Annotated in this window: 32 protein-coding genes; 16 read left to right on the top strand and 16 right to left on the bottom strand. The window is 60.6% G+C overall.

The window, feature by feature from the left end; genetic code table 11:
- From P7F28_RS22020 to P7F28_RS22030, 3 genes are all read right to left on the bottom strand, one after another.
- Positions 1–722 (bottom strand): class I SAM-dependent DNA methyltransferase (locus P7F28_RS22020; protein ID WP_277186827.1); only part of this gene is annotated, 722 nt, incomplete at its 3' end.
- A gap of 49 nt (positions 723–771) precedes the next feature.
- Positions 772–3,324 carry a DEAD/DEAH box helicase family protein gene (locus P7F28_RS22025; RefSeq protein ID WP_277186829.1) on the bottom strand — a complete coding sequence of 851 codons (2,553 nt, stop codon included), beginning with the start codon at positions 3,322–3,324 and terminating at the stop codon, positions 772–774.
- Positions 3,325–3,326: 2 nt separating this feature from the next.
- A complete protein-coding gene (locus P7F28_RS22030; protein WP_277186831.1) occupies positions 3,327–3,515 on the bottom strand; it encodes a hypothetical protein in 189 nt (62 codons plus the stop codon).
- 832 nt (positions 3,516–4,347) lie between these two features.
- Between P7F28_RS22030 and P7F28_RS22035 the strand changes: the two genes are divergently transcribed.
- Entirely contained in the window at positions 4,348–6,780 is a 2,433-nt protein-coding gene (locus tag P7F28_RS22035) for a VCBS repeat-containing protein (RefSeq protein WP_277186833.1), read from the top strand.
- A 3-nt stretch (positions 6,781–6,783) separates the two neighbouring features.
- Here P7F28_RS22035 and P7F28_RS22040 read toward each other — a convergent pair whose 3' ends face one another.
- The 3 genes from P7F28_RS22040 to P7F28_RS22050 form a co-directional block, all read right to left on the bottom strand.
- Positions 6,784–7,863, bottom strand: a complete 1,080-nt coding sequence (locus P7F28_RS22040) for a glycosyltransferase family 4 protein (protein ID WP_277186835.1) — start codon at positions 7,861–7,863, stop codon at positions 6,784–6,786.
- A gap of 355 nt (positions 7,864–8,218) precedes the next feature.
- Complete coding sequence (locus tag P7F28_RS22045; protein ID WP_277186837.1) at positions 8,219–8,494, bottom strand: hypothetical protein; 276 nt, start codon at positions 8,492–8,494, stop codon at positions 8,219–8,221.
- Positions 8,495–8,631: 137 nt separating this feature from the next.
- Positions 8,632–9,702 (bottom strand): substrate-binding domain-containing protein, encoded by a 1,071-nt coding sequence (locus tag P7F28_RS22050; RefSeq protein ID WP_277186886.1) that lies wholly within the window; start codon positions 9,700–9,702, stop codon positions 8,632–8,634.
- Positions 9,703–9,830: 128 nt separating this feature from the next.
- Here P7F28_RS22050 and P7F28_RS22055 point away from each other — a divergent pair, with 128 nt between their 5' ends.
- The 4 genes from P7F28_RS22055 to P7F28_RS22070 are packed head-to-tail and all read left to right on the top strand — an operon-like array spanning position 9,831 to position 15,058.
- Positions 9,831–10,316: an NAD(P)H-dependent oxidoreductase subunit E gene (locus tag P7F28_RS22055; protein ID WP_277186838.1), complete on the top strand. Its 486-nt coding sequence runs from the start codon at positions 9,831–9,833 to the stop codon at positions 10,314–10,316.
- A complete protein-coding gene (locus tag P7F28_RS22060; protein ID WP_277186839.1) occupies positions 10,313–11,869 on the top strand; it encodes an NADH-quinone oxidoreductase subunit NuoF in 1,557 nt (518 codons plus the stop codon). Before P7F28_RS22055 ends, P7F28_RS22060 begins: the two co-directional genes overlap by 4 nt.
- 15 nt (positions 11,870–11,884) lie before the next feature.
- Positions 11,885–14,815 (top strand): formate dehydrogenase subunit alpha, encoded by a 2,931-nt coding sequence (gene fdhF / locus P7F28_RS22065; protein WP_277186841.1) that lies wholly within the window; start codon positions 11,885–11,887, stop codon positions 14,813–14,815.
- Between the two features lie 6 nt (positions 14,816–14,821).
- Positions 14,822–15,058, top strand: a complete 237-nt coding sequence (locus tag P7F28_RS22070) for a formate dehydrogenase subunit delta (protein WP_277186843.1) — start codon at positions 14,822–14,824, stop codon at positions 15,056–15,058.
- 1 nt (position 15,059) lies between these two features.
- Here the strand turns inward: P7F28_RS22070 and P7F28_RS22075 are convergent, their stop codons facing one another.
- The 3 genes from P7F28_RS22075 to P7F28_RS22085 are packed head-to-tail and all read right to left on the bottom strand — an operon-like array spanning position 15,060 to position 18,225.
- Positions 15,060–16,802 carry an FAD-dependent monooxygenase gene (locus P7F28_RS22075; RefSeq protein ID WP_277186845.1) on the bottom strand — a complete coding sequence of 581 codons (1,743 nt, stop codon included), beginning with the start codon at positions 16,800–16,802 and terminating at the stop codon, positions 15,060–15,062.
- Positions 16,803–16,859: 57 nt separating this feature from the next.
- Complete coding sequence (locus P7F28_RS22080) at positions 16,860–17,861, bottom strand: cation diffusion facilitator family transporter (RefSeq protein WP_277186847.1); 1,002 nt, start codon at positions 17,859–17,861, stop codon at positions 16,860–16,862.
- Positions 17,862–17,877: 16 nt separating this feature from the next.
- Positions 17,878–18,225: an ArsR/SmtB family transcription factor gene (locus P7F28_RS22085; RefSeq protein ID WP_370467376.1), complete on the bottom strand. Its 348-nt coding sequence runs from the start codon at positions 18,223–18,225 to the stop codon at positions 17,878–17,880.
- 112 nt (positions 18,226–18,337) lie between these two features.
- On the opposite strand from P7F28_RS22085, the gene P7F28_RS22090 reads away from it, so the two are divergent.
- Entirely contained in the window at positions 18,338–20,191 is a 1,854-nt protein-coding gene (locus tag P7F28_RS22090; RefSeq protein WP_277186850.1) for a tetratricopeptide repeat protein, read from the top strand.
- A 49-nt stretch (positions 20,192–20,240) separates the two neighbouring features.
- On the opposite strand, the gene P7F28_RS22095 is transcribed toward P7F28_RS22090, so the two are convergent.
- On the bottom strand, positions 20,241–21,536 hold the full coding sequence (locus tag P7F28_RS22095) for an MFS transporter (protein ID WP_277186852.1): 1,296 nt from the start codon (positions 21,534–21,536) through the stop codon (positions 20,241–20,243).
- Positions 21,537–21,991: 455 nt separating this feature from the next.
- Here P7F28_RS22095 and P7F28_RS22100 point away from each other — a divergent pair, with 455 nt between their 5' ends.
- Both P7F28_RS22100 and P7F28_RS22105 read left to right on the top strand, forming a co-directional pair.
- A complete protein-coding gene (locus tag P7F28_RS22100) occupies positions 21,992–23,065 on the top strand; it encodes a hypothetical protein (RefSeq protein WP_277186854.1) in 1,074 nt (357 codons plus the stop codon).
- A gap of 41 nt (positions 23,066–23,106) precedes the next feature.
- Positions 23,107–23,787 (top strand): DUF2968 domain-containing protein, encoded by a 681-nt coding sequence (locus tag P7F28_RS22105; protein WP_277186857.1) that lies wholly within the window; start codon positions 23,107–23,109, stop codon positions 23,785–23,787.
- Between the two features lie 96 nt (positions 23,788–23,883).
- Here the strand turns inward: P7F28_RS22105 and P7F28_RS22110 are convergent, their stop codons facing one another.
- From P7F28_RS22110 to P7F28_RS22130, 5 genes are all read right to left on the bottom strand, one after another.
- Positions 23,884–25,203 carry a gamma-glutamyl-gamma-aminobutyrate hydrolase family protein gene (locus tag P7F28_RS22110; protein WP_277186859.1) on the bottom strand — a complete coding sequence of 440 codons (1,320 nt, stop codon included), beginning with the start codon at positions 25,201–25,203 and terminating at the stop codon, positions 23,884–23,886.
- Positions 25,204–25,320: 117 nt separating this feature from the next.
- Positions 25,321–27,081, bottom strand: coding sequence for a cation:proton antiporter (locus P7F28_RS22115; RefSeq protein ID WP_277186861.1), 1,761 nt, complete (start codon positions 27,079–27,081; stop codon positions 25,321–25,323).
- 150 nt (positions 27,082–27,231) lie between these two features.
- Positions 27,232–27,570, bottom strand: a complete 339-nt coding sequence (gene glnK, locus P7F28_RS22120; RefSeq protein WP_086969848.1) for a P-II family nitrogen regulator — start codon at positions 27,568–27,570, stop codon at positions 27,232–27,234.
- 96 nt (positions 27,571–27,666) lie between these two features.
- The gene (locus P7F28_RS22125) at positions 27,667–29,721 is read right to left on the bottom strand and encodes an NAD(+) synthase (RefSeq protein WP_277186865.1); all 2,055 of its coding nucleotides are present in this window, start codon (positions 29,719–29,721) and stop codon (positions 27,667–27,669) included.
- 66 nt (positions 29,722–29,787) lie between these two features.
- Positions 29,788–30,927, bottom strand: coding sequence for a GNAT family N-acetyltransferase (locus P7F28_RS22130; protein WP_277186867.1), 1,140 nt, complete (start codon positions 30,925–30,927; stop codon positions 29,788–29,790).
- 153 nt (positions 30,928–31,080) lie between these two features.
- Here P7F28_RS22130 and P7F28_RS22135 point away from each other — a divergent pair, with 153 nt between their 5' ends.
- Complete coding sequence (locus P7F28_RS22135) at positions 31,081–31,362, top strand: GIY-YIG nuclease family protein (RefSeq protein ID WP_277186869.1); 282 nt, start codon at positions 31,081–31,083, stop codon at positions 31,360–31,362.
- A 134-nt stretch (positions 31,363–31,496) separates the two neighbouring features.
- On the opposite strand, the gene ppa is transcribed toward P7F28_RS22135, so the two are convergent.
- Positions 31,497–32,024 carry an inorganic diphosphatase gene (ppa, locus tag P7F28_RS22140; RefSeq protein ID WP_277186871.1) on the bottom strand — a complete coding sequence of 176 codons (528 nt, stop codon included), beginning with the start codon at positions 32,022–32,024 and terminating at the stop codon, positions 31,497–31,499.
- 223 nt (positions 32,025–32,247) lie between these two features.
- Between ppa and P7F28_RS22145 the strand changes: the two genes are divergently transcribed.
- The 7 genes from P7F28_RS22145 (at position 32,248) to urtD (ending at position 41,289) form a co-directional block, all read left to right on the top strand.
- Complete coding sequence (locus P7F28_RS22145; protein ID WP_277186872.1) at positions 32,248–33,687, top strand: aldehyde dehydrogenase family protein; 1,440 nt, start codon at positions 32,248–32,250, stop codon at positions 33,685–33,687.
- Positions 33,688–33,713: 26 nt separating this feature from the next.
- Positions 33,714–34,490, top strand: coding sequence for an SDR family oxidoreductase (locus P7F28_RS22150; protein WP_277186874.1), 777 nt, complete (start codon positions 33,714–33,716; stop codon positions 34,488–34,490).
- A 109-nt stretch (positions 34,491–34,599) separates the two neighbouring features.
- Positions 34,600–35,907, top strand: coding sequence for an MFS transporter (locus P7F28_RS22155; RefSeq protein WP_277186876.1), 1,308 nt, complete (start codon positions 34,600–34,602; stop codon positions 35,905–35,907).
- 332 nt (positions 35,908–36,239) lie between these two features.
- Positions 36,240–37,547, top strand: a complete 1,308-nt coding sequence (gene urtA, locus P7F28_RS22160; protein WP_277186878.1) for an urea ABC transporter substrate-binding protein — start codon at positions 36,240–36,242, stop codon at positions 37,545–37,547.
- Positions 37,548–37,620: 73 nt separating this feature from the next.
- Complete coding sequence (urtB, locus tag P7F28_RS22165; RefSeq protein ID WP_277186880.1) at positions 37,621–39,225, top strand: urea ABC transporter permease subunit UrtB; 1,605 nt, start codon at positions 37,621–37,623, stop codon at positions 39,223–39,225.
- Positions 39,226–39,229: 4 nt separating this feature from the next.
- Positions 39,230–40,423, top strand: coding sequence for an urea ABC transporter permease subunit UrtC (urtC, locus tag P7F28_RS22170; protein WP_277186882.1), 1,194 nt, complete (start codon positions 39,230–39,232; stop codon positions 40,421–40,423).
- Positions 40,420–41,289 (top strand): urea ABC transporter ATP-binding protein UrtD, encoded by an 870-nt coding sequence (urtD, locus tag P7F28_RS22175; protein WP_277186884.1) that lies wholly within the window; start codon positions 40,420–40,422, stop codon positions 41,287–41,289. Before urtC ends, urtD begins: the two co-directional genes overlap by 4 nt.
- The last annotated feature ends 513 nt before the right edge of the window (positions 41,290–41,802 follow it).

Here is a 41,802-nt window from a genome sequence, read left to right on the forward strand (position 1 = left end):
CCGTGTAGGTATAGATTCACCAGTGACAGGCGCACCATGTCCGGTGAAATGTCATAACCATGGATGTTTGCGGCCAACTTGTTGCGTTGGTCCGGCGTGAGCTTGGCACCCGGCTTGTGTCCTTTGTTCTGGTCCAAGATGTATTTCCAGGCCGACACCAGGAAGCCAGCCGTGCCGCAGGCGGGATCTAGGATGCGTTCGTGCTTTTGCGGATTGATAATCCGGACGATGAGGTCAATGATATGTCGCGGCGTACGGAATTGGCCCGCATCGCCCTGGCTGCCCAGCACCGACAATAGGTATTCGAAAGCGTCGCCCAGTCTTTCCGAATGGTCATAGGAGAACGCATCGATTTCCTTCAGAAACGCCTTAAGCGTTTCTGGGTCGCGGTACGGCAGGTAGGCGTTCTTGAAAATGTCTCGGAACAGCGCGGGCAGATGCGTGTTCTCGGTCATCTTGCCGATGCCTTCGGAGTAGAGGTTCAGCGTGTCCTGGCCGCCCATGCTGGGCGCCAGCAGTTTGCTCCAGCTGTATTTCTCAAAGCCGTTGACAAAGAAACTGCGCTTGCCGCCGAACTCCTCGGACTGGACGTCCATGTCGTCCATGAACTTAAAGATCAGGGCGATGGTGATCTGCTCGACCTGACTCTTGGGGTCCGGCACCTTGCCGACGAGGATGTCGCGGCAAGAATCGATTCGGCGTTTGGTATCGGTATCCAGCATGGTGTTGTGTTCTGCTCTCTCGACCGCTTAGCGCAGCCTTGAAAATGTCTTACATGAATTGGTTCAGCGGTACGTAGTCTTTGACGTACTCGGGGATGCCGTCGCGCCATTCGGGTGGCACAGCGCGCAGGTCGCCTACGCCAAAGGCCGGGTTCACGTTCAGTTCGCCGAAGCGCTTATCGTCGATGATGGCCCGCAGTGCTGCATCGGTGGCATATGCCTTGAAGAAGTACTTCATGGCCACGACTGCAGTGCCCTGATCTTCAGCCAGCTTGCTCTGGTTGGCGAGCAGGAACTCTTGGAATTCATCCTCAAGCAGCTCGTCCTTGCTCTTGAAGTACGGGATCAGGCCGAAGATTTTTTGCAGGATTTCCTTTAGGCTCAGCCGTCGATCCACTCCGGCTGCGCGGCGCAGCTTCTCGAGGTTGAAGTACTCGTTGGGTTTGTCGAACAGCTGGCTGGCGACATAGTCAATTGCCTGTCCCCATTGCTCGTTTTCGACTTGCTGCTGAAGCGTTGAGTCGGCTTTGACCTGATCCACGAATTTCTCGAAGAACATCCGGTCAATCTTCATGCCTTCGTAGCCGATCTGCTGCTCCGCTACGTGGTGCATGGCATCGGCGCCTGTATGCTCATGCATGCCAGAAAGAACCGGTGGCGGCGGCCCACCACCCTGTCCTTGACCCTCAACACCTAGGGCAGGGAGCTTCAGAACCTCGTCGTAGTCAAACTTTTCCTCGAAGTACTCGCAGTTCGCGAAGAAGTCGAAGAATTTGAAGCGTGCCTTCTCAGAGTCGTTGATAAGCGGTATCAGATCGTCATCGAACAACTGCTCAAGGAAGTTGTGCTTGCGCGTACCGCGTCCCTTGATCTGGACGAAATCGGACGGCGAGTACACAGGGCGCATCAACGCCAGGTTCAAGATGTCTGGACAGTCGTACCCTGTGGTCATCATGCCCACGGTGACGCAGACACGTGCCTTGCTGGTCTTGTACAAGGGATTGAAGTTGGCCGAGCCCAACAGGTTGTTGTTGGTGAAGTTGATGGTGTACTGCTGTGCATCCGCCACGTTGGACGTGACCTGCACCGCAAAGTCTGACTGGTACTTGCCGAGCCAAAGCACGTCCGCCAGCTCATTCAAGATCTGGGTGAGCTTGGCGGCGTGGTGCTGGCTGACTGCAAACACCAGACCTTTGCCGAACTCGCCGGTTACAGGATCGCGCAAGCCGTTCCTGATGAAGGTCTGGCAGAACAGCTCGTTGGTCGCTTTGGAGAAGAACTTCTTCTCGAAGTCCTTGGAAACAAAGCTCTGTTCTTGTTGGCCGTTTTCGCCGATGGAAGCGATCACAGCATAGCCCTGCTCGGACAGAAGCTTGGTGGTAATGTCGGTACGCGCATCAACCACCACAGGGTTGATTAAGACGCCATCCTTGACGCCATCTAGCAGCGAGTAACGGAAGGTCGGTTGCCCGGATTCGCAACCGAACGTGCGGTAGGTATCCAGAAGGAGGCGGCGCTCCTGCTCGCGCGGGTCGCGGGTGGTGGCCTTGCTCGCGTCAAAGCTCTTCAGGTAATCGCGCGGTGTAGCCGTCAGGCCAAGCTTGTACCCAACGAAGTACTCGAAGACCGCACGGGCATTGCCGCCAATGGATCGGTGGGCTTCGTCTGAAATGACCAGGTCGAAGTCAGTCGGTGAGAACAGGCGCTTGTACTTGTTGTTGAATGACAGCGACTGCACCGTGGTGACAACAATCTCCGTCTTGCGCCAGTCGTCGCGGTGCTCTTTGTAAATGACCGTCGCGTAGTCGTTCTTCAGATAGTTCTTGAACGCTTTTGCAGCTTGGTCTTCGAGCTCAAGTCGATCCACCAGGAACAGCACGCGTCGTGCGTTGCCAGTGCGAAGGAAAAGCTTGATGACAGCAGCAGACGTGAGCGTCTTGCCAGTGCCCGTTGCCATCTCAAACAGGAAACGTGTTGAGCCCTCTGCGACCGCATCTTGGATCGCATTAAGCGCCCTCTTCTGGTAGTCCCGCAGAAGCCGGAGCTTGTTCTTGGCGACGAAAGCAGGGCGCTCGTCAGCATTGATCCAACCGGCTTCCTTCTCGTAGCCAGGCAGTTGAGTCTGGACGATATAGTCGCGACCGACCGTCTCGGTGATCAAGCGTTTTTGGTCGGGCTCGAACTTTTGATAGCTCTTTAAAGAACCGGGCGTTGGGAAGGCCGTGATGACGTGTGGATTGCCTTGCTGCAGGTCCCAGAAGTAGTGCAGGTTGCCGTTCGAAAGAATCACAAAGCGGCAATTCAGCGACTTGGCGTACTTACGTGCCTGCTCTTTGCCAACAAGCGGATTCTTGTCCTCAGACTTGGCCTCCAGAACGACCAGAGGGAAGCTCTTCTCATCGAGAAGCAGAAAATCGACATAGCCGTTCTTTGTGGACTCGAAGTTCTCGCCTAGATCGTTGATCTGATCCTGGCTCAACTTGACGTTCGGCTCCAGGGCCACATTAGCCTTGCCCTTGGCATCGTCAAAGAACCGCCAGCCAGCAGACTCCAGCAACGTGTTGATCTTGATGCGTGCTTGCGCTTCTTTTGCATTCGCCATGCTCAGGCACCTCCCTTAACTGTTTCATCTCGACGATCCAGCTTAAGGTTGTGCGCTCGGGCGTATTCCAGCACCAGGATTTCGATCATCGACGCCACCGAACGGCGCTCGCGATCCGCCGCCAAGCGCAAAAGCTGCTTAATCTCGGCGGAGGTCCGGATGGAGAGGGTTTCGTCCTTCACGCGTGACATGGCGGCATCTCGTCAATGGTGGCACGCGAATGTACTGCCTTTGCATGTGTTTGCGCAATGCAAAGTTATACCGCGCCGTCCTCGCTGCAGGTAATTTCACATCTGCGCGTAGAAAGGTTTGCGATACAGTAGGGAAAAGTCTGCCTCGGTGCGTACTGGACGCAAGTTTTACCGCCCGCCTGATGCGCCGCGCTGTAGTACTTCCGAGGTTTGACGCTTCGGTGGGCCAAGAGCCGACCATTGAGCTCTTTCAGACGTCGAAATTCCGGGCAAGAGCTGCGGGGCGATTTTGGGGGCGCGGGAACAACGTCCGATGCCACGACTAAGGTTGAGCACAATGCACTTGGAAGGGTACTTTTGGGGGTACAAAAAAACACCAAGTCCCGCAAGCCCTTTCCACTGTTAGAAGAGGTTGATTCTTTATGTGGACGCCTCCACCAACCCTTTGGAAAACCCGCGAACGTGAAAACGGCGCGGGTTTTTTGTTTTGCGCGCGCGTTTGGTCAAGCTCCGGCGCGCTTCGGCTTCACTTTGAAAAGCACAAAAAAAAGCCCCGCGCGAGGCGGGGCAAACATCCTTGAGAGACGCAACTGCGGCAGAGACGACCGCAGCTACATGTCGAAGAATAGGTGGAGTTGATTGCCCGCCGAATCGGAGCGGTCTGAATTTGACTGCCTACAGTCAACAACTCGGCCGCTGAGATGATTACCTTTCACGCGCGTCAGGCATCTCGTGCGTGTTCGCTCGGGCACCGACCGCAGACATATCGGCACGGCAATCTTCTGCTTTATTCTTATGGGCTGGCGCACGGACACGCGCCTTCGGGGAGAGCATGCAGAGAAGCGCGTCGAAGCCGTGGTTTGCGGGTGCGTGGTTATCACTTTTCTGGGCGATGTCCGCCCTGCTCATCTCTCACGCCGCGCATGCTGCCACGCCCTCGCCCTCGCCCACGCCTGCGCCCGATTGCCGCGCCGGGACGCTCATCACCGTGGTCGCGCATCTGGATGATGACCTGCTGTTCGTGAATCCCGGTATCAGCGACAAGCTCGACGCCGGCTGGTGCGTGACCACCGTGCATCTGATCGGCGGGGCAAACGGCGCGAAGTTCGATTACGTCGTGTTGCGCGAAACCGGCACCAAGCTCGCCTATGCGCGCATGGCGGGCGTGCCGAACCAGTGGGATGAATCCACCGTGATGTTCGCCGGCAAGCCCGTGCATCAGCTTGTGCTCAGGCAACAGCCGCGCGTGAGGCTGCTGGAATTGCGATTGCCGGGCGGCGCGGTGCGCGGCGGCAAAGTGCCGCTCGGCTTGCTCTGGGAACGCGGTCAGACGCTCTCGACGTATCCGCTCCATTCCGATGGAACCGGCGCGACCACCTACAACCGCGCGCAACTGATCGCGACCTTGCGCGCGATCCTCACGCCATCGACGGAAATCTATACGCTGAATCCGGATACGGTCGCATTCATGGAGCATCCGGATCACATTCTCGCCGCGCGCATCACGCGGATGGTCGCGCAGAGTTTGCATCGCAGTGAGCCGATCGGGTTCCACATCACTTATCCGACCGGCGGGCTGCCGCAGAATCTCGACGCCAACCAGACGCAGCGCAAGCGCGATATCGTCGGCAGCTACTTCGCCGTCGATGGCAACGATTCCGGCCACGTGTTCGGCGAATACATGTGGGACGGCAACTGGGTCGCGCGCCGCTACTACAGCATGGCGCAATCGAACGATTCCGGCGCGGAGTTCCAGCCGCATCCGATGCAACTCGTCAACGAGTATTCGAGCCGCTGCATGACATCGGGCGGTGCGGGCAAGGCGCCGGACCTCGCCGCCTGCACAAAGACGCCGCAGCAGAACTGGTACTGGCAGCAACTTCCCGCCGCGCCCGGCGAGAAGAACGACGCCTTGCTCGTGAACGCCGCGACGAAAGCGTGTATCGCGGAAAAGGATTCGGGGCTGGTCGAGGAAGAATGCAATCCGACGATACCGTCGCAACGCTGGACGCCGTGGGACTTCGGCTTCGTCTACACGCCGCTCAATCACTGTCTCGGTGAGAAGGACGGCGCGCTCGTCGCCAGCCGATGCTCGATGCTGACCGCGCAGTACCGCTGGTCGCCATCGACGAATACGGTGTGGACGGATACGCGCCGCGAAGGCGCGCTCTATGGCGACGTCAAAGGCACCGGACGCGACAGTACGGTCTACGTGCAGCGTCGCAAGGACGGGCCGGGATTCAACGTCTGGGTCGCGGAAATGTCGCGCTTCGATCAGGCGTCGCCGTGGTACCTGAATGCCGTGCCGTTCGATCCGAAAGCCACCGCGCCCACGTGCCAGAAAGACTCGCTGTGCTTCGACAGCGCCCGCTTCCTGCTCGGCGATTTCGATGGCGACGGCCGCGCCGATCTGATGGTCGTGACGCCGCGCGAAGGCGGCACCGCGTTCTGGCTGATGAAGAGCGCGGGCACGCACTTCGAAGCGCCGCGCCTGTGGTATCAGACGAGCGCGCAATGGACGCCGGATATCGCCCAGCAATACGTCGCGGCGGATTTCAACGGCAGCGGCCGCGCCGGCGTGATGATCGCGCAGAAGCGCAAGGACGCGGGTCTGGACCTGTGGGTGCTGACATCGCACGGCGCGACCGGCAACGCGCCCGCGCTCTGGCTCGACGCGCGCAAGCTCGATGCGGGTGCGCGCTTCATGCCCGCGCGCATCGAAGGTTCGGCGCATGCCGGGCTGCTCGCGATCGAAGATGTCGATGGCGCGCTGGCCTTGTCGCAGTTCGCCAGCACGGATGGCGCGTTCACGGCGAGCTATCGGACCAACGTGTATCCGCAGTTGCGGGCGGCGAACGTGAAAGTCGTGTCGGGCGACATCGACGGTGACGGTATCGACGATTTGCTCGTGCTCGCGCCGCAAGGCGACGCCACCGCCACGCGCGTCTTCACGATGAAAGGCGGCAAGGTCTTCGGCCCGCCGAAGGAAAGCGCGACGCTCGCCAACGTCTCGTACGCCGATTCGATGCCCGCGCTGATCCGCCGCAACGAACGCGAGAGTCACGAAAGCGCAGCCACGCTGCTGCTGTTCAAGCGCGCGAACGCCTTGCTCGAAGAGTTCTACTACACGGGTGGCGCGCCGAGCATCGTCGGCTATGACGTGAATGCGTCGTACGAACTCGGACCGGTGCAGATCTGGGGCGATCTGCCCGGCTTGTTCTCCGAGTCGTTGTGGATGAAGTCGCTTGCCTACTGGACGAAGTAAGCTTCAGCTAAGTTTGACGCGCAGATTCAGCACATCCCGCGCGATCGCCAGATAGCGATCCGCCGTGCTTTGCAGCGTCAGACCATGCAGCGGACGCGTGGTGCGCGGCTGCGTCAGCGCTTCGAGCAAGGCGCGGCCGTAGGCGTCGATATCGCTGGTATCGAGCAATTGCACGCTCGGGAAATTCGCGGCGAACGCGAACGATGAAATCGCGCTCGCCACCACTGGAATGCCTGACGCCAGCGCCTCCAGAAAGCTGATGCTGTGCGCCTCGAAGCTCGACGGCATCGCGAACACGGTCGATGCACGCAGAATCTGCGCGACGTCGTTGCGCGGTCCCTGAATCTGCACGCGATCCTGTAAGCCCAACTGCGCCACGCGCTCGACCACCGCCGCGTGATACGCGAGATTTTCGATCACACCGCACAGCAGCAAACGCGCTTCCGGCTCGGCGCGCGCCACGTACGCGAACGCTTCGACCGTCTGCAACTGATTCTTCTCGGGAATGTATCGGCCAATCTGCACGATCTGCTTGCGCACGGCGGGCACGGGCGGCATGGCGTCGTCGTGAGCGAAGCTCGACACGTCCACGCCATTCGGCACGACGATCATCGACGGATGCGAGCCGACTTCCTTCACATAGTTGTCGATATTGCCCTGCGACACGCCGATCACCGCCTTCGCGCGGCTCGACAGCAGACGCTCGGCGCGCAGCAACGCGCGATTGGCGAAGTCGTTGGCGCCGGAGTGCATGACCCAGACGATCGGCACGCGCGTCGGCAAGGCGCGCACGTAGAGCGCGGGAATGGTCGCGTGCGCGAAGATGATGTCCGGCCTGAAGCTGCGGATCGCGCGATGCAGAAACAGCAGACGCCCGAGCTTGCCCATGCTCCGCGTGGGGAACAGGCAGGTTACGTTATGCGCGCGCAACTCCGCGCTGATGTGGGTGAAATCGTCATGTTCGGGCTCCAATGACGCGATGCAGACATCGTGGCCGCCATTTTGATGTCCTATCGCGACGCCCTTCGCAAGTACTTCCGCCCCGGATAATCGCGGCGTCAGTATGACCTGGAGAATTCGCATCTGTGCAGTCCCTCGGCTATTCCGAAGTGTCTACGGCGGCCACCCGTTCTGCCCGATACGTGGTCCCCGTTGCCGTTCGCCTCACGATGTCTCTCGCCATTCGAGACACGGCACACTCCCTGTTTTTCTGTTTATCGATCTAGTTGGCGCGTGCTCACCAGAAATTACCATCGATGACACGCCACGTTAAGTTACTCCTGACTTCATATCAAACGCACGCCATCTCGTAGTGTTTTTCGGTCGGAGGCGAAAGCGAAGAAAGCGAAACGTGGCATCGCGCACATGAGCGACGAAAGGGTGACGAAAGACGAGGTCGATCCGCCGGCGAGAGACCTTCGGCCGGCGGTGAAGAAAATCAGTTGGAGTTCGAATTGAAGTTCGGGCACTTCAGATTGCAGCCGTTGGGATCACCGTTGTCGGCTTTGCGGCGCATGGCCGAGGTGCCCTTCTGATATTTGTCGGACGGCGCCGAAGCCGCGAACTGCATCTGCGGATGTTCGTTCAGGCGGAATTCGTCCTGAAGCACGCCGCCCGGTACGCCCGGCGAATTTTGAGCGAAGGCGACGGGAACCAGACAAGCGGCGCTGGCGATAAGCGCGGCGGAAACGGAAGCGAGCAGCGTGAATTTCATGGCGGTATTTCGTGCGGCGAGGCCGCATCTCAAGCAAAGTGGAACCGGACGGCAAGCCGCTAGGTTAGCGCATATCGGTTCCATCGACAGAATTTGCTGGCTATTTCCGATTGCGCTGGATTACGGCGCGTTTCGGCTCAGCCGTTCAAGCCGTCTTCGATATCCACAAGCGAGCCGCAACTCGCCGGATCGTAGCCTTCCAGATGCGCAACGCTGTCGTTGAACGTGGCGCTGCGCAGTATCCGCAACACGGAGGCAAGCCGCGCTTCGTCCAGGCGCGCCCGTTCGCAGGCGAAGAAATAATCCTCATCGACAATCGGAATGAAGTCCAGCGCGAAGTGTTGCGCGGCAGGCTGCACGCCGAAACCGAGGTCGGCCATGCCGCTGGCGACGAAGGCCGCGATTGCCGAATGCGTCAGTTCGGTGGTTGCGTAACCGTTGATCTGATCGGGATCGACACCCACGCTGCGCAACGACAAATCGAGCAACATGCGCGTGCCCGATCCGGGCTGCCGATTCACAAAGCGCACATCGCCGCGCGCCAGATCGCGCAATCCTTCGATGCCCTTCGGATTGCCCTTCGGCAAGAACAAGCCCTGCGTGCGCCGCGTGAGGTGAATGAGCTGATGCTTGTCCGGATCGAGATACGGGCGATAGATCTCCGCGCAAATCGAACGAAACGGGCCGACCGGCAAGTGGAAACCGGCCAGTTCGCACTCGCCGCGCGCCAGCGCACTCACCGCTTCGGCGCTTTCCCGATATTTGATATCCACCGGCACGCGCTGCTCGCCCAACGCCCGCACGAGCGTGGCGACCGCATAACCGTGCGATGCGTGAATGCGCACTTGCGTCGCCGCGCCCGCGAGTCGCCGATTCAACTCGCCGGAAATATCGTTGGCGACGGCCTGCAATGGCGATTCGAGCCGCTCGTTGCTGACACGTTCCGCGCGCAGCACCGCCTCGCCCAATTCCGACAACACCGAGCCGCGCCCGCGCGATTTCATGATCAACGCGCCGCCCAGCCGCTCCTCGATTTCGCGCAACAAACCCCACGCGTGCCGATAGGACAAACCCTTAGCGCTCGCGGCATTCGCGATGCTTCCCGTCTGAGCGACGAGCTGCAAAAGCGGCACAACCGCACTGAGACTGGTTTCCCGGCCATCCGCGTCCTTCAGGACCAGCTCGGCGCGGCATTCGATCTCCACCATATGCATCTCCCCTTCCTATTGCCAAGATATATCACCACGCCTATTGTTCTTTTAAAGGCCCGGCACCTTTCATTATATCGACTTAAATATGTATCGCTAAAACATATGCCGGGCGTGGAGACATCCCCATGACACATCCGCAGCCGAATGCTGCCGCAGCCGAAGAACTGGTTCGCCGTCACGCTGTTCAAGGCGCGACGCTGATGACCATCCTGCATGCCATTCAGGACGAAATCGGCTACGTGCCGGAAACGGCGATCGCGCCGCTCGCGCGTACGCTGTCCTTGTCGCGTGCCGAAGTGCACGGCGTCATCACCTACTACCATCACTTCCGTTCCGCGCCGCCCGCGCATGTGACCGTGCAGTTGTGCCGCGCGGAAGCGTGCCGCAGCATGGGCACGGAAGCGCTGAAGGATCACATCGAGTCGCATACGCATTGCACGTTCGATAGCGGTCATGCCGAAGACACCGAACTCGAATCCGTGTTCTGTCTCGGGCAATGCGCGCTCTCGCCCGCGATGATGATCAACGGCGAACTGCATGCACGCGTCACGCCCGTCAAGTTCGATCGCCTGTACGCGGCGGCTCGCGAAAAAACGGAGGTGACGGCATGACGCGCATCTACGTCCCCATCGATTCCGCCGCGCTCGCGCTGGGCGCTGAAGACGTCGCCATCGCGATTGCGGATGAAGCGCAGAAGCGCGGTATCGACGTGCAGATCGTGCGTAACGGCTCGCGCGGCTTGTTCTATCTCGAACCGCTGGTCGAAGTGGAAACGGCGGATGGCCGCATCGGATATTCGAATGTTGAGGCGGAAGACGTCGCTCAGTTATTCGATGCAGGTTTCCACGAAGGCAAAGCGCACGCGAAAAACGTCGGCATCGTCGATGAGATCGCGTATCTGAAGAAGCAGCAACGGCTGACGTTCGCGCGCATTGGCATTACGGACCCGCTTTCTATCGACGATTACATCGCGCTCGGCGGCCTTCAAGGCCTGCGCAACGTGCTCGATATGAATGGCGATGCAGTCGTCACCGCCCTCACCGATTCCGGTCTGCGCGGACGCGGCGGCGCGGCCTTCCCCGCCGGCATCAAATGGAAGACGGTACGTGGCGCGCTGGCCGATCAGAAGTACATCGTCTGCAATGCCGATGAAGGCGATTCCGGCACGTTCTCGGATCGGCTGGTGATGGAAAGCGATCCGTACATGTTGATCGAAGGCATGATCATCGCGGGCGTGACGGTTGGCGCAACGAAGGGCTATATCTACGTGCGCAGCGAGTATCCGCACGCTATCGCCACGCTGAATCGCGCCATCGATAAAGCGCGCGATGCGGGCTGGCTCGGCGCGAGCGTGCTGGGTTCATCGCATGCGTTCGAGTTGTATGTGGCCAAGGGCGCGGGCGCGTACGTGTGCGGCGAGGAAACGGCGCTGCTCGAATCGCTCGAAGGCAAGCGCGGCATCGTGCGCGCCAAGCCGCCGGTTCCGGCGCTGGTCGGTTTGTATGGCAAGCCGACGGTCATCAACAATGTGATTACGCTGGCGACCGTGCCGATCATCTTCGCCAAGGGCGCGGCGTTCTATCGCGACTACGGCATGGGACGTTCGCGCGGCACGCTGCCATTTCAGATCGCGGGCAATGTGAAGCAAGGCGGTCTGGTCGAACTCGCGTTCGGCGTCACGCTGCGTGAGTTGATCTATGAATACGGCGGCGGCACGGCAAGCGGCCGTCCCGCGCGCGCGGTGCAAGTGGGCGGTCCTCTCGGCACGTATCTGCCGGAAAGCCAGTGGGATATTCCGCTCGATTACGAGGAATACGCGAAGGTCGGCGCGGTGGTCGGTCACGGCGGTCTGGTGATTCACGACGATACGTCCAATCTCGCCGAACTCGCTCAATACGCGATGCACTTCTGCGCGCTCGAATCGTGCGGCAAGTGCACGCCGTGCCGCATCGGTTCGACGCGCGGCGAGGAAGTAATCGCGAAGATTCGCGACGGCGATACATCGGTCAGGCAAATCACCTTGCTGCGCGAACTGTGCGACACGATGGTGTCCGGCTCGCTCTGCGCGATGGGCGGCATGACGCCGTTCCCGGTGATGTCCGCGCTCGACCACTTCCCTGAAGATTTCGGATTGCCCCGCACGCCCGCACAGAAGGCGGCGTAAGAAAAGGAGACGAACATGTCCAACACCAACAACGGCTGCGGCTCCGGCAATTGCGCGTGCAAGAGCGCGGCGTCCGTCCAGCGCCGCGATCCGTTCGATGAAACCGACTACGGCACGCCGCTGCGTCATGCGGATATCGATGTGACGCTGGAGATCGACGGTGAAAGCGTGACCGTACCTGCGGGCACGTCGGTGATGCGCGCGGCGATCGAAGCGGGCGTCAACGTGCCGAAGCTCTGCGCGACGGATTCTTTAGAGCCTTGGGGTTCGTGCCGCCTGTGTCTCGTCGAGATCGAAGGCAAGCGCGGCTATCCGGCATCGTGTACGACGCCGGTCGAAGCGGGCATGAAAGTCCGCACGCAAAGCGACAAGCTGCAATCGCTGCGCAAGAACGTGATGGAGCTGTACATCTCCGATCACCCGCTCGATTGCCTCACCTGCCCCGCCAATGGCGATTGCGAATTGCAGGACATGGCGGGCGTGGTCGGCTTGCGCGAAGTGCGATACGGCTACGAAGGCGCGAATCATCTGAAGGACAAGAAGGACGAATCGAATCCGTACTTCACCTACGATCCGTCGAAGTGCATCGTCTGCAATCGATGTGTGCGGGCGTGCGAAGAAACGCAAGGCACGTTCGCGCTGACCATCGCGGGACGTGGTTTCGAATCGCGTGTGGCGGCAAGCGAAAATGTGCCTTTCATGGAAAGCGAATGCGTGTCGTGCGGCGCGTGCGTCGCTGCGTGCCCGACCGCGACGCTGCAAGAGAAGACCGTCATCATGCTCGGTCAGGCCGAACATTCCGCGATCACGACGTGCGCATATTGCGGCGTCGGCTGCTCGCTGAAGGCGGAGATGAAAGGCAAAACCGTCGTACGCATGACGCCGAATAAAAATGGTCAGGCGAACGAAGGACATGCGTGTGTGAAAGGCCGCTTCGCGTGGGGTTATGCCACGCACAAGGACCGCATCACCAAGCCGATGATCCGCGCCAAGATCACCGATCCGTGGCGCGAAGTCTCGTGGGAAGAAGCGCTCAACTACGCAGCCAGCGAGTTCCGCCGCATTCAGGACAAGTACGGGCGCGATTCGATCGGCGGCATCACGTCGTCGCGTTGTACGAACGAAGAAACGTATCTGGTGCAGAAGCTCGTGCGCGCTGCATTCGGCAACAACAACGTCGATACCTGCGCGCGCGTCTGCCATTCGCCGACCGGTTACGGCCTGAAGACGACGCTCGGTGAATCGGCGGGAACGCAGACGTTTGCATCGGTGGAACAGTCGGACGTGATCGTCGTGATCGGTGCGAATCCGACCGATGGCCATCCGGTGTTCGGCTCGCGTCTGAAGCGCCGCGTGCGCGAAGGCGCGCAACTGATCGTGGTCGATCCGCGCCGTATCGATATCGTCGATAACCCGCACGTGAAGGCGTCGCATCATCTGCAATTGCGTCCGGGCACGAACGTGGCGATGGTCAATTCGCTCGCGCATGTGATCGTCACCGAAGGCCTGATGAAGGACGATTTCATCGCTGAGCGATGCGAGCCGCGCGCGTTCGAACAATGGCGCGATTTCGTATCGAAGGAAGAGAATTCGCCGGAAGCGATGGAAGCCGTCACCGGCGTGCCCGCGCAAAAGGTCCGCGAAGCCGCGCGCATTTACGCGCTCGGCGGCAATGGCGCGATTTACTACGGCCTCGGCGTCACCGAACACGCGCAAGGCTCGACCACGGTGATGGGCATCGCCAATCTGGCGATGGCGACGGGCAATATCGGCCGCGAAGGCGTGGGCGTGAATCCGTTGCGCGGCCAGAACAACGTGCAAGGCTCGTGCGATATGGGCTCGTTCCCGCACGAGTTGCCGGGGTATCGCCATATCAGCGATGCCGCCACGCGCGCGCTGTTCGAAGAAGCATGGAACGTGAAGCTTCAGCCCGAACCGGGCCTGCGCATTCCCAATATGTTCGATGCCGCCGCACATGGCACGTTCATGGGCTTGTATTGCCAAGGCGAAGACATCGTTCAGTCCGATCCGAACACGCAGCACGTCGCCGATGCCTTGTCGTCGATGGAATGTATCGTCGTGCAGGATATCTTCCTGAACGAGACCGCGAAGTACGCGCATGTGCTGCTGCCCGGCTCGACTTTCCTGGAAAAGGACGGCACGTTCACCAACGCCGAACGCCGCATTTCGCGCGTGCGCAAGGTCATGCCGCCGCTCGCCGGTTATTCCGACTGGGAAGTGACGATCAAGCTCGCCGCCGCGCTCGGTTATCAGATGAACTACACGCATCCGTCGCAGATCATGGACGAGATCGCGCGTCTCACGCCGACGTTCCACGGCGTGTCGTACGAACGGCTCGATGAACTCGGCAGCATTCAGTGGCCGTGTAACGAACGCGCGCCGGATGGCACGCCGACCATGCATATCGATGAGTTCGTGCGCGGCAAGGGGCGCTTCGTCATCACCAAGTTCGTGGCGACGCCGGAAAAGGTCACGCGCAAGTATCCGCTGTTGCTGACGACGGGGCGCATTCTGTCGCAGTACAACGTCGGCGCGCAGACGCGTCGCACGGAGAACTCGCAGTGGCACGATGAAGATCGCCTCGAAATCCATCCGGTCGATGCGGAAGATCGCGGCATTCGACAAGACGATTGGGTTGGCATCGAATCGCGCGCGGGACAGACCGTGTTGCGCGCGCAGATTTCGGAGCGCATGCAGCCGGGCGTGGTTTATACGACCTTCCACTTTCCGGAATCGGGCGCGAACGTCATTACCACGGACTCTTCCGACTGGGCGACCAATTGTCCCGAGTACAAGGTGACGGCGGTTCAGGTGATGCCGGTCGAGCAGCCGTCACAGTGGCAGAAGGAATATTCGCGCTTCAATACGCAGCAGCTCGAACTGCTCAATATGCGCGATCTTGCATCGACCAACTCGGGGAAGTAAGGGAAGATGGACGTCGATAATCTGATCGAGATGGCGAACCGCATCGGCGAATTTTTCGATTCGATGCCGGATCACGAAGAAGCCGTCGATGGCGTGGCGGATCATATCCACCGCTTCTGGGAGCCTCGGATGAGGCTCGCCATTCTGGGCGCTTTGGATGATGAGGGCTCAGGCATGGAACCGATCGTGCGCGAGGCGTTGACCAAGCATCGCGCTGATTTGATGCCTAAGGCTACCGCTTGACTTAATCCTCGCGATACTCGCGCTCGGATGCCTGCCGCTCGGCTTCGGCATCCGGCGCGCCGAACCATAGCTCGCAATGCCGCAGCAGCGCGTGCACGTCCGATGGCGCGCGTCCGCGTGCAGCGATATAGCCATCGGGACGCACGAGATAGAACGCGGGGCGCGTGCGGCCGTAGTTGTCCGTGAGCGAGTTTGCGCCTTCGCCGCGCGTATCGGTGATGCGCCAGATGCGCACGGCATCGGTGAAAATTTCGGCGATGGATTGGGCGAGACCGTCCAGGTCGGGATCGCCGCTGACCGCGTGCGCGAGCGTGATGGTCGCGGGCGCCAACGCGATATCGTCCTCGCCGGTCGGACTCACCAGCAGGAACAACGAGAAGCAGCAGGGATCGTGCAGATCGTAGAGACAGCCGACGCCGGGTAGACGCCCAAGCGGCCCGTCGATCACGTGTACGCGCGCATCCGGCGCTCGTTCGCCCGCGCGCGGACCGCCATCGAGCAGACGCTCCAGCGTGAGCGGGCTCTTGCGATAGTTGATCGATAACTCGCTGACGGTGCGGCGCATTGCATCGCGCAATGGACCGATTGCGGCGAGCGCGGGCATCACGTGATCGCGCATCAGCTTCATCGGACCGTGTTCCGCGCCGGCCATTTGCATCAGCATGCTCGACTGACGCAACACGTCGCGTTCGATCGGATGCCGTTCCGTGTGATAAGTATCCAGCAGCCGATCCGGCGCGCCGCCCGCCAGCATCCGCGCGATTTTCCAGCCGAGATTGAGCGCTTCCTGAATGCCCGTGTTCATGCCCTGCGCGCCAGCGGGACTGTGAACGTGCGCGGCATCGCCCGCAAGAAACACGCGATCTTTGCGCAGCCGATCCACCATGCGCGCATTCAGCCGAAAGTACGACGACCACGTCAGATCCGACAGCGTCACGCGATGATGCACGCGCCGCTCCACCAACGCTCTGCATTCCTCGATACTCGGGCCGCTCTTGCCTTGCGCCGCACTTGCCGCCGGCGCAGACAGATCGGCGATCAGACGCGCGCGGTCATTGCCCATTGGGAACAGCGCGGCGAGACCTTCGCCGGACGCGAAGATGTGGAACTCGTCTTCGGGCCAATCGGAGTCGGCTTGCACATCGGCGAGAAGAAAGGTTTGCTCGAAGGTCTTGCCGTCGAACCCGACTTCCAGCCGATGCCGCACGAAGCTGTGCGCGCCATCCGCCGCGATTACATACGATGGCCGCAGCAGTTCTTCGTGTCCCGTGGCATCGCGCAATGTAGCCTGAACGCCTGCGGAACCCTGCGTGAGATCGATCAGTTCGACACCGCGTTCGATACGCACATCGAAGCTGACGAGATGGTCGGTGAGAATGCGCTCGGTCTGCGATTGATCGAGAAAGAGCAGATACGGATAACGCGTCTGCAAGGGATCGAAATCGAGCCGCGCCAGACGCTGCCCGTTCGAATAAAGATTCGCCACGCGCGCGCGGTGCCCAAGCTCCAGAAACGGCTTGACGATGCGATGCTGCTCGAAGAGTTCCAGCGTGCGCGCCTGAATGCCGATGGCGCGTGAGTATCGCGAAGGCTCGCGCGCCTTATCGATCAGCCGGACCGGAATGTGTGCGCGCGACAGACTCATCGCGGCGGCGAGCCCGGTCGGTCCCGCACCGACGATCAGCACGGGCGCGACATCGAGCCGTTCGTTCGGCTGGTTCGGGTTCAGCTTGGGCGCGAACATGCGGTCCTCCTTGAAACGTCACGCCACCTAGTGTACGCCGGTCGATTGTTTCGAAGCTTAGTGGACGTGCCCGCGCTCGTTCAGCACGCACGCGTGGCACGACATGCCGAACTCCACCTGCACGGTCGCGTGATGCATCGCGTAGTTCGCGCGCAGGGTTTCGACCACGTCTTGCACGAAGCCGTCGCCGGGATGGCCTTCGGGCATCACCAGATGCACGGTCAGCGCGTTCTCCGTGGTGGATAGCGCCCACACGTGCAGATCGTGCACATCGCCGACGCCGGGCAGCGCGGCCAGATAAGCGCGAATCCGCTCCATGTCGATGCCCGGCGGCACCGCGCTCATCGCCAGGCGCATGGCGTCGCGGCCGAGTCCCCACGTGCCCCACACGATTACCGATACCACGATCAGGCTCATCAGCGGATCGAGCCAGCTCCAGCCGGTGAACAGGATGATGAGACCGCTTACCGCGACGGCGGCGGAAATGGCGGCATCGGCGGCCATGTGCATGAATGCGCCGCGCACGTTGAGGTCTTCCTTGCTGCCGCGCATGAAAAGCCACGCCGAGAAGCCGTTGACGATCATGCCGACCGTCGCAACGATGAACACGTCGAGTCCCGCGACCGGCGCGGGATTGAGCAGACGTTGAATGGCTTCGAGCACGATCGCGCCGCACGCGAACAGCAGCAGCGCGGCATTGGCCAGCGACGCGAGAATCGACGAGCTGCCCAGCCCGAATGTGTATCGCGCGCTCGGTTGACGCGTGCCGAGCCAGACCGCCGCCCACGCGAGCAGAAGACCGAGTACATCGGAAAGATTGTGGCCTGCATCGGCGAGCAGCGCGGTGGAATGCGCGAGGAAGCCATAGACCGCCTGCATCACGACAATCACCACGTTCAGCCCGACCGCCAGCGCGAACGTGCGCCCCTGCCCTTCACGCGGCGCGTGGTGATGATGATGACCGCCCGAACCGTGATCGTGATCGTGGCCGTGGTCATGCTTTTGATCGTGATCGTGATCGTGCTTGTGGTCGTCGTGTGAATGCGTATGCGTGCTCATCGGCGTGGCTCGTGATTCAGTCGATATCCGTTGCGTCCGGCTGCGGCTCCGCGACGTGCTCCAGCAATTCGCCGAGCATGCCGCTGATATGTCGATCCGCCGCCACGTAAAACACCTGCTTGCCCTGCCGCTCCGCCCGCACGATGCGCGCCGCGCGCAGCAGCCGCAAGTGATGGCTCACCAGCGACGCCGACAGCCCGAGCGCCTCCGCGATCGCCCCGACCGCGCGCTTCTGTTCGACGCACGCCAGCACGATACGCAGCCGCGTGGGATCGCCGAGCAGACGGAACAGATCCGCGAGCGGCACGACGCGGTCATCGGACGTTATAGAGACAGGAGATGACACGGTTATATCGGCAAACATATGAATAGGTGTTCATATGTTAAGTACCATGCGGGCAACAAGTCAACCTCGAATCGCCAATCCGCCGGAGCGAGTGTGGGAAAATGCGGGGGTTTTGCAGAATTTTCCCGTCATGGACACTGTTTTTGCCCGCGGTTTCGCGGCCCATCGTGACGGCCGCTTATCCGAGGCGGAACGCGACTATCAGGCCGCGCTCGCCGCCGAACCCCGTCACGTCGATGCGCTCCACTACCTCGGCGTGCTGCGCCATCAGCAAGGCCAGCACGCGGAGGCGGCCGAACTCGTGCGCCGCGCCGTCGATCTGCGTCCGACCGACGCCGGTTTGCAGCTCAATCTCGGCAACGCGCTCAAAGCGCTCGGCCGTATCGATGACGCCATCGAGCGGTTTCGCAATGCGCTCACGCTCGCGCCCGGCTTTCCGTTGGCGCAGTACAACCTCGGCAATGCGTACTCGCTGATCGGCCGTCACGAAGACGCCGCCGATGCCTTCGAAAAAGCCCTGCGCGCCCAGCCTAACGATGCCGCCGCGTGGAACAACTTCGGCAACGCACTGTCCTCGCTGAAAAAGTACGAGGAAGCCAGCGCCGCATTCCGACGCGCGCTATCGATTCGTCCGGATCACGCGGGCGCGCACAACAACCTCGGCATGGCGCTCAACGCCATCGGCGATACGCTCGGCGCGATCGGCCACTTTCGCGCGGCGATCGAAGTCGAGCCGAAATACGCTGCCGCGCACTTCAATCTCGGCAATCTGCCCGATGCGCACGGGCATCCGAAAGACGCGCTGCCGCCGCTGGAAAAAGCCATCGCGTTGCAGCCGCGTTTTGCGCCGGCGCACTTCGGCGTCGGCCACGCGCTCGCCAAACTCGGCCAACACGATGAAGCCGTGCGCCATTTCGAGCGCGCCGTCGGTCTCGATCCGAAATACGGCGTCGCGTGGCTGTGTCTGGGCAACTCGCATCTGGCGGTATCGAAACATCAGGCGGCTGTGCGCGCGTTCGATCAGGCCTTGCGTCTCGATCCCGATATGCCCGCCGCGCATCTGAATCGTGCGCTCGCGCTCCTTGCGCTCGGCGATTACGCGCGCGGGCTGCCTGCGTATGAATGGCGCTTGCAGACGGCGGGAAGCGAACCCGCGCCATCGCTGCCGCGCTGGAATGGCGAGCCGATGCCCGAAGGCACGCTCGTCGTACGCGCCGAACAAGGCTTCGGCGATACGCTGCAATTCGTGCGCTTCGCCGCTTACGCGAAAAAGCGCGTCGGCACGCTGATCCTCGAAGTGCAACCGTCGATGGTGCCGCTGATCGCGCCCGCCGCGCACGCCGCGCGTATCGAAGTGAAGAGCAAGAGCGACGGCGTACGCATGCAGGCGGAGGCGTTCTGTCCGCTGCTGAGCTTGCCGCACGCGCTCGGCATTTCATCGGCGGATGCGATTCCGGCGCGCACGCCCTATCTCGTCGTGCCGGCGGAATATCGACGGAAATGGCGTGGTTCGATCGGCGGGCAGGAGCGGCGCAAGATCGGCATCACCTGGTCGGGACGTTTGCAGCCGGGCGAAACGCGCTCGGTGCCGGTCGAAGCGCTCGCGCCGCTGTTCGCGCTGGAGGGAATCGACTGGATGGTGTTGCAGCCGATCCTCACCGATCACGAGCGCGATGTCCTGCTCAAACAGCCGCGCGCGAAGTCGATTCATCGCCTGGAAGGACGGCTGGACAATTTCGCCGATACCGCCGCGATCGTGGATCGGCTGGATGCGATTGTGTCCGTGGATACGTCGGTCGCGCATCTGGCCGGCGCGCTCGGCAAGCCGCTTTGGGTGATGCTGCCGTTCGCTGCGGACTGGCGCTGGTGTATCGATACGGACCGCACGCCGTGGTATCCGAAGGCGCGACTCGCGCGTCAGCGTGCGCCGGGCGAATGGGCGGGCGTGATAGATGCGGTGACGTCGGCGTTGCGCGAGGCATAAAAAAACCCTCGCATCGAGCGAGGGTTTTTCTCAAAACGTTGAGGGAAGCTCAAGCCGTCTTGTACTGATTACGCGCCTCCGGCGAGCGATACAGCACCAGCGTCGCGATCAACCCGCAGATCGCGGCAAGTCCCATCCAGATCCCCGGCGCGGCCTTGTTGCCGGTTGCGTGAATCAGATACGTCGAAATCGCCGGCGTGAAACCGCCGATGGTCGTCGCCAGACTATAGGCCATCGAAAAACCGGTCGTGCGCACGTTCGACGGCATGACTTCGGTCAGCGCGACGACCATCGCGCCATTATAGCTGCCGTACAGGAACGAGAGCCACAGTTCCACCATCAGCAAACGCGCGAACGACGGCTCCGCGACCAGCCATTGCACCGCCGGATACGATGTCAGAATGGTGAGCACGGTGAACACCAGCAGCACCGGCCGACGCCCGATTCGGTCCGACACCGCGCCCATCACCGGCAGCCACACGAGATTCGACAAACCGACGCACACCGTCACGACGAGCGCGTCGATCGACGAGAGTTTGAGCACTTCCTTGCCGAAAGTCGGCGTGTAGGCCGTGATCATGTAGAACGACACCGTCGTCATGATCACCATGCCCATGCCGGCCACCACGATGCCCCAGTTCTGCGCGATCGAACGCGCAATCTCGCCCATATTCGGACGATGCTTCTTGGCAAGAAACTCGTCCGTCTCACGCAGCGAACGGCGAATGATGAACAGGAACGGCACGATCAGACAGCCGATCAGGAACGGCACGCGCCAGCCCCACGCGGTCATCTGATCCGCGGGCAACGCCTGATTCATGATGACGCCGATCAGTGCCGCGAACACCACCGCCACTTGCTGGCTGCCGGACTGCCACGAGCAATAAAAGCCCTTGTTGCCCTTGGTCGCAATTTCCGACAAATACACCGATACACCGCCCAGCTCGACGCCCGCCGAGAACCCTTGCAGCAGCCGCCCGCCCAGCACGATGATCGGCGCGAGCGCACCGATGGTCGCGTAACCCGGCACGAGCGCGACACACGCGGTGCCGATCGCCATCAAGGTCAGCGTCAGAATCAGGCCCTTGCGTCGCCCGTGTTGGTCGATATACGCGCCGAGCACGATCGCGCCGACGGGTCGCATCAGGAAGCCCGCGCCGAACACCGACAGCGCGAGCATCAGCGATGCGAATTCGTTGCCGCTCGGAAAGTAGGTTTTGGCGATGGCGGAGGCGTAATAGCCGTAGACCATGAAGTCGTACATTTCGAGGAAGTTTCCGCTGACCACGCGGAAGACTGTCTTGAATTTCGACTCGTTGGCCGGTGCTACATGAGCTGAGGACATGGGACTATCTCGAAATCTAACTGAAGGGGCGCGTGTGGATGCGCAATCGGCGTGCGAAGCCGTCACAGGGCTTTTATAAGGGTTAACGCGTTACGCTTTTGTAAATAGCGGATAGGCTTAATCTTAACGCCTGCGCCACTTTCTCTGCACGTAACTTCGGCCAAAATCGCTCAACCAACATTAAAAACAGCTTACATTCATCTATCTTTGAACCTACATATCGATGCGACGAATTCTGGCGCGCTCAGTGTTGCTCCTGAACAAGGCCGATTGCCTCAACATGGAACCGAGTATGTGTCAATAAGCAATCCTCTAGGAATACCACTTTAGGAAAGGTCTGGTCGCCGGGAACAATTCGCTTTCGTATCATCGCGGGTCACTTCTAGTCGCCTTCGTGGCAGACGCCCTTGCCGACATGTGCGGCGCACTTGTCTGCATACGCTTTTGGAATCTCCATGACCGACCCGCTGATCGTTGTTGAAGGCACTTTGCGCCTGCCGTCGCTGCGCCCGCTCGCCGATCCGTCCTCGAACTATGGTCATGAATGGTCGGCCGCACGTTCACGCGCCACCCATAAGCAATCCGAAATTTCCTTGTTCGGCGCGCACATGCAGACGGAATATGTCGAAGCCATCACGTTGTCGGGTTCGGGTTCGTCGTATCGCGCGGCAAGTATCTGGGCCGTTTTCGCCGATGATTCCGCGCGCTTGTCGATGCTGCGTGTGATTGAGGAGATAAAAAGCGGCGTTGCAGCAGAACCGCCCGCCGCACCGAAGACCGAGCCGATTCAGCTGGCCTTCAACGAACCGGTCGAAAAACAGGCAACGCCGGAAAGCCGCATGCCGGCCTTCCTCAAAACGGCTATCGCGTTAGCCTGCGCCGCACTGATATCGTGGATGATCGTCGGGTATGAATCGCATCGGTCAGGTTCAACCGAAGCGGCGGCGCCTGCCGCGACATACGCTGAAATGGACACGAAGCACGACGAAGCGCCCGCTGTACCGTCGCCCGCATCGTCGCCCGCGCCTGCTTTAGCGGCTGTACACGCACCGGCTGTGATGGCGCGGTCAACGGAAGCGAGCGCGCCGCGCGTCGTGACGGCTGCGTCGCCGATCGTGGTAAGCGATCGGGTCAAGCCGGTCGTGGCAACGCCCGCACCGAAAGCGAAGCGTATCGAGCCGCGCGCGAAGAAGCAGCTGGTCAAGGCATCGAACGCAGGCAAGCCGATCAAGGTCTCGGCGGTTCAGAAGGTTCAGAAGGCTCAGAAGCAGTCGGGCGGCACATCGGTCGTGCATTCGCCGCGCGTGCCGCAGTCGCAATATCAAGCCGACGCCGACGATTATCAGATGCCCGCGAAGCCGCATCGGACGCGCGCGACGGTTTCGCGCCCGCTCTCAAATTCGACCGACGCGGCGCCTTCGGCTCCGAAGCCCAATCCGTCCATCGACACGATGGCGCTTTACAACATGCTCCAGCATTCCGCGACGCTCGACAGCAACGTCAGAACATCGGATGCCTCCGCGAAATGACGCATCGTCAGATCGTTCAACCTTTTCGGCACGACGCCACCATGAAGCACGCACGTTTTCTCCGTTTTGCGACGTTCGCCGTCGCGTTGTCCGTTTTCGGCGCGCTCGCGTCCGTGACCAGCGCGTTCGCCGATACAAAACCCGCTGACACCAAGCCCGCTCAGTACAGCGCCGAAGATTTATCCGATGTCAGACCGGGCAGCGCGCCCGCGACATCGGGCAACGTCACGGAATTGCAGGATCTGGTCAAGGCCGGCAGCCTGACCGAATTGCGTACGACGCGTAACGGCAGTTACGGCGCGCGGCTCTATTTCCTCGCGCGTGAGATGGTGTACTACGTCGCGCTGTCGCAGGAAACGCAGTTGTGGCGCGTGGTGAAAACGCAGGACGAAATGCGCGCCGAATCGGTCTACGCGCAGTTCGCGCGCAAGAGTTTCGATCTCGCCGATGGCGAAATCCGCCGCACGCGCCTGCAGGCGCAGACTGCGTTGCTGGATCGCGTGATCGCGGTGTCGGCGAATCGGGCGAATCGGTTGTCGGCGGATCTGGCGTTGGCGCAGCAGCAGGACGCGCAAGTGTCGGAGCGTCAGCAGAAGTTGCAGGCGGAATCGACCGCGCTGGCCAGCGACAAGGCCGAAGCCGAACGCAAGTTGCGCGCGTTGCAGCAGCAGGTCGATCAGCTTCAGCGTCAGAGCGAAGCGGGATTGCTGCCGGCGCGTTGATCTTCCACGCATCGAACAGAGAGCAAAAAGCAAAAAGCAAAAAGCAAAAGCCCGCTTCTCACGAAGCGGGCTTTTGCGTTTGAAGCGCTCCGAAACTTAGAACCGCGTTTCGCGCGCCACGCGCAGGAACGTATCGAGCAGCGGCGTGCAGTCGAGCATTTCCGCCCCGCCCGCGCGATGAAACTCCGGGTGCCATTGCACGCCGACCACGAACGGCGACCGGCGATACCGCACCGCCTCGATAATCCCGTCCTCCGCCGATACCGCTTCGATATTCAGATCGCGGCCAAGCGTTTTCACGGCCTGATGGTGAATCGAATTGACGATGGCTTCGCGCTGATGCGGGAACATGTTGGCGAGCGTCGAGCCATCCGGAAAACGGATCGAATGGCGATGCTGGTCGTATTGCTCGTTGACGTGGATGCCTGCCGTCGGCACGTCCGTGGCGATATCGCCGTAGAGCGTGCCGCCGAACGCCACGTTGATAAGCTGACAGCCACGGCACACGCCCAGTACCGGCTTGCCCGATTCGACGAATTCGTGCAGCAACTCAAGCTCGTACATATCGCGGACGCGGTCGCCGGGCCATTCGGGACGCGTCGTCGCTTCCTCGTAGGATTGCGGCGAGACATCCGCGCCGCCTTGCAGCAGCAGGCCGTCGAGATGCTTCGCGTAGTCGCGCAGACGAATATTGCTCGGATGCAGCATGCCCTGCGTGCCGACCGTCGGAATCATGAAGACGAGCACATCGCGCGACATGACCCAGTGCGCGATCGATTCTTCCAGGTACTGAAGCGTCTTGCCGCGCAAACCCTTCGCGCCCGGCTCCGGATGAAAAATCCGCGCCGATACCCCGATCCGCAAAGTCCGTTGCGTAATGCGCTGTCCCGCGCGATCGAAAATCTGCCGCGCGCGCGCCGCCATCACGCGGCCGAACACGGACCACGCGGAATCGGAATGTTTCAGATAGGCGGGCTGCGCCTGCGTGCCGGCTTGCTGTTGCGTCGGCGGGATTTGCGGCGGATTGAGCGTGGCGAAATCCGGCGTCGCGCTGATTTCGGGCGGGAAGCCGACTGCCGGCTTGGCTTCGATCACCGGTTCCACGACTGTTTCGGCCGCTTCGGCTTCGGTTGCCGCTTCGAGATTTTGCGCGAGATTGGCGCGCGCATCGGGACGTGCCGGTTTGATCGGCTCGACCGTCGATGCACTCGTTGGCGAATCCGTCGATGCCCGTTCGGTCGCGCTCGCCTGCGCACCAGAAGCAGGCGCGGGAGCGGGCGTGGGCGCTGCCGCAGCCGGTTCCTTTGACGGCGCGCCGTCCTGCGACACGCCTGCCGCCGATGAATCCGCGCCGGTGCGCCGGGGATCGATACCGCCTGTATTACCTGCTTCGTTCGAAGTTTTGTTTTCGCTCATTCCGTTGTCAGGCGCTCGAACGCCGTGTGAAGAATGGACACGCTTCAATTATCCGCCCTTGCCAAAGACGGGGCAAACCAGCACACATTTGCTCACATTAGGCCACATTTGGAAAAATCAGTGGTGATCGCGCGGTTCCTCGAAAGTCTCGCGCAGAGCAATCTGCATGGTCGCGTGAATCTTCACACACCAGCGCCACAACACGGTCAACAGCAGCGCCGCACACAGCAATACGCCGATCATCAGGCCGAAAGGCGGAAGAATGCCGCCCGATAAAGCCGCGACCAGCAAAAACACGCCGAACATCGCGACGATCGGAATAAGGCCAGAAACCGCCGATCGAATCGCACGCGTAAAGCGCCCTGCTTTCGCCGGCTGCACGCTCACTTCGGCCAGCAACAACGCCAGCGATTCGAGCTTGCGATACACCGCCACCAGAAACGGCAACGCCACCAGCAGCGCCGCGCCCCACAGCACGACGCGCTGCGCATCGTCGGTTTCGAGCCAGCGCGACAGATAACTCGATGCAAACGGCGCGGAATACGATGCGCCCAGGAAAATTGCCGCCACCAGCGCCAGATTCACCGCGATCTGCACCACGATGCGACGCGACATCGAAAAGAGCGTGGGGCCGCCGGACGCGGGCGTGAGGCTGGAGAGCCATTGCGAGTACAGACCGAACGTATTGGCGATCGGCGCGGGCATCGCGCGGGCGACGCGCAGTGTGAGCGGATCGGCGGCGCGCATCAGATACGGCGTGAGCAGCGTGGTCAGCGCCGAGACCGCGACCGCGATCGGATAGAGAAAGCCGCTCGTCACCTTCAGCGACAAACCCAGCGACGCGATGATGAACGAGAACTCGCCGATCTGCGCCACGCTCATGCCGACGCGCATCGACGTACGTCCGTCCTTGCCAGCGAGGAACGTGCCGAGTCCGCACGAGACGATCTTGCCGAACACCACCGCCACGGTAATCACCGCGATCGGCCACGCATAATCGACGAGCACGGTCGGATTCAACAGCAAGCCGATGGTCACGAAAAAGATCGCGGAGAACATGTCGCGCACCGGCGCGATCAGATGCTCGACACGCGCCAGACTTTTCGATTCCGCCATGATCGCGCCGATCAGAAACGCGCCGAGCGCGATCGAATAATCGAGCTTCACGACCAGCAGACAGAAGCCGAAGCAGAAGCCGAGCACGGTGACGAGCAGCATTTCATCGCTTTTGGCGCGTGCGACGTAATCGATCGCGCGCGGCACGATCAGAATGCCGACCACCAGCGACACCGTCATAAACAGCAGCAGTTTGCTCAGCGTGACGACCGCAATGCCCGCGCTCACCGACCCCGTCTGCGCGATGCCCGACAGCAGCACCAACATGGCAATCGCCAAAATATCTTCGACGATCAGAATGCCGAACACGAGTTGCGCGAACTTCTCGCCCTTCATATTCAGCTCGGACAGCGCCTTGACGATAATCGTCGTCGATGAAATGGCGAGCATCGCGCCCAGGAACAGCGAGTCCATTGCGTTCCAGCCGAACCATCGGCCGATCTCATAGCCGATCCAGATCATCAGCACGATCTCGGACAGCGCCGCGACGAAGGCCGTCGCGCCGACTTTGAACAGCTTGCGCAGACTGAATTCCAGCCCGAGCGAAAACATCAGAAATACGACGCCGAGTTCGCCAAGCGTTTGAATGGTGGCTTCGTCGTGGATCAGATTGAACGGCGGCGTGTACGGCCCGATGATGACGCCCGCAACGATATAGCCGAGCACCACCGGCTGCCGCATGCGGTGAAACAGCACCGTCACGACGCCCGCGATGGCCATGATTACCGCCAAATCCTGAATAAAACCGATCGCGTGGTGCATCAGTCGAAATCCTTACAGAGAGATAACGGAATGACCGATGTTACCGCAGGGCAGTGAAATCGCGGAGATCGCTGCCTGCTTTTCGCTGGTGCATCAACGAAAAAGCCCGCTTCGATGAGCGGGCTTCCAGTACTACGCAGGGTCGAAAACTCAAACCGCTGCTTCGTTCTCCTCGCCGGTGCGGATACGAATCACGCGCTCGACTTCGGCGACGAAAATCTTGCCGTCACCGATCTTGCCGGTGCGCGCCGCGCCGATGATCGCATCGATCACCTGATCGGTTTGATCGTTGGCGACGACGACTTCGATCTTCACTTTTGGCAGGAAATCGACCACGTACTCTGCACCACGATAAAGCTCGGTATGTCCTTTCTGGCGGCCGAAGCCCTTCACTTCCGTGACCGTCAGGCCGGTGAGCCCCACTTCGGCGAGCGCTTCGCGCACTTCATCGAGCTTGAACGGTTTGATGATGGCGGTGATACGTTTCATGGCATGCCTCGTTTGGATATCGAAAATTCAGGAAGGTGTCGATGTCTTTGATTCTAGCCGCGATTTAAGGTGTCAGCGGTCCAGTTAACCACGTAGTCACTCGCTTTCGGGCACGCGTTCCAGATCTTTAAGCCAAACAGTCGATTGCGAATCGCTCGGTGCGCGCCAGTCGCCGCGCGGTGACAGCGAACCGCCCGAACCAACCTTCGGCGCATTCGGTATGCACGAGCGTTTGAACTGGCTGGTACGGAAGAATCGATCGAGAAAGATGCGCAGATTCTTGCGGATATCGCCGAGATCGTACTGATTGCGCACCACGGTTGGGCCTTCGGGCCACGCGCCTTCATCACGATTCTTCCACGCGTGATATTCGAGAAACGCGACCTTCGCCGGCGCAAAACCGAAGCGCAGCGTGTAGTACAAATTGAAGTCCTGCAATTCGTACGGGCCGATCACGCTTTCCGTTTTTTGCTCGATCGCACCGTCCTTCTTGCCGGGGATGAGTTCGGGACTGATATCTGTGCTGAGAATGTTTTCGAGCACATCAGTTCCCGTATCGCCGATTTGCCCCGACTCCGCGACCCAGCGCACCAGATGCGTGATCAGCGTCTTCGGCACGCTGGCGTTCACGTTGTAGTGCGACATGTGATCGCCGACGCCGTACGTGCACCATCCGAGCGCAAGCTCGCTCAAATCGCCCGTGCCAATCACGATCGCGTTATTGAAGTTTGCTAGTCGGAACAAGTGGCTCGTGCGCTCGCCCGCCTGCACGTTCTCGTACGTGATGTCGTATTGCTCGCCGCCCGTGCTGTGCGGATGGCCGATATCCGCCAGCATCTGAATGCAGCTCGGACGAATATCAATTTCCTGCGCCGTGCAGCCGATCACTTCCATCAACTCGCGCGCCTGTTTCAAGGTGCGGTCGCTGGTGGCGAAACCAGGCATCGTATAAGCGAGGATATTGGCGCGCGGCAGGTTGAGGCGATCCATCGCTTTTGCGCACACGAGCAGTGCATGCGTCGAATCCAGTCCGCCCGATACGCCGATCACCACCTTCGACATGCCCGACGATTGCAGCCGCTGCAACAGCGCCTGCACCTGGATGTTGTAGACCTCGTTGCATCGTTCGTCGCGGCGGGTGGCATCGGACGGAACGTAGGGGAAACGTTCGACGCGGCGTTCCAGCGGCAGCTTTCCTTGCGCCGGAATCGAAAGCGGGAATTCGATCACATCGAACTTCGCGACCTCTTCCGCATGCCGATGCGTCGAACGTCCGAACGTCGTCTGACGCATGCGTTCGCGCGAGAGCCTTTCGAGATCGACATCGGCGAAGATGAGATGCGAGTCGGCAGAGAAGCGTTCGGACTCGGCGAGCAACTCACCGTTCTCGTAAATCAGTCCTTGCCCGTCCCACGCCAGATCGGTCGATGATTCACCATCGCCCGCCGACGTGTACAGATACGCCGCCACGCATCGCGCCGACTGTTGCCCGACCAGTTGATGCCGATACCGCGACTTCCCCACCACGATATTCGATGCCGACAGATTCACCAGCACCGTCGCGCCCGCGAGCGCCGCGAACGACGACGGCGGAATCGGCACCCACACGTCCTCGCAAATTTCGACGTGGAAGCGGAACAGCGGCAAATCTTCGATCTGAAACAGCAGCGATGCGCCGAACGGCACGTCCTGACCGCATAACGACAACGTGGTCGTGGTGGCGGCATCGGCGGGGCTGAACTGACGCGCCTCGTAAAACTCGCCGTAGTTCGGCAGATAGCTTTTCGGCACCACGCCGCGGATGAAACCATCGGCAATCACGATCGCGCAGTTGAAGAGCTTGTGCTCGACGCGAACCGGCGCGCCGACGATCATCGCGATCTTCAGCCCTTTCGATGCTTCGAGAATCTCGCTCAACGCGTCTTCGCAGGCATCGAGCAAGGCGCGCTGATGAAACAAGTCGTCGCATGTATAAGCGCTGATGCCAAGCTCGGGAAACGCCACGAGCACCGCGCCGCGCGCCGCCGCCTGCTTGGCGAGATCGATGGTCTGCGACGCGTTGTATGCGGGATCAGCGACCTTGCACGTCGGCACGCCAACGGCGACACGCGCGAAATCATGGCTATACAGATTAAAAAAGTCTCTCTTCATTTCATCATTCCGCGCGTGGGCTTAAAAGTGCCGAATCAAGTGCCGAATCGATTATCGCATGCAGATTCAGGGCTTTTTTCTGAATGGCGTATGCGCTTCGAGCTCTTGAATATGCTGATCCATCGCTTCGGTTTCAGCATCCAGAAACTCGCTGATGGCATGCGCAAAACGCTGATCCGCGATCCAGTGCGCGGACCATGTCGGCGTCGGCAACATGCCGCGCGACATCTTGTGCACGCCCTGCGCGCCGCCTTCGAATCGCGCCAATTTATGCTCGATGCAATACGCGATGCCCTGCATATAGCAAGTCTCGAAGTGCAGCCCGGAGATGAACTCGCGCGTGCCCCAATATCGGCCATACATCACGTCACCGCCGATCATATTGAGCGCGCACGCGAGCCGCTGGCCGTCCGCTTCGGCAATAACGAGCAGCATGCTGTCGGGCGATTCCGCGTGAATCTTGCCGAAGAACTCGCGCGTCAGATACGGCGGATTCCAGTGCTCGCGATAGGTGTTGTCGTAGCAGTCGTAGAAGAAATCGAGCGCGCTCTGGTCGATTTCATGACCGCGCAGCCATGTGTAGGTGACGCCTGCATCGGTCACGCGGCGGCGATCCTGCTTGATCTTTTTGCGCTTGTCGTGACTCATGGTGGCGAGGAAGGCATCGAAATGTTCGTAGCCTTCGGGCGTGTTTTCCCAATGGAATTGCACGCCCTCACGCAGCATGTAACCGGCGTCCGTCAGCGCTTCGATATCTTGTTCCTGCGGAAAGAGCACGTGCAGCGACGAGATATCCATCTGCTTCGAGAACTCGATTGCACCACGCGCGAGCAACACGCGATCGTGATGATCCGCCGCGATCAGGCGCGGACCTGTTACCGGAGAAAACGGCACGGCGGACAAGGCCTTCGGGTAATAGCGCAGACCGTGGCGCTCGAAGGCGTCGGCCCAGGCGTGATCGAACACGTATTCGCCGCGTGAGTGAGACTTGAGATACAGCGGCATCGCACCGGCAAATTCGCCGTCGCGCTTCAAAATCAGATGATGCGCGCGCCAGCCCGTTCGCTTGACCGCGCAGCCCGTCGCCTGCAATGCGGACAGAAACGCGTGCCGCACAAACGGATTGTCCCCGGCGATGCGGTTCCACTCGTGCGCAGGGATATCGTCGAGCGTATCGACCACATGAATTTCGACCTCGCGATTCAACAGGCTGTCCTCGCTTGATTGAACGATTAGCGCGTCACGCGCGCCCGGAAGCGGCTATTTTCGCTTAAGTCGCCGACAGACGCCGAAGCGGACTGCGTGCCCCGACGCGGTGCTTTCAGCGATAATGCGCGGCAAATCTTCCTCAACTCGCCGATGCCCTGGTTCCTCTATCTGATCGAATGCGACGACGGCAGCCTTTATACGGGCATCGCCACGGACGTCGAAGCACGCTTCGTCGCGCATGCGAGCGGCAAGGGCGCGCGTTATACGCGCTCGCGCAAGCCGTTGCGCGTGCTGGCATCGTTCGAACTGGCGGGACGGTCGGAAGCGCTGCGGGCGGAGTATCGCGTGAAGCAATTGACGGCGCGGCAGAAGCGCGCGTTGATTGCGGGGGAAAGGACGTTGGAGTCTTTGTTTGCGTCGGAAGAAGAATAAAGACGCGGCGTAACGCTTGCGGCATCGGCAATCCCCGCGTCGATGCTTTCAACGCGTATTCCCCGCGATTACGCGAAAACAAAAAGGGCAAGCCAACCGGCTTGCCCTTTGTACGGACATCGGAAAAACGAAGCTTACTTCTTATAGTTCGCCACGCCTTCCGAAATTTCCTTGTGCGCTGCGTCGATGCCGTCCCAGCCTTCGACCTTCACCCACTTGCCCTTCTCGAGCGCCTTGTAGTTCTCGAAGAAGTGGCGGATCTGATCCTTCAGGAACTCAGGCACGTCGTCCACCGACTTGAGGTTGGCCGTCATCGGGCAAACCTTGTCGTGGGGAACTGCGATCAGCTTGGCATCGACGCCCGATTCGTCGGTCATCTTCAGCATGCCCAGCGCGCGCGAGCGCACCACGGAACCTGCCAGCAGCGGATACGGCGTGATAACCAGGACATCGACCGGATCGCCGTCGCCGGAAAGCGTTTGCGGAATGAAACCGTAGTTGGCCGGATAGCGCATGCCGGTGCCGATAAAGCGATCGACCACGAGCAGGCCCATGTCCTTGTCCGCTTCGTATTTGACCGGATCAGCCTGCGCCGGGATTTCGATAATCACGTTGAAATCCTGCGGGAGATCCTTGCCGGGAGGTACGTTATTGAAGCTCATGAGCGCTCTCTTGGAGAAGTTGAGTTTTGAAATCCGATGCGCCCGGCGCGTGACATAACGCACAACGCGGGCGGCTGGCAGGTGCGCGGATGCACCGTGATGAATCACTCAGGCATTATAGCCAAACGACTTTGCAGCCCGGCGCGCCGCGGATATTGGCGCGATAATCGAACGGCGCAGCACTTTCCATTCAGCACCAAAAATGCCTGACAAGGAGACATGCATGGAAGACGCGAAGCATTTCATCAATAACCGATGGGTCGCGCCATCGGTCAACGAAACCATTCCCGTTGTCGATCCCTCCGATGGCCAGATGTTCGCGCAGATCGCGCGCGGCACGGCGGCGGATATCGATCGCGCCGTGGCCGCGGCCCGCACCGCGTTCGATGGCGCGTGGGGCGCAACCAGCGCCGCCGAGCGCGGCCGCATCCTCGCGCGTTTGTCGATGCTGATCGCATCGTGCCACGAGGAAATCGCGCAACTCGAAGCACGCGATACCGGCAAGCCGATGAAGCAGGCACGCGCCGATGCAACCGGCATCGCGCGCTATTTCGAGTTCTACGCAGGCGCCGCCGACAAGCTGCACGGCGAAACGCTGCCGTATCAGACCGGCTTTACCGTGCTGACGATCCGCGAGGCGCACGGCGTGACCGGCCATATCGTGCCGTGGAACTATCCGCTGCAGATTTTCGGGCGAAGCGTCGGCGCGGCGCTGGCGACGGGCAACGCGTGCGTCGTCAAGCCGGCGGAGGACGCGTGTCTGTCGCTGTTGCGCATCGCGGAGCTGGCGGCGGAAGCGGGCTTGCCGGAAGGCGCGCTGAATATCGTCACGGGTTACGGACATGAGGCGGGCGCGGCGCTCGCGCGGCATCCGGGCATCGATCATATTTCGTTCACGGGTTCGCCCGCGACGGGCGCGGCCGTCACCAAAATGGCCGCCGATAACCACGTCCCCGTCACGCTCGAACTCGGCGGCAAGTCCCCGCAAATCGTTTTCGCCGATGCCGATTTCGACGCCGCCCTGCCCGTGCTGGTCGCCGCGATCATCCAGAACGCGGGACAGACGTGCTCGGCGGGCAGCCGCGTGTTGATCGAACGATCCGCTTATGAACCGCTGCTGGACCGTTTGTCGGAGGCATTCACGGCGCTGAAAGTCGGCCCGAGCAAGCTCGATCTCGACTGCGGCCCGCTCATCAGCGCAAAGCAGCAGCAACGCGTGTGGGACTTTTTATCCGATGCCCAGCACGACGGCATCACCATGGCCGCGCACGGCGAAGTGGTTTCCGACGCGCCCGAATCCGGCTTCTATCAAGCCCCGACTCTATTACGCGATGTCCCGCCGACACACCGCCTCGCGCGCGAAGAGGTCTTCGGCCCGGTCCTCGCCGCGATGCCCTTCGACGATGAAGCCGACGCGCTGAAACTCGCCAACGGCACCGACTACGGCCTGGTCGCCGGCATCTGGACCCGCGACGGCGCGCGTCAGATGCGCCTCGCGCGACGCGTGCGCTCGGGACAAGTGTTCATCAACAACTACGGCGCGGGCGGCGGTATCGAATTGCCGTTCGGCGGCGTCAAGCATTCGGGACACGGACGCGAAAAAGGCTTCGAAGCGCTGTACGGTTTCACCACGCTTAAAACCATCGCTATCAAACACGGATAAGCACGGCTAAACAAGGAGACGACAAGATGCGACTGCAAGGCAAAACGGTGATCGTGACGGGCGGCGGCTCGGGTTTCGGCGAAGGCATTGCGAAGACGTTCGCGCGGGAAGGCGCGAATGTCGTCGTCAACGATCTGAATGGCGCGGCGGCCGAGCGCGTGGCGAGCGAGATCGCGCTGGCTTCATCGCCCGAAGTGAAGCACGGGCGCGCGATCGCCGTTCAGGGCGATGTGACCAAACGCGACGACTGGCAAAAGCTGCACGATGCGGCGATCGAAGATTTCGGCAGCGTGCAGGTGGTTGTGAATAACGCGGGCACCACGCATCGGAATAAACCGGTGATGGAAGTGACCGAAGCCGAGTTCGATCGCGTGTATGCGGTGAACGTGAAGAGCATCTACTGGAGCGTCGAGCAGTTCGTGCCGTATTTTCGGCAGCAAGGCGGCGGCGCGTTTATCAACGTGGCATCGACGGCGGGCGTGCGGCCGCGTCCAGGTCTCGTCTGGTACAACGGCTCGAAGGCGGCGGTGATTATCGCGAGCAAGGCGCTGGCGGTCGAGCTGGGACCGGACCGTATCCGCGTGAACTGCATCAATCCGGTGATGGGCGAAACCGCGCTGCTGTCCGAGTTCATGGGCATGGAAGACACGCCCGAGAACCGCCGCAAATTCCTCGCGACCATTCCGCTCGGCAGGCTTTCCACGCCGCAGGATATTGCGAATGCGGCGCTTTATCTTGCATCGGACGATGCAGAGTTCATTACCGGCGTGGCGCTGGAAGTGGATGGCGGGCGCTGCGTGTAAAAGGCCGATTCATCGGTGTTTTCCTGATGCCGATCAGTTACTTGGCGCGCTTTGCAAAGGCTAGAATTCTTACGCCCATGTAATCGATTATCAAAATACGGAGACACCGATGGCCAGCACCGCCAGCCCGCATGCAAGCACGCCTTCCGCCTTCGAGGAAGCCACCTATCGCAAGGTCGCGTGGCGCTTGTCGCCGCTGCTGCTGATCTGCTACATCGTCGCGTATCTGGATCGCGTGAATGTCGGCTTCGCCAAGTTGCAGATGGCCGCCGACCTCCAACTGTCCGATGCCGTCTATGGCTTCGGCGCAGGCATCTTTTTCTTCGGCTACTTCATCTTCGAGATACCGAGCAATGTGATCCTGCATCGCGTCGGCGCGCGGGTGTGGATCGCGCGGATCATGATTTCGTGGGGCATCATCTCGGCGCTGACCATGTTCGTCACCACGCCGACCATGTTCTACGTGATGCGCTTTCTGCTCGGCGCGGCGGAAGCGGGCTTCTTTCCCGGCATCATTCTTTATCTGACGTACTGGTTTCCGGCGCGCCGCCGTGGACGCATGACGACGCTGTTCATGACCGCCATCGCCTTGTCGGGGCTGATCGGCGGGCCGATCTCCGGCTGGATCATGAAGAACTTCGACAACGTGCACGGATGGCATGGCTGGCAATGGCTGCTGCTGCTCGAAGGCATTCCGTCGATCGTGGTCGGCCTGTTCGTGCTTGCGATGCTGGACGATCGCATCGCGCGGGCGAAGTGGCTGACGCAGGACGAGCGCGACTTGCTCGAACGGAATATCGCGGCGGACAACGTCGAAAAAGAAGATCCGCCGATCTCGAAGATTCTGTCCAGCCCGAAAGTCTGGCTGATGAGCCTCATCTACTTTTCCTTCGTGATGGGTCTGTACGGCGTGAGCTTCTGGCTTCCGACCATCATCAAGTCGATGGGCGTCTCCGATGCATTACAAGTCGGCCTCTTGTCCGCGATTCCATACGGCGCAGCGGTGATCGGCATGCTGTTCGCGGCACGCAGCGCGGATCGCAGCGGCGAGCGGCGCTGGCATATCGCGATTCCCGCGTTTATCGGCGCGATCGGGCTGGTGATGTCGGTGGTCTTCGCATCGAACACCACGCTTGCGATGCTCGGCCTCACGCTCGCCACGATGGGCATTCTCACGACCTTGCCGCTGTTCTGGAGTCTGCCGACCGCGTTTCTCGCGGGCACGGGCGCGGCGGCGGGAATCGCGATGATCAATTCGCTCGGAAATCTCGCGGGGTTTTTGAGTCCTTATCTCGTGGGTTGGCTCAAGCAGGCCACGGCGTCCAACGCGGCGGGCATGTATATGCTGGCGGGATGTCTGGTGCTTGGTGCGTTGCTTGTGCTCAGCGTGCCGGCTGCGCTCGTGAGTCGGCGTTAAACATCTTGGTTCAAGGGCGGCTGGCCACAGCCGTCCCTCTGCGATTCGTCTCCCTCCCCCGCATCGAATCCTCACCTGCATCAATCAAGCATTTGCGCACCTCAAAGAGGCATCCTCTGGCCTCGTGCACCAAAACGCTTCCGCCAGAAGCGCGGCATCGACAAGAAAAGAACGCCTCAAAATCCCGCAAAGCCCCGCCATCCATACGAATGCACTCGATTGGCACACCCCTTGCAGAAGCAATCGCGCCGGTCTCACGCCAATCAAAGCCAAACGACCCGCTTCAAACCTTCATCGCAAGAATCAAACATATCGGCAAGGGGAACACATACATGAAACGTCGCAGTTTGCTGAAGTTCGGTTCCATGTCGGGCGCGCTCGCTCTTGCGGGTCAGCTTCCGATCACCAAAGCCCAGGCCGCCGACAATGGTCCGATCAAGGTCGGGATTCTTCATTCGCTGTCGGGCACGATGGCGATCTCCGAGACATCGCTGAAGGACACGGCGCTCATGACCATCGCCGATATCAACAAGAGCGGCGGCGTCAATGGCCGCAAGCTCGAACCGGTCGTGGTGGACCCGGCATCGAACTGGCCGCTGTTCGCGGAGAAAGCGCGTCAGCTTCTGACGCAGGACAAGTGCGCGGTGGTGTTCGGCTGCTGGACGTCGGTGTCGCGCAAGTCGGTGTTGCCGGTGTTCGAGGAACTGAACGGTCTGCTGTTCTATCCGGTGCAGTACGAAGGCGAAGAGATGTCGCGCAACGTGTTCTATACCGGCGCCGCGCCGAATCAGCAGGCGATCCCCGCCGTCGAATATCTGATGGGACCGGAAGGCGGCAGCGCCAAGCGCTTCTTCCTGCTCGGCACTGACTATGTGTACCCGCGCACGACCAACAAGATTCTGCGCGCGTTCCTCCATTCAAAGGGTGTCAAGGATGCGGACATTCAAGAGGTCTACACACCGTTCGGACATAGCGACTATCAAACCATCGTCGCGAACATCAAGACCTTTTCCCAAGGGGGAAAGACGACCGTTGTCTCTACGATCAACGGCGATTCGAACGTACCGTTCTACAAGGAACTCGGCAACCAGGGCCTGAAAGCGACCGATGTGCCGGTCGTCGCGTTCTCGGTGGGCGAAGAAGAACTGCGCGGTATCGATACGAAACCGCTGGTGGGTCACCTCGCCGCGTGGAACTATTTCATGTCGGTCAAGAATCCTAACAATTCGAAGTTTGAGAAGGAATTCTTCGAGTACGTAAAGGCGCAGAACCTGCCGGGCGGCGACAAGCGCGTCACCAACGATCCGATGGAAGCGACCTTCGTCGGCATCCATATGTGGAAGCAGGCAGTCGAGAAAGCCAAGAGCACGGACGTGGACAAGGTGCGCGTCGCAATGATCGGCCAGACGTTTGCGGCACCGTCGGGCTTCACGCTGTCGATGGACGGCAACCATCATCTGCACAAGCCAGTGATGATCGGTGAAATTCGCGGCGATGGTCAGTTCAACGTGGTGTGGAAGACCAAGACCGCCGTGCGTGCGCAGCCGTGGAGTCCGTATATCGCGGGCAATCAGGGCAAGCCGGATGTGGTGTCGTCGATTCCGTCGTTCCTGCGCCGTCAGCGCGTGCGGGTTGCTTAAAGCGCTTTAGTAGCAAGGCCGCGCGATTCAAGCGAAAAGCGCGGCCGTCCGAAGTCTTATCGCAAAGGCCATCATGATCGGTTCCATCAGGCGCGTTCTGCTCGCGCTTTTTATTGCGCTGACTTCCCTCTCCGCGCATGCGCTCACCAACGACGACCTCGCGCCGCTCGCAGGCGATGACTTCGAAGCGAAGTCCACCGCCATCGACAAGCTGATCGCCAATGCGGACGCGCCGTCCGTCGCGGTCCTCGCAGCGCTGTCCGATGGCTCGCTCGTCGCCACGGAAGACAACCACATCTACATTCAAACCGACGACGGCAACAAAGATCCGATCACCGGCAAAGTGGTCCAGACGCCCGATGCACAGTCCATCACGTTGAGTAATACATTGCGCACGAAAGTGGCCGGCGCGCTGTCGGGCTTGCAGCTCGCATCGCCCGATATTGCCAGGCGCCGCGATGCGATTGCTGCGTTGCTGAAGAACCCGGACGCGTCGATGAAACCGATGATCGATCGCGCCCGCGCCGCCGAGAAAGACGTCGATCTGAAGAAGCGTCTCGATACGCTGTGGGCCATGACCGCCCTTCACGATCCCGATGTGAACAAGCGGCTCGAAGCCGCGCAACTCGTCGCCGCGCGCCACGATCTGGACATGTACGAACTGCTGCGCCCGATCGTTGCGAAGAAAGCGGACGGCACCTTCAACGAGCCTGACGAGCGCGTGCGCAACGCCGCGCAGGAAGGCATTTATTCACTCGATTCGATTCAACGCCGCAGCGAAATCTTCGGCACGCTGTTCGCGGGTTTGTCGCTTGGAAGCGTGCTGTTGCTCGCGGCTTTGGGCCTTGCGATCACGTACGGTCTGATCGGCGTGATCAACATGGCGCACGGCGAGTTTCTGATGATCGGCGCTTATGCCACGTATGTCGTACAGAACCTCGTGCAGCATTACGCGCCTGCCGCGTTCAACTGGTATCCGCTATTCGCGGTGCCGGTGTCGTTCGTGGTGGCGGCGCTGGTCGGCATGGTGCTCGAACGGCTGGTGCTGAAGCATCTCTATGGCCGTCCGCTCGAAACGCTGCTGACGACCTTCGGCATCAGCCTGATCCTGATTCAGGCGACGCGCACGATCTTTGGCGCGCAGAACGTGCAGGTCACCAATCCATCGTGGATGAGCGGCGGCGTCGCGGTGATGCAGAACCTGATCCTGCCGTATAACCGCATCACGATTCTGGTGTTCTCGCTCGTCGTCGTGGCGATCGCTTGGGGCGTGCTCACCAAGACGCGTCTCGGCCTGTTCGTGCGCGCGGTGACACAAAACCGTCGTATGGCGGCGTGCGTCGGCGTAAAGACTGCACGAGTTGATTCGTACGCCTTCGCATTTGGCGCGGGCATCGCGGGACTCGGCGGCTGTGCGCTTTCGCAGATCGGCAACGTCGGACCTGATCTCGGCCAGAGCTACATCATCGATTCGTTCATGGCGGTGGTGCTCGGCGGTGTCGGTCAACTGGCAGGCACGGTGATTGGCGGCTTTGGGCTTGGACTCGTGAGCAAGGCGGTCGAACCATTCTGGGGCGCGGTGCTCGCGAAGATCGCGGTGCTGGTGCTGATCGTATTGTTCATTCAGAAGCGTCCGCAGGGCATGTTCGCCCTGAAGGGCCGCAGCGCGGAGGCCTGAGATCATGACTGCCTCGACCAACGCATCCGTCAATCTCGATGTCTCGCCGCAACCCGATGAAAGCGCCGCGCGCGCGGGCTTCGCGTTAGGTCTACCGCCACGCGCCGCGCTGTTGCCGCGCAATGGCTGGATCGCGCTGATCGCCTTGATTGTCGCGATGGGCCTCTTCGTGCCGGTGTCCGCGCTCGTGTTGCCGGAGACGAGCACATTCCACCTCTCCGCCTACGCGATGACGCTCATCGCCAAGCTCATGTGCTACGCAATCGGCGCGCTCGCGCTCGATCTCGTGTGGGGATATTGCGGCATCCTAAGCTTGGGTCACGCGCTGTTCTTCGCGCTCGGCGGCTACGCGATGGGCATGTATCTGATGCGCGCCATCGGCCGCGAAGGCACGTATCAGAGCGATCTGCCCGACTTCATGGTGTTCCTCGACTGGCACAAGCTGCCGTGGTACTGGGAAGGCACCGAGCATCTCTGGTATGCGCTGTTGCTCGTGGTGCTGGTGCCCGGCGTGCTCGCGTGGGTGTTCGGCTTCTTCACATTTCGCTCGCGCGTGAAAGGCGTGTATCTGTCGATCATCACGCAGGCCATGACGTTCGCGGCGATGCTGCTGTTCTATCGCAATGAAACGGGCTTTGGCGGAAATAACGGCTTTACCGATTTCAAGCGCATCGCCGGGTTTTCGGTGACGAGCACGAGCACGCGTACGGCGCTGTTTCTCATCACGTTTGCGGTGCTGGTGCTGGCGTTTCTCGCGGCGCGATGGATCGTTACGTCGAAGCTCGGACGCGTGGTGACCGGCGTGCGCGATGGCGAAGCGCGTCTGATGTTTCTCGGCTACTCGCCGCTCGCTTATAAGCTGTTCATCTGGACCGTATCGGCCGTGCTGTGCGGGATTGCGGGGGCGTTATACGTGCCGCAGGTTGGCATCATCAATCCGAGTGAGATGTCGCCCGCCAACTCGATTGAAATGGCGATCTGGGTTGCTGTCGGCGGACGTGGCACTTTGATCGGGCCGATCATCGGCGCGTTTGCGGTGAATGGCGCGAAGAGTTTTTTCACGGCATATTTCGCGGAGTATTGGCTGTTTTTTCTGGGCCTTATCTTTACGCTCGTGCCCTTGCTTTTGCCGAACGGCATCATGGGACTGATCGAACTTGCGCGCCGCAAGAAGGCTTTGGGAGATGCCGCAGAATGACTGCCTACAACGCTTTGATTGTGGACTTGCCGCCGCTGCTTCCCGAGTCGAGTCACAAGAACATCAATATATCGTCGGGGCTGGGGCATGTGCTCAAACCCGATGAGATCGATGTATCGCACGGGACGATTCTTTATCTCGAAGATGTGACCGTGAGTTTCGATGGCTTTCGGGCTTTGAACAAGCTTACGTTGTCTATTGACCTGGGTGAATTGCGCTGTGTGATCGGGCCAAACGGTGCGGGCAAGACCACGATGATGGATGTCATTACCGGCAAGACGCGGCCTGATAGCGGTCGTGTTTTTCTTGGGCAGACGTTCGATCTCACGCGGATGTCGGAGCCTGTGATTGCGCGGACTGGCATCGGGCGAAAGTTTCAGAAGCCGACTGTGTTCGAGAATCATCCGGTTTGGGAAAACCTCGAACTTGCAATGAAAACGGATAAGGGATGGCTTGCTTCTTTGCGGTCGCGGCTGGACAAAGTGGCGCAGCAGCGGATTGAGGAGACTTTGGAGCTTATTCGTTTGCAGCATCAGGCGACGCGGCTGGCCGGGGAGTTATCGCACGGGCAGAAGCAGCGGCTTGAGATCGGTATGTTGCTTATGCAGCAACCCGCGCTGCTTTTGCTCGATGAGCCTGCGGCTGGGATGACCGATCATGAAACTATGGAGCTTGCTGAGTTGCTCAATAAGCTGCGTGGGTCTTGTTCGATGATGGTTGTTGAGCATGATATGGAGTTTGTTGCTGCTTTGTCTGGTGACACCGGGAAGGTTACTGTTATGGCTGAAGGTAGCGTGCTCGCTGAAGGGACTTTGGACGATGTCAAACGTAATGACGCGGTTATTGAGTCTTATTTGGGGCGGTGATGAATATGCGTTGCTGCTACTTTTGTCTCGCGTTTTCGTTCAGTAGCCGCCTCCCCGGCGGGGGGGTAACTTTCTTTGCTGCTGCAAAGAAAGTCACCAAAGAAAGCAGCTTTTTCAACCGGACACTGCCCGTTGAAAAGGCAAGTGGATTAATAGGCTCCCTAGGTAACAATAGCTCGCCACCTCAGAGGCCTGCCCGGCCTGTCACGCGCTCGGTACGCATCTTTAAGCACCTCTTTCCTCTTAGCAACGTGGTCCGCGCTCATATGCGCGGCGTATTTGGCGCTCACGCGCCGTCGCCGTAGGGGTCTATAAGGGAAACACAGAGAATGCGTAGTATCACGAACTTTCAAGCGTCACCGTTTAAACGCTATTCGGCCCTACCGTTACTTTGAGGTCCGTGAGAGAACGGGAGCGCTAAACGGCGTTGGGCCGAATAGCGTTTGTGCGTTGCCGTTTGCTTTGTCGTTGTCTTGGTTCCCTGCCGGGTTCCTTCGATTAGCGCCCGGCGGC

Origin of the sequence: Caballeronia sp. BR00000012568055, from assembly GCF_029439455.1 — a bacterium.
GTDB lineage: Bacteria > Pseudomonadota > Gammaproteobacteria > Burkholderiales > Burkholderiaceae > Caballeronia.

Excerpts from the sequence above, each read along its gene's own strand:
- P7F28_RS22100 (WP_277186854.1), top strand. The coding sequence starts at position 21,992 with ATGACCGACCCGCTGATCGTTGTTGAAGGCACTTTGCGCCTGCCGTCG.
- P7F28_RS22080 (WP_277186847.1), bottom strand. The coding sequence starts at position 17,861 with ATGAGCACGCATACGCATTCACACGACGACCACAAGCACGATCACGAT.
- P7F28_RS22085 (WP_370467376.1), bottom strand. The coding sequence starts at position 18,225 with ATGTTTGCCGATATAACCGTGTCATCTCCTGTCTCTATAACGTCCGAT.
- P7F28_RS22025 (WP_277186829.1), bottom strand. The coding sequence starts at position 3,324 with ATGGCGAATGCAAAAGAAGCGCAAGCACGCATCAAGATCAACACGTTG.
- P7F28_RS22115 (WP_277186861.1), bottom strand. The coding sequence starts at position 27,081 with ATGCACCACGCGATCGGTTTTATTCAGGATTTGGCGGTAATCATGGCC.
- P7F28_RS22070 (WP_277186843.1), top strand. The coding sequence starts at position 14,822 with ATGGACGTCGATAATCTGATCGAGATGGCGAACCGCATCGGCGAATTT.
- P7F28_RS22145 (WP_277186872.1), top strand. The coding sequence starts at position 32,248 with ATGGAAGACGCGAAGCATTTCATCAATAACCGATGGGTCGCGCCATCG.
- urtA (WP_277186878.1), top strand. The coding sequence starts at position 36,240 with ATGAAACGTCGCAGTTTGCTGAAGTTCGGTTCCATGTCGGGCGCGCTC.
- fdhF (WP_277186841.1), top strand. The coding sequence starts at position 11,885 with ATGTCCAACACCAACAACGGCTGCGGCTCCGGCAATTGCGCGTGCAAG.
- P7F28_RS22045 (WP_277186837.1), bottom strand. The coding sequence starts at position 8,494 with ATGAAATTCACGCTGCTCGCTTCCGTTTCCGCCGCGCTTATCGCCAGC.
- urtD (WP_277186884.1), top strand. The coding sequence starts at position 40,420 with ATGACTGCCTACAACGCTTTGATTGTGGACTTGCCGCCGCTGCTTCCC.
- P7F28_RS22060 (WP_277186839.1), top strand. The coding sequence starts at position 10,313 with ATGACGCGCATCTACGTCCCCATCGATTCCGCCGCGCTCGCGCTGGGC.
- P7F28_RS22110 (WP_277186859.1), bottom strand. The coding sequence starts at position 25,203 with ATGAGCGAAAACAAAACTTCGAACGAAGCAGGTAATACAGGCGGTATC.
- ppa (WP_277186871.1), bottom strand. The coding sequence starts at position 32,024 with ATGAGCTTCAATAACGTACCTCCCGGCAAGGATCTCCCGCAGGATTTC.
- P7F28_RS22135 (WP_277186869.1), top strand. The coding sequence starts at position 31,081 with ATGCCCTGGTTCCTCTATCTGATCGAATGCGACGACGGCAGCCTTTAT.
- P7F28_RS22125 (WP_277186865.1), bottom strand. The coding sequence starts at position 29,721 with ATGAAGAGAGACTTTTTTAATCTGTATAGCCATGATTTCGCGCGTGTC.
- P7F28_RS22090 (WP_277186850.1), top strand. The coding sequence starts at position 18,338 with ATGGACACTGTTTTTGCCCGCGGTTTCGCGGCCCATCGTGACGGCCGC.
- P7F28_RS22105 (WP_277186857.1), top strand. The coding sequence starts at position 23,107 with ATGAAGCACGCACGTTTTCTCCGTTTTGCGACGTTCGCCGTCGCGTTG.
- P7F28_RS22150 (WP_277186874.1), top strand. The coding sequence starts at position 33,714 with ATGCGACTGCAAGGCAAAACGGTGATCGTGACGGGCGGCGGCTCGGGT.
- P7F28_RS22155 (WP_277186876.1), top strand. The coding sequence starts at position 34,600 with ATGGCCAGCACCGCCAGCCCGCATGCAAGCACGCCTTCCGCCTTCGAG.
- P7F28_RS22095 (WP_277186852.1), bottom strand. The coding sequence starts at position 21,536 with ATGTCCTCAGCTCATGTAGCACCGGCCAACGAGTCGAAATTCAAGACA.
- P7F28_RS22050 (WP_277186886.1), bottom strand. The coding sequence starts at position 9,702 with ATGGTGGAGATCGAATGCCGCGCCGAGCTGGTCCTGAAGGACGCGGAT.
- P7F28_RS22075 (WP_277186845.1), bottom strand. The coding sequence starts at position 16,802 with ATGTTCGCGCCCAAGCTGAACCCGAACCAGCCGAACGAACGGCTCGAT.
- P7F28_RS22030 (WP_277186831.1), bottom strand. The coding sequence starts at position 3,515 with ATGTCACGCGTGAAGGACGAAACCCTCTCCATCCGGACCTCCGCCGAG.
- glnK (WP_086969848.1), bottom strand. The coding sequence starts at position 27,570 with ATGAAACGTATCACCGCCATCATCAAACCGTTCAAGCTCGATGAAGTG.
- urtC (WP_277186882.1), top strand. The coding sequence starts at position 39,230 with ATGACTGCCTCGACCAACGCATCCGTCAATCTCGATGTCTCGCCGCAA.
- P7F28_RS22035 (WP_277186833.1), top strand. The coding sequence starts at position 4,348 with ATGCAGAGAAGCGCGTCGAAGCCGTGGTTTGCGGGTGCGTGGTTATCA.
- P7F28_RS22055 (WP_277186838.1), top strand. The coding sequence starts at position 9,831 with ATGACACATCCGCAGCCGAATGCTGCCGCAGCCGAAGAACTGGTTCGC.
- P7F28_RS22040 (WP_277186835.1), bottom strand. The coding sequence starts at position 7,863 with ATGCGAATTCTCCAGGTCATACTGACGCCGCGATTATCCGGGGCGGAA.
- urtB (WP_277186880.1), top strand. The coding sequence starts at position 37,621 with ATGATCGGTTCCATCAGGCGCGTTCTGCTCGCGCTTTTTATTGCGCTG.